Raw genomic sequence first — 56444 nt, forward strand, 5'->3', positions numbered from 1 at the left:
CACCAGTTCCTCGAGGGTTCCCGGCACGACTCCGTCGAACCCGTCGACCAGTGCTCGTCCGATGCCGATCAGGGCCTGGGATTTGGCCCGGAAGAAACCCGTCGGGCGAATGATCCGCTCCAGCTCGTCGGGATCGGCCTCCGCGTAGGCGCGGGCGTCGGGGTGGCGGGCGAACAGCACGGGCGTGATCGAGGGGACCCGCCGATCGGTCGACTGGGCCGACAGCACGGTGGCCACCAGCAGTTCCAGGGGGGTGGCGAAGTCGAGTTCACAGCGAGCCTGCGGGTAGCACTCGGCGAGCAGTCGGTGCATGTGGTGGGCCCGCTCGACGAGCTCGGGAGCGGGGGCTTCGGCCGGGGTTCTGGTCACCACGCGCCCAGCGTAGTCGGCCCCGACGGGGGCCATGGTCGGAGTTGGCACCCCCCCGATTGCGGCGAAATGGCCGTCGATAGACTGATTTCTCACAGTTCAGCCCCAGGAGCATCCCTTGAACATTGACGTGACATCGGTCCCCTTTCTGGCCGAATTGCCGCCGGAGGGACGTCAGGCCGTGCTCGCGCACGCCACCGTGATCGAGCTGGCCAAGGGAATGACATTGTTCGTCGCCGGTGACCCCGCCGACGAGGTCTACATCATGCTCGAGGGCAAGGTGAAGCTCACTCGCGCTGCCCGCCACCAGCCCACCCCGCTGCCCCCGCTGCGCGGCAAGGTCACGGTCAAGGAACTGCGTCGGCGTGCCCAGGCGGTGCAGGTGCGGGAGTCATTGCTGTGGCTGATGGGCCCCGGCGAGATGTTCGGGGAACTGTCGGTCTTCGACGCGGGGCAACGCTCCACCACCGCGACCGCGCAGACCGCGTGCCGGGTGCTGCGCATCTCGGGGCACGCCATGCGAGACCTGGTCGACGAACGCCACGACGTTGCCCGGGCGCTGTTGCGGCAGATGGCCACGCGGCTGCGACGCAGCGACAACCAGAGCTCCCGGTTCATCCTTTCCGATGTGCCCGGACGACTGGCCTCGCTGCTGGTCTCGTTGTGCGATCGGTTCGGCACGCAGACCCCGATGGGCTGGGACGTCGCCCATGACCTCACCCAGGCCGAACTCGCCCAGGTGGTCGGCGCCAGCCGCGAGAGCGTCAACAAGGCCCTCACCGACTTCGAGCAGCGCGGCATCCTGACCGTCAACAGCCGCTCGGTCGTGATCCACGACCGCGCCCGTCTGGTGGCTCGCTCGAACTGACCGGTCGTCGGCTGCGCCGGACCGATTCAGCTGGTCTCGACGACCAGCTCGAGTTCGACCGCAGCGTCAAGGGGCAGCACCGACACCCCGACGGCGCTGCGCACGTGCACCCCGGCCTCACCGAAGATCTCTCCCATCAGCTGGGAGGCGCCATTGGCGACGGCGGGTTGGCCGGTGAACCCGGGATCGGAGGCGACGAGGACCACCAGCTTGACGATGCGGGTGATGGCGTCGACGCCGCCCGCCACCTCGGCTGCGGCGGCAAGGGCGTTCAGGGCGCAGATCCGGGCTGCGCGAGTGGCCTCGTCCGCGGAGACCTCGGCACCCACCTTCCCGACGGCGACCAGCTCACCGTTGACCGAACACAGCTGGCCCGAGGTCCACACCTGGGAGCCGACCCGGGTGGCCGGGGTGTAGGCGGCCAACGGCTTCGCGACCGGCGGCAGCGTGATGCCCAGTTCGTCGAGCCGTGCACTGACCGACGCCGCACCCGTCGAACGGGTGGGCATCGTGCCAGCGGAAGCCCCCTCGTCCGGGCTCACTTCTTCTCCGGCACCGGACGCTTGAAGTAGCCGACCAGGCTCTCGGGGTTCGGGCCCGGCACGATCTGCACGAGTTCCCAGCCGTCGGCGCCGAAGTTGTTGAGGATCTGCGTCGACACGTGGGTCAGGATCGGGGCGGTGAAGTACTCCCATTTCGTCATGGGCCCAGACTAGTGGTCCAGAATTGGTCGCGGATGGCCGTCCGGTCCCGCTTCGAGGGGTCCTCACGCCGATTGGGCCATTTCTGGACCGCCGCTGCCCGGCCCAGCGGTTCCGGGATTGCCAGAACGGTCACGTACTCTGGGGCCATGAGTGCAACCAAGGCGAGCAAGGCATATGCCCTGGCGATGTTCGCGGCCGTCAGCGTGCTGTGTGGTCTGCTGACCGCCGGGCTGGCCGTGCCGTACGTCGCGATGGCCGGAGGGGTGGCCAAGGCCGGGGCGAACAGCCTCGAAGACCTGCCCGCCGCACTCGACATCCCGCCGCAGTCCGAGGTCTCGCGGGTGCTGATGGCCAATGGTGAGGTGCTCGCCACCTTCTACGACCAGAACCGCGAGTACGTCGCGATGTCGAAGATCCACCCCTACATGCAGGAGGCGCAGGTCGCCATCGAGGACCACCGGTTCTTCGAGCACGGCGCCATCGACCTGCAGGGGACGCTGCGCGCGTTCGTCCGCAACTCCACCGGCGGGGCGACTCAGGGCGGTTCAACCCTGACCCAGCAATACGTCAAGCAGGTGCTGGTGCAGGACGCTCAGAACAACAACGACGAGGAGGCCATGCGCGAGGCGCAGGCCCAGACCGTCAGCCGCAAGGTGCGAGAGCTGCGTTACGCCATCGCCCTCGAGAAGAGCCTCGGCCCGAACGCGAAGAAGATCATCCTCGAGCGGTACCTCAACATCGCCTACTACGGCGACGGCGCCTACGGCGTCCAGGCCGCCTCGAAAAGGTTCTTCAACACCACCGCCGACAAGCTGACGTTGGCCCAGGCCGCCATGCTGGCCGGGCTCGTCCAGAACCCCAACGCCACCAACCCCCGTCTCTACCCGCAGGCGGCGATGAACCGCCGCAACGTCGTGCTGCAGCGCATGGCCGACCTCGGAGTGGTCACCCAGGCGGAGGCAGATGCCGCGAAGAAGTCCGTCTTCGAGCCCGCCAAGGTGCAGCCGGCACCCAACGGCTGCATCAGCTCACCCTTCCCGCACGTCTGTGACTACGTGCGTCGCGTGCTGCTGTCGGACGCGATGCCCTCCTTGGGCAAGACCGCCGACGAGCGCGACCGCAACCTCAAGCGCGGCGGGCTCACCATCCAGACCCTGATCGACCCGAAGACCCAACGCGCCGCCCAGAGCGCCATCAGCGACCTCGTCTCCCCCACCGATCCGGTCATCTCCACCTCGGTGCTCGTGCAGCCCCGCTCCGGCCTGATCGTGGCCATGGCGCAGTCGCGGCCCAAGATGGGAACCGGACGAGGGGAGACCTTCCTCAACTACAACGTCGAGAAGTCGATGGGCGACGCCTCCGGCTTCCAGGGCGGATCGACGTTCAAGGCCTTCGGCATCGCGGCTGCGCTCGAGAAGGGCATGACCCCGAACACCAAGATGCTCGCCAAGAGCACCGTCGACATGACGGGCGTCTCCTTCATGAGCTGCCAGGGCATGATCCGCCAGATCCAGCCCTACAAAGTGAGCAACTCGGTCTCCGGCTACGGAAACCGCCAGCTCACACTCGTCCAGGCGGCGCAGGGCTCGGTCAACACCTTCTTCGTTCCGCTGGCCGCCCAGGTCGGCAACTGTGCCGTCACCCAGATGGCCGATCGGGCCGGCGCCAAACTGGCCAATGGTGAGCCCATGACCACCCAGTCGGCGAACCTGTCGTTCATCCTCGGTTCGGCCGAGGTCACTCCGATGTCGATGGCCCAAGCGTATGCCACCTTCGCCAACCGCGGGGTGCGATGCAACCCCCTCATCCTGAAGTCCGTCACCACCAAGGCGGGCAAGTCGTTGGGCGTTCCCGCTGCGAAGTGCCAGAAGGTGATGGAGGCCTCGATCGCCGACGGCACCAACTACGTGCTCTCGAAGGTGATGGAGTACCCGGGGACCGGCTACCGGGCGCGGATCCCTGGCGATTACCCCCAGGCGGGCAAGACGGGTACGACCGAGTCGAACGAGGCGGTGTGGTTCGCCGGCTACACCCCTGAGATGGCTGGTATCGCCATGATCTCGGTCGACAAGGGGACGAGTTACTGGGCCAACCGGAAACGCTCGTTGAAGGGCATCCGACTGCCGAGCGGTACCTACCTCGAGGGGTCCGGTTCGGGCGACGCAGGCCGCATCTACAAGGTGGCCATGGCCGAGGCGCTGAAGGGCAAACCCAAGACGAAGTTCGTGGCACCCACCGACGAGGTGCTCAACGGCAAGGAGGTGCAGATCCCCGACCTGACCGGTCTCACCCTGCAGGAGGCCGAGGACGCCGTCCGCAAGGTGGGCCTGAACCCGGTCGAGCGCTACCAGTACGACTACCGCTCGGTGGGCACGTGGATCGACACCTACCCGACCGGCAAGACTCGGGTGGGCCAGCCGGTCTACTTCGTGCTCTCGAGTGGCCCCCGGCCCCAGCCGAAACCCCAGCCCAAGCCGACTGCCACGGCCACGTCGTCCAGTAGCGCGTCGAAGCCTCCGTCGAGCAGCAAGCCGACTGCCACGGCCACGGCGACGGCCAGCAAGCCGGGCAAGAAGAAGCCCTGATGCGGTTGGCGACGACCGCTGCCGTGGCGGCGGCGTCCGGGTTGGCGACCGGGGCCGGAGTGCTCGCCTGGGCCAACGCCGAGACCCGGCGCTTCACCCTGCGTGAGTTCAGCGCACCGGTGCTGCCCCCCGGCGCGGCCTCCGTACGGGTGCTTCATCTGTCCGACATCCACCTGGTGCCGAGCCAACGGGCGAAGCTGGACTGGCTGTCGGGCCTGGCCTCGTTGGAGCCCGACCTGGTCGTCAACACCGGCGACAACATCGCGTCGCCGTCCGCGATCGCGCCGCTGCTGCGCGCTTGGGGTGGCCTGCTCGACGTGCCGGGCGTGTTCGTCTTCGGCTCCAACGACTACCAGGCTCCGAGTTTCAAGAACCCGCTGCGCTACCTCGGGCTGCCAGCGCTGCGCCCCGCCCCGGATCCGGTCGAACTTCCGTGGCGTGACCTGCGCGCCGCGATGACCGAACGAGGGTGGGTCGACCTCAGCAACCGGGCGGCCACCCTCGAGGTGGCCGGACGCCCCATCAGGTTCCGCGGCACCGACGACGCCCACCTCGAACGCGACAAGTACGCAGAGGTGGCTGGAGCGGTGTCGGACGGGACCCTCACGATGGGCGTGACCCACGCCCCGTACCGGAGGGTGCTCGACGCCATGGTGGCCGACGGTGTGCAACTGGTTCTGGCCGGGCACACCCACGGGGGCCAGGTCTGCCTGCCGACTGGTGCGCTGGTCACCAACTGCGATCTCGACACCGACCGGGTCAAGGGCCTCAGCCGGTACAGCGCGGGGCGCCACAGCGCCTGGTTGCACGTCTCGGCCGGGCTGGGAACCTCGCCGTTCGCGCCCTACCGCACCTTCTGCCGACCCGAGGCGACGCTGCTGACCCTGACCGCGCGCCAGCCCGCCTGAGACCGGGCGTTCAGGACGACGATCCAGTTGGTGCCACGGGCACCGGGTGGGCTACAGTGGCGGACGGTCCTCGTCCGCGAGGTCCAGTCGGGGTGTGGCGCAGCTTGGTAGCGCGCGTCGTTCGGGACGACGAGGTCGCAGGTTCAAATCCTGTCACCCCGACCATCCAGTGGTACCCGTGCAGAGCCGTTCCGGTGGGGCATCGTCCTCCCGGGGCGGCTCTCGCCATTCCCGGTTCGAGGGGGTCCGGGCAGTGCCTGTTTCCGCAGGATCTGCGGTGCTGTGATGGTGCCATGGACGCCGCCCCACGCCACGCTGACCGAGCCATACACGAAGAGGACTTCCTGGAGACCGATCCCGAGTTCGCCGAATACTCCACCAGGTTCGCCTTCGACGAGGTGCCGGCCCATGGGAGCCTCGACCCGCACCTGACCTGGCTCGTCAGACTTGCGGCGCTGGTCGCCTGCCAAACCCACCGGCAGTACTCCCTCACCCTGACCGCAGCCCTCGACGACGGGGTGAGCCCGGTCGAGGCCAAGGAACTGCTCTATCAGGCGGTTGCCTACCTGGGCATGGCCAAGGTGGTCGAGTTCCTGCAACTCACCAACGCCGAACTGCTCCGACGGGGCGTCCAGCTGCCGCTGCCACCCCAGTCGACGACCACCCTCCAAACCCGGTTCGAGAAGGGCTGGGACGCGCAGTTCGCGATCATCGGGGAGCGCCTTCGCTCGCTGCATGACGACGCCCCAGCAGACGAGGTCCACCTGCAGCGGTGGCTGACCGAGAACTGCTTCGGCGACCACTACACCCGCGGCGGCATCGACCTGCAGACCCGGGAATTGCTCACCTTCGTGTTGTTGGTCGCCCAGGGCGGGTGTGACCCGCAGGTGGCCAGTCATGTGGCCGGCAACGTGAGGCTGGGCAACGGGCGCGCGGTGTTGATCGACACCCTGAGCCAGTTGGTCCCGTGGATCGGCTATCCCCGCATGCTGAACGGCCTGCGCGCCGTCGACGAGATCGCACCGGCCCAGGCCCCCTGACCGGCCCCACGGATCAGTCGGGCTCTCGTCCGCCTCGCCACCTGCGAACGGCCGGCAGCCCACTCATCCGCAGCTCGGTCGGGAGCTTCCACCCGAACCGGCGGGCCAGCAACGAGACGCCGGCACCGACCCCCAACGAGCCGGCCACCCCCCATTGTGGCTCACCCAGCTTGGCCCCGATCACGGTGACCAGCGCCGCGAAGAAGGCGCTGGTCGCGTAGAGGGTGTTGCCCCCCAGCACCACGGGCCGTTTCACCAGCAGCAGGTCGCGGACGATGCCGCCACCGATCACGGTGACCACACCCAACATCACCGCGGCCAGCCAGGACAGTCCCGTGGCCAGACCCTTGGTCGCGCCGACGGCTGCCCAACAGCCCACCGCCAAGGCGTCGAGCAGCACCAGCGTGCGGCGGGGCAGCTTCGCCTGGAAGTTCACCAGGAAGGCGAGCGCCGAACCCACCAGGGCCATGCCCAGATAGGCGGGATTGGTGAGCGCGACCACGGTTCCCTGGCCGAGCAACACGTCGCGGATCATGCCCCCGCCCAGACCAGACATGACCGCCACGATGGCGAACCCGACCGGGTCGAGGCGAGCAGCACGGGCGGCCATGCCGCCGAGGATGGCGTTGGCCAGCACTCCCAACAGGTCGATCACCTGCATCGACACGTCGAACCAGTGCACGCCGCCCCCTCTCGCCTCGTCCCTGGGAGGTCGCCCGGGTGGGACGACGCCTCTGGGCTGTGAGCGTACTCGTCCAGAATTGACACCAGCCTCGGGCCGGGCAGCCGATTCGGCGCCGAACGCCGTTCCGGGGCCAATTCTGGACATCGGCCCGGGGTGAACGGGTTTGGCCGTGCGCGGGTCGGCCGCGACAATCGAGGCATGACGGCTGCACAGAACGAGACTTCCGGCGGCGCCCCCACCCCCTACGAGGCGATGGGTGGACGTGAGACCTTCCAGCGGCTGGTGCACCTCTTCTACCAGGGCGTTGCCGGCGACGAGTTGCTCCGGCCGATGTACCCCGAGGAGGACCTCGGACCCGCCGAGGACAGGCTGCGGATGTTCCTGGAGCAGTACTGGGGTGGCCCGTCCGACTACCACGAGCAGCGCGGCCATCCCCGGTTGCGCATCCGGCACGCCCAGTTCCGGGTGACCCAGGCTGCCGCCGAGCGATGGTTGGTGCACATGCTGGGCGCTGTCGACCAGCTCGACCTCGCACCGGAGTACGACGCGGCGATGCGCGAGTACCTGACCCGGGCCGCACAATTCCTGGTCAACACCACCGACGACCAGCCAATTCGGCGCGAACTGCCTCTGGCCTGAGTCGGGTTCCGGGCCACCGCAGGGCCGGGGTCAGGGCCCGGACAGCCGAGTCGCAACCCCACCGTGGCGCCGGTGCTGCGTAAGATCGAGGAGTTGGGCCACACTGGGACCTCACTGAAGGGAGCACGCATGGGTCTGCTGGACAAGATCGAACAGAAGATCGAAGGCGCCGTGAACGGCGTCTTTGCGCGTGCCTTCAAGGGTGACGTCGAACCCGTCGAGATCGCCGCTCGTCTGCAGCGGGAGTTGGATGCCCGCGCCACGGTGCTCAGTCGGGAGAAGCGGCTGGTGCCCAACCACTTCGTGGTCGGCCTCTCGTCGCGGGACCACGACCGGCTCGCCCCCTACTCCAAGACGCTGAACGCCGAGATCATCCCCGAACTGCGCGAGCACGCGGGTGAGCGTCGTTATGTCTTCAACGGGCCCATCGTGATCGAGTACGAACTCGACGAGACCCTTCCGACGGGGCGGTTCACCGTCGAGAGCCAGGCCTCGGCCGGCGTGGAACGCGGCCAGGCTGCCCTTGATGCCGACGACGACCACACCCATGTCTTCGGGGCCACCCCCAGATTGGTGCTCGAGGTGAACGGGGTGCGCCACCCCCTGATGGCCCCGGGTCTGCTGATCGGGAGAGGGTCGGAGGCCGACCTGCGGATCAACGACCCCGGCATCAGCCGCAAGCACGCCATGATCCACGTCTCGGGCCCCGACATCTCGATCGAGGACCTCGGCTCCACCAACGGCATCACGGTCAACGGCCAGAAGTGCCGACAGGCACAGATCACCGACGGCACCCGCCTCGAGATCGGCACCACTCGCATGCTGGTGCACGCGCCCGTCGGGTCCTGACCGGGGAGCGTCCTTGAGCGAACTCGCCGTCGCCGCCCTCAAGGTGGCCTTCCTGGTGGTCATGTGGGGCTTCATCGTGTTCGCCGCGCACGTGATCAGGGCCGACATGTTCGGACGCAGGGTGGTGACGTCGACCTCGTCCGACATCATGGTGGCCCCCGCCGCCGGCCGCCGCAAGCGCCGCCGCGGGGCCAAAGTGCCGTCGCGATTGACCGTGATCGAGGGGCGCCAGGAAGGGCTCAGCATCCCCCTGTTCGGTGTGGTCGGGCTCGGACGAGCCGCCGACTCCGCCCTGAACCTCGATGACGACTACGCCTCGACCCGGCACGCCCAGTTGCTGCAGGACGACCACGGCACCTGGTGGCTCGAGGACCTGTCCTCGACCAACGGCACAGCCCTCAACACCCAGCTCATCACCCAACCCCGCGCCGTCGCCATCGGTGACATCATCCGCATCGGCCGCACCCAGATGAGGGTGGAGGGCTGATGTACTCCCTCGACTTCCGCGCCCACTCCGAGGTGGGACTGGTGCGCAAGAACAACCAGGACTCGGGCTACGCCTCCCCCACCGCGCTCGTGATCGCCGACGGCATGGGAGGTGCCGCGGCCGGTGACCTGGCCTCGGCGGTCGCCATCCACCAGGTCGTGCTGGCCGACGGAGCGCACACCGATGACGAACTGGTGCCCCGCCTGCGCGGTGCGATGCGCCGGGCCAACGAGCTGATCACCGAACTGGTGGCCTCCGACCACACCCTCGACGGCATGGGGACCACCTTCTGCGGCGCCTTCTTCTCCGGCACCCAGCTCGGCGTGGTGCACATCGGGGACTCCCGCGGCTACCTCTTCCGCGACGGCACCCTGAGCCGCCTCACCCATGACCACTCGTGGGTGCAGTCGCTGGTCGACGAGGGCAAGATCACCGAGGACGAGGCCCTCGTGCACCCCCACCGCTCGCTGGTGCTGAAGGTGCTCAACGGCCACCCCAACCACGAACCCGACACCTTCACCTTCGAGGTGCACGAGGGCGACGTGGTGCTGTTCTGCTCCGACGGCCTGTGTGGGTTCACCACCGACGCCGTGATCGCGCACGCGTTGGCCATGGACGACCTCGACGCCGCCATGGAGGTGCTGGTCAGGGCCGCCCATGACGGCGGTGGGGCGGACAACATCACCATCTCGATGGCCCGAGTCGTGCCCCAGGACGACCTCATCGACGTCCGGCCGCCCCTGGTGCTGGGGGCCGCGGACGAACTGGGGGCGTCCCTCGTCCCCGGTGCGGCGACGGGGTCGCCGGTGGCAGCGCCCGCGGACGGCGCAGGGGCGGAAGCCTCCCCTGACGACGGCTCGTCCCTCACCCCACTCGCACCGTCCCCGCCCTCGTCGTCGGGGGGTGCCTCGGCCGCCGGTGTTGTACTGGACGAGACCGAGGTCGCGCGTTACTCACCCACCCTCGACCGGCCACGGCCGTGGCGGGGCATCGCGATCACGCTGCTGGGCCTGGTCGTGCTGGCGGGGCTCGGATTCGGCGGTTACCGCTGGAGCCAGGCCCAGTACTACATCGCCGACAACTCCGGAACCGTCGCGGTCTACCAAGGGGTGCGGGTTCCGGTGCTGACGCTCAGCCACCTCAGCGAGTCAACCGACATCGTCACCGCCGAGCTGCCCCGCTACCACCGGGAGCGCGTGCGGGCCAGCTTCAGCCTGCACAGTGCGGCCGAGGCCGAGAACGCCCTCGCCGAACTGCGTCGGGTGGCGGGCACATGTGCCCCCGCAGACCCCTCGGCCAGCGCGACACCCAGTTCCACACCGACCGCGACACCCAGTTCCACGCCGACCGCGACACCCAGCTCCACCGCCAGCGCGACCACGTCGTCCGACCCCTCCCCCTCGGCGACCCCGTCAGGGTCGCCCTCAGCGTCGGCCCCCGGCCCGGTTCCGGGCTCGTCCACCCCCGCGGCAACGGCCGCTTCGTCGGGGAGCATCACGAACGGGGAGTGCTGATGAGCGCGGCCTCCCTCCCAGCCGTCGGGCAGACGGTCGTCTACCGCAAGCGCCGCAACGTCGAACTGGCGATGGTGCTGCTCGCCTGCACCCTCGGTCTCGGCGGCTGGCTGCTGACCGAGATCAACCTGCACGGTCACGCCCCCACGAGCTGGATGCGGGTGAGCGCCCTGTGGATCGGCATGGCGGTGGCCTGCCACCTGGTCGTCCGCTGGCGCCTGCCGTACGCCGACCCCCTGATCCTGCCGTGCGTCATCGCCCTCAACGGTCTGGGACTGGCGATGATCCACCGGATCGACCTGATCCCCTCGCCACCCCGCGACGACGCCGTCATGCAATTCGTGTGGACGGGGCTCGGCATGCTGCTGTTCGCGGCGGTGGCGCTCTTCGTGCGCGACCCACGCCGGTTGCAGCGCTTCCCCTACCTGCTCTTCATCGCCGGAGTCGGCCTGCTGTTGCTGCCGTTGGTGCCCGGGCTGGGGGTCAGCACACTGGGGGCGAACATCTGGATCCGGATCGGCCCGATGAGTTTCCAGCCCTCCGAGGTCGCGAAGATCCTGCTCGCCTTCGCCTTCGCCGCCTACCTGGTCGACAAGCGCGAAGTGCTCGCGCTCAGCGGCTTCCGGCTCGGACCGATCCAGTTCCCACGCCTGCGTGACCTGGGGCCGATCGCCCTGATGTGGGTCGCCTGCATGCTGGTGCTGGTCTTCCAGAACGACCTGGGCACGGCGCTGCTGTTCTTCGGGCTGTTCGTGATCATGCTCTACGTGGCCACGGAGCGCCCGGGCTGGCCCATCGTCGGCGCAGCGTTGATGGCGGTCGGCGGCTGGGGTGCCTACCTGTTCACCCGCCACGTACGGGTGCGGGTCAGTTCCTGGTTGCACCCCTTCGAGAACTACGACCAGAACCTGCAGGTCATCTCCGGACAGTTCGGCATGGCCTGGGGAGGTCTGACCGGACGAGGCTGGGGTCTGGGTCGACCCGGGCTCACCCCGCTCGCCAAGTCCGATTTCATCTCCGCGGCGATCGGCGAGGAGGTGGGGCTGTTCGGTCTGGTTGCCGTCGTGATGCTGTACGCCTACATCGTCGCCCGCGGTTTGCGGATGGCGCTGGCCAGCCACGACCCGTACCTGAAGCTGCTCGCCTGCGGACTGTCGTTCACGTTTGCCCTGCAGGTCTTCGCCATCATCGGTGGGGTGACCCGGCTGCTGCCGCTCACCGGTCTCACCACACCCTTCATGAGCCAGGGCGGCTCGTCCATGATCGCCAACTGGACGATCATCGGGGTGATGCTGGTGATCAGCCATCACGCGCGCAGGCCCATGGTCGCCACGGCCAGGCTGGACGAACCCACCGCGACCGATCTCAGGCTGGACGAGACCCACGTCATCACCGCCAAGCCCGTGCCCGCCGGTGGGGTGACGGCATGAACGGTCCCATCCGCAAGGTGGCGGTGCTCGCCGCCGTGATGATCTTCGCCCTGCTGGCCAATCTGACCTATGCGGCCGTGGTGCGCTACCCCGACCTCAACGGTGACGTGCGCAACCGTCGCGTCCGCGATGCCGAGTTCGCCCGTGACCGTGGCGCCATCCTGATCGGCAACACTCCCCTGGCGCAGTCGAAGGCCACCAACGGTCGATTCAGGTACCAGCGCAGCTACACGCAGCCGGAGCTCTACGCCTCGGTGACGGGCTGGTACTCCTACGACTTCGGTTCCTCGGGGCTGGAGCTGAACTACACCAGGCAACTCGCCGGAACGGACGACTCCCAGGCCATCGACCGGTTGATCGCAACCCTGTCTGGTCGCCAGCCCAAGGGTGCTTCGATCACCAGCACGATCGACCCCAGGGCCCAGCAGGCCGCGTTCGACGGGCTGGCCGGGCGCAAGGGGGCAGTGGTCGCCCTCGACTACGAGACCGGGGCCGTGCTGGCCAACGTGTCGCTGCCCAGCTACGACCCGAACCTGTTGGCCACCAACGACCTGAGCCGCGCCAAGACGAGCTGGGACTCCCTGGTGAAGGATCCCGACGGGCCCCTCAAGAACCGCGCCAGCAAGGAGATCTACCCGCCCGGGTCGGTCTTCAAGCTGGTCACGGCCAGCGCCGCGATCGAACGGCTCAACCTCACCCCGAGCTCGAAGATCGCGTCCAGGCGGGCCCTCGCGCTGCCGCAGTCGTCGACGGTGCTGACCAATGAGATCGACTGCGGCAACGCGACCGTCTCGCTCGAGCAGGCCTTGATGAACTCGTGCAACACCGCCTTCGCCCAGCTGGGGCTCGACACCGGCGACCAGGCGCTGCGCGACCAAGCCGAGAAGTTCGGCTTCAACACCGAGGTCACCACCGACGTGCCGTGGGCCACCTCGCGGTTCCCCGACAAGACCGACCGGGCGCAACTGGCGTTGTCGGCCATCGGGCAGTACGACGTCGCGGCCAGCCCGCTGCAGATGGCGATGGTCGCCTCGGCCATCGCCAACGACGGCAAGCTGATGGAGCCCTACCTCGTCTCGGACGTGCGCGCACCCAACCTGCAACTGGTCAGCTCCCACCATCCCACCGCCATCGGACAGGTGATGAAGCCCGAGACCGCCCAGATGATGCAGCAGATGATGGTGCGCGTCGTCGAGGGCGGCACGGGTACCCGGGCCCAGGTCTCCGGTCTGGTGATCGGGGGCAAGACCGGCACTGCCCAGTCCGATCCCGCTCGGCCCCCCTACGCCTGGTTCGTGGCATTCTCCGAAGACCCGAAGGTGGCCGTCGCCGTCTTCATCGAGGAGGCTGGTATCGAACGCTCCGACATCGCCGGTGGACGACTCGCCGGCCCGATCGCCGCCCAGGTCATCCAGGCGCTCAGATGAGGAACCACATCGTGCCCACCCGAAACCCCCCCACCCCCCGGACCCATGAGGCGATGTCGACCCGATCGGCGCCCTCGGAAGGAGGACACCGATGACCGATTCTGGAATCCTGCTCGGTGGCCGCTACCAACTCGAATCAGTCATCGGCCGCGGCGGCATGGCCGAGGTCTGGCGGGCCCACGACTCCCGGCTCGGACGAGAGGTGGCGGTCAAGCGGCTGAGGGCAGACCTGTCGTCCGACCCCACCTTCCAGGCGCGGTTCCGGCGCGAGGCCCAGGCCGCAGCCGGACTCAACCACCACAACATCGTCGCCGTCTACGACACGGGCGAGGAGAACGACGCAGCCACCGGGGTGCACGTGCCCTACATCGTGATGGAGCTCGTCCAGGGGCACACCCTCCGCGACGTGTTGCGCGACGGACGAAAGATCCTGCCGGAGCGGGCCCTGGAGTTCGTCCAAGGAGTGCTCGACGCACTCGCGTACTCGCACCGTTCGGGCATCGTGCACCGAGACATCAAGCCGGCCAACGTCATGCTGACCCCACAAGGTCAGGTCAAGGTGATGGACTTCGGCATCGCTCGCGCCGTCGCGGACACCTCGGCGACGATGACCCAGACAGCGGCCGTCATCGGCACCGCGCAGTACCTCTCGCCCGAACAGGCCCGGGGCGAGACGGTCGACCAACGCTCCGACATCTACTCCGCCGGTTGCCTGTTGTACGAGTTGTTGGTCGGACGCCCCCCCTTCACGGGTGACTCGCCGGTCTCGGTGGCCTACCAGCACGTGCGCGAGCAGCCCGTCCCCCCCAGTCACGTCGACCATGAGATCACCCCCGCCATGGACGCGATCACCTTGAAGGCGCTCGCCAAGGATCCTGCCGACCGCTACCAGGACGCGCGCGAGATGCGCGACGACATCACTCGTCTGCTGGCCGGCGAGCCGGTGTTGGCGGCATCGTCGGCCTCGATGGCGCCGACGCAGGTGCTGGGTGCCGCCGGAGTGGGCGCCCCCGGGATGGGCGCCGCCGGTGCAGGTGCTGCCGGTGCGGCCGTGGGACTCGGAGCCGCTGCCATGGCGGCCCAGGCGGCGGCCGCCAATGCCGGCGGTGCCGTCGGCATGAGTGGCCTCGCCGCAGCCGGGGGTACACCGACCGGCACCCACCAGGCGGTGAGCGACACCGGCTCATTCCTGCCCGCGCACGCAGACACGGGTCCGATGACCGCGGTGCAGGATCGTCCAGCCCGCCGACGCACCGTGACCATCGTCGTCGCCCTGCTGCTGGCCCTGGCCGCCGTGGTCGGCTACGGGTTGTGGCAGGTGCTGAAGGACAGCGGACCGCAGGCACCGGCTCAGTCGAGGGTGCCCTCGGTGATCGGGGCCAACCGCGCCAGCGCCGAGTCGCAGATCATCAACGCCGGTCTCAAGGTCGGCAAGGTGACGGAGGTCAACGGCCCCGATGAGACCAAGAACACGGTCATCGACCAGAACCCGAAGCCGCTGCAGATGGTGGACGAGGGGACGTCGGTCGACATCACCCTCAACCTGGGGGTGAAGACGGGGACGATCCCCGACGGTCTGGTCGGCAAGACCCTGAAGGAGGCCCAGGACGCCCTGAAGGCGGCCGGGTTCACGAGCAAGTCCCAGGACGCGCCCGAGAACGCCGAGTCGTTGGCGCAGGCACCCGGCACGGTGGTGAGCACCGATCCCGCCGCCGGTGCGACCGTCGCCGAGGGCTACGAGGTGATGATCAACCTCTCGCCGAAGCAGGCCACCGTGCCGAACCTGACCGGGAAGAGCCAGGACGACGCCAACACGGAGGCCCTCGCCGCCGGGTTCGCCGGGACGACCCCGCGCAACCAGGTCACCACCGACGAGACCCAGGTCGGCAAGGTGATCAAGCAGGACCAACAGGACGGCACGAAGCTGGACCGCACCCAGAAGATCACCGTCTACATCGGGGTGAAGAAGGACACCGTCGCGGTTCCACAGGTGGTCGGGCTGCCGTTGGCGGGGGCCCAGGTGCGACTCAACGACAACGGCTTCACCGACATCAAGGTGAAGGAGGTCGAGACCACCGATGCCGCCCCCGGAACCGTGCTGACGGTGACCCCCAAGGAGGGCACGGAGGTCAAGCCCGGGGCAAAGATCACCTTGGAGGTGGCCAAGGCGCCGGCCTCCCAGCCGCCCTCGTCCCCGGATCCCAGCAGTTCGCCGAGCCCGTCGCAATCGAGCGGCGGCTGACCTGCGGTCGTCGCCTCGGGTCGGCTGAGGGGTTGGGGCCCAGCTCGTCAGCCGGCCCAGCTCGTCCGCCGGCCCCAGCTCCTCAGCCGGCCCCAGCTCCTCAGCCGGCCGAGGTCATGAGGGGGCGCAGCTTCGCCCCTCGGGCCGGCGCCTCGGCGTCCCCGCAGTCGGCGAGCCAGTTGGCCAGCAATTGGTGCCCGTGTTCGGTGAGCACGCTCTCGGGGTGGAACTGCACCGACTCCACCAGGGCGGTGCGGTGCCTCACGCCCATGATGACCCCCGAGTCGGTACGGGCGGTCACCTCGAGGCAGTCGGGAAGGCTCTCGGGCACGATTGCCAAGGAGTGGTACCGCGTCGCGGTGAACGGGCTCGGCAGTCCACGGAAGCAACCCTTGCCGTCGTGGTGCACCAGCGAGGTCTTGCCGTGCAGCAGTTCAGGTGCTCGTCCGACCGTGCCGCCGTAGGCCACCGCCATCGACTGCAGCCCCAGGCACACCCCGAAGATGGGCACCACACCTGTGTGGCTGCGCACGATGTCGATGCAGGCACCGGCCTCCTCGGGGGTACCGGGGCCGGGTGAGAGCAGGATGCCGTCGAACCCCTCGTGGAACGTGGGGGATGTCAGCCGGGTGTCGTCATTGCGCCAGACCTCGACCTCGGCGCCCAACTGGTAGAGGTACTGCACCAGGTTGTAGACGAACGAGTCGTAGTTGTCGATGACGAGGATCCGCATGCTGCTCATTGTGGCGCATGTCCAGAAATGGCCACCAGATCGACCAGGGCGGCTGTTTCGGGGCACTTGGGTGATCCTGGGTCCAATTCTGGACATGCGGGACGGGTGCCTCGAGTCAGGGGTGGAGCCCCCGCATGCCGCTGACACGCCTGGTCAGGGGATGGGTTTCGCGTGGCTGAGGGTCGTGGAGCCGGTGTAGGCGGGCATGGTCACCCGGCCGACGTCCGCCTGCTTCCATCCCAACTGGTAGCGATCGGCGTACTGCTTGTAGATGCGCACCCCGTCGGAGGTGTCGAGCGCGGTGATCAACTGCCCCGGGTCGCCGATGGCGACGATCTCGTAGGGCGGCGCGTAGGGGATGCCGTGCAGCACCACCGAGTTGCCCACGCACTTCACCCCGGTGGTCGAGATGACTCGTTGTCCTTGGATCGTCATCGCCTCGGCACCGGCCGCCCAGAACAGGTTCACCACCAGCTGGATGTCCTGCTGGTGCACCACCAGCAGGTCCTCGTCCACCCCGACCGGCTGCACCGACAGTGGTGCATCCGTGAGGGTGACCTTCACGGCCGGGCCGCTGACCGCCGTGGCCCCGGCGTCGAGTGAGGCCTGCTCCACCTGGGCCGCCAGTTGGGGATTGCCGGCGTCGGCCCTCGACAGTGCGTCCACGTCCTTGCGCAGGGCCCCGAGTTGGGTCTGGAGGTTCTTGTTGGTGTCGGCCTGCGCCCTCACCAGGTCGACCAGATCGGTGTTGCGTCCCGCCCTCAGGTCGCTGCCGTGGGAGGTGATGGCGCCGATGGTGGCCATCAGCGTCGCGATGGCGATCACCCCGACGGTCGCCACTCGACCCAGGCGTGTGCTGCGTCGTCGTCGTTCCCGTACCCGCGCCCACCGGACCGCGCGGACGATCCGTCGACCGACCGAGCGGGCTGCCGGACGCACCACGGAGTGGTGGTGCCCGGTGACCAGTTCGTCCGGCTCGCTCATCAAGCTCCCTCGGCGGTGGCGGGTGGCGCGAATGGGCGCCGCGCGTTGTCTCGACTAGGCTACCTGCAGCGTTGGCGCGGTCACCGGGAGTGGTGGTGCCGGCCGCGACACCAGACCAGGGAGGGACCCGGTGCCAGAGTCCAAGAGCCGAACGGCGGCCGACAAGAAGCGCAAGGCCAGCGACCAGGCCAAGCTCGCCGAGAAGAAGGCCACCCGCAGGAGTGGTCCCAGCGATCGCTCGTGGGTGCCGTGGGCCTTCATCCCCACCGGACTGCTGGGGGTGCTCTGGCTGGTGGTCTACTACATCACCGGTTACCGGATCCCCGTCATGCGTGACCTGGGCGACTGGAACATCGTGATCGGCATCGGGCTGATGGCGATCGCGTTCTCCCTCACGACCCTGTGGAAGTAGGCCCCGGCCTCCCCGGCGCCTGATCGGCGAGCCGCTCGAGCTTCGTCCGATAGGCCTGCCAGTCGATCTCCGGCATGTTGTCGCCCTCCTTGCGGAGCCCGACCCGTCCGTCGATCAATTCGCGGACGATGTCCATGTGCCCGGCGTGGCGCGCCAGATCGGTGAGTGTGTGCACGGCGACCTGGTGCAGCGTCACCCGCTCCCGTCCCGTCCACCACGGCACCCGGCCGACGGCGTCAAGGGGCAGCGCCTCGAGGGTGGCGCGGGTGGTCTGCTGGGCGGCCCGCGCCAGCGCCCGGATGTCGTCGACCGTCTCGTCCGGCGTGCACCAGAAGTCGGCATTCAGCTCGGCACCCTCGTCGAACCAGGGCAGCGGCACCCCGCTGGGACGGTCGAAACAGTCGCCCAGGTAGCCGAGCTCGATCGAGGCCGCGTGCTTGAGGATCCCGAGCAGGTTGGCACCGGTCGCGGTGTGCGGCCAGCGCAGCGCGTGCTCGTCCAGCCCGTCGAGCTTCGACAGCATGCCGTCGCGCGCCTCGTCCAGGTACTTGCGCAGGGTTTCAGCCGGGGTGGGGATCAGGTTCATCCCACCAGCCTGCCAGTCAGCGGGGCTTGAGCAGCGGGAACAGGATCGTCTCGCGGATGCCGGCCCCCGACAACAGCATCATCAGCCGGTCGAGGCCCATGCCCAGACCGCCCATGGGTGGGGCGCCGAGTTCGAGGGCGGTCAGGAAGTCCTCGTCCAGTTGCATCGCCTCGACGTCACCGGCGGCCGCGGCAACCGACTGTGCGGTCAGCACGTCGCGTTGGATGACGGGGTCGATCAGTTCCGAGAAGCCGGTGCCGCACTCGAACCCACCGATGATCAGGTCCCAGGCCTCGACCAGCCGGGGATCGTCCCGGTGGGGTCGAGCCAGGGGCTGGGCGATGGCCGGGAAGTCGCAGACGAAGGTGGGCTGCACCAGGGTCGGCTCGACGAGGTCGCCGAACAACTCGAGCACGATCTTGCCCTCGGACAGGCCCGGCTTGAGCTCGACACCATGCTCGGCGGCGATGGCCTCGAGCTCCTCCCGGGGGGTGTCGAGGGTGACCTCGCGCCCGAGCCGCTCCGAGAGCCCGGGGTAGACGCCCACCCAACGCCACTCGGCACCCAGGTCGATCACCTCCCCCTCGGGAGTGGTCACCTCCAGGCTGCCCACCGCCTCCGCCGCGCGCCGGATCACGGTCTGCAGCACCTCGGCGATGGTGAACTGGTTGCCCCACGACTGGTAGGCCTCCAGCATCGTGAACTCGGGGCTGTGGCTGGAGTCGATGCCCTCGTTGCGGAAGATTCGTCCCAGTTCGAAGACCCGGTCTGCACCGCCCACCATGGCCCGCTTGAGGTACAACTCGAGCGCGATCCGCAGGGTCATCGGCAGGTCGAAGGCATTGAGGTGGGTGCGGAAGGGACGCGCCGTCGCGCCTCCGTGGATGAGCTGCAGGGTGGGGGTCTCGACCTCCATGAATCCCAGCTCCTCCAAGGTGGAGCGGATGGATCGGGTGACCGCGGCGCGGCGGCGCACCATCTCGCGGGCCTCAGGGCGCACCACCAGGTCGGCATGGCGCTGGCGCACCCGCGACTCCTCGCTCAGTTCCTTGTGCAGCGTGGGCAGCGGACGAAGGGCCTTCGACGCCATCCGCCACTCGGCTGCCATCACCGACAGTTCACCCCGCTTGGACGAGATCACCCGCCCCCGCACCCAGACGTGGTCGCCGAGGTCGACATCGGCCTTCCAGTCGGCCAGGGCCTGCTCACCCACCTCGGCCAACGAGAGCATCACCTGCAGACGTTCACCGTTGTCGGTCGGGGTGAAGCCGTCCTGCAGGGTGGCGAAGGCAAGCTTGCCGGTGTTGCGGATGAACACCACCCGTCCGCCGACGGAGACCTCGTCGTCGGTCTCCTCACCGGCCTGCAGGTGGCCCCACGTCTCGCGGACCTGGGACAGCGTGTGGCTGCGCACCAGGTCGACCGGGTAGGCCTGACCACCGGCGGCGAGGATGCGATCGCGCTTGTCGCGTCGCACCTGCATCTGCTCGTTGACCTCGGCAGCGGTGGGCTCCGGGGCGTCGGTGTGGGCCGTGGTCTGATCAGTCACGGAGGTCAGCCTACCGAGGGGCAGGCTGGACCCTGTACGGCCTCGACACGGGGGCGGTGGTTGGCTCGTGGTCGCCCTATCGTGGGGCCATGTCATACGGACACAGCTCCTCGGGTCAGCATCCCCACGCCCAGCAGCCGGGTGGCCAGAATCCCTACGGCCAGCAGCCGGGTGGCCAGAATCCCTACGGCCAGCAGCCGGGTGGCCAGAATCCCTACGGCCAGCAGCCGTGGGGACCGCCCGGTCAGCCATGGAACCAGCCCCCGCAGGGGCAACCGCAGCCGGGACATCAGGTGCCGCCTCAACCGGGCGCCCAGGGGCAGCCCCACCCCGCACCGGGGCAGCCGTGGCAGCAGCCCGGCCCGCACTGGGGCGCCCCCGGGCAAGGGCCAGGACCCCAAGGCCCGGGACCCCAAGCGGCGGGTCAGTGGGGCGCCGCGCCCGACCAACCGGTCCCCGCCACCCCGGTGCCCGAACCCGAACCTCGTCGGGCTGTCTTCCGGCACCGCGACCTCCCCGTCACCACGACGGACACGCTGCCCGGCCGCACCATCGACGAGGTGGTGGGCGAGGTGATCGGGGTGGTCACCCGCGCCCGCGACATGAGGGCCTCCGCCGATCTCTCGGCCGTGTTGACCACGACCCGCCAGGAAGCTGTCGACGCGTTGGTGGCGATGGCGATCGAGGCCCGCGCGGACGCCGTGGTGGGCCTGCGCTTCGACGGCGGCAAGGTCAACGACGGCACCTCCGAGGTGGCGGCCTACGGGACGGCGGTGCGATTGCAGCCGCTGCCCGACGAGCCGAACCCGTTCACCACGGCGGCGAACCCTCTTGAGGGGTCCGACCCGCTGCCCTCCGACGGCGTCGACCTCTAGTGCACCGGTCCAGACCCTGCAGTCGCCGCTCGGTCCAGAAATGGACCCAACCCGAGGCGCCGACGCCGATCTTGGTCGATCCGGCGATCGTGTGACCATTTCTGGACAGCCGGGCTCCTCGCCCGGCCGCACCCAGCAGTTGAACCCGAAATCCGCAGTTGACCCCGAACTCCTCACTGCCCGACCCGATCCGAAAGACTGGACCGGTCGGCCGACTGAAAGGACCCGCATGTCACAGACCGTCAAGGGCGTGATCGCCCGATCCAAGGGAGCACCCGTCGAACTGGTCGACATCGTCGTGCCCGACCCCGGGCCCGGTGAGGTGGTCGTGGCCATCAAGGCGTGCGGCGTCTGCCACACCGACCTGCACTACCGCGACGGCGGGATCAATGACGAGTTCCCCTTCCTGCTCGGCCATGAGGCCTCGGGCGTCGTCGAGTCGGTCGGCGACGGGGTGACCAGGGTGGCACCCGGTGACACCGTCGTGCTGAACTGGCGGGCCGTCTGCGGCCAGTGCCGCGCCTGTCGCCGCGGCAAGCCCTGGTACTGCTTCGCCACCCACAACGCCAGCCAGCGGATGACGCTGACCGATGGCAGCGAACTCACCCCAGCCCTGGGCATCGGAGCCTTCATCGAGAAGACGCTGGTCGCCGCCGGCCAGTGCACCAAGGTCGATCCCGAGGCCGACCCGGCCGCCGTCGGACTGCTCGGCTGCGGGGTGATGGCGGGCTTCGGCGCCGCGGTCAACACCGGTGGGGTGTCCCGCGGCGACTCGGTGGCCGTGATCGGCTGCGGCGGTGTCGGCAATGCCGCCATCCAGGGCTCCCGGATCGCCGGAGCGACCATGATCATCGCCATCGACGTGGACGACCGCAAGCTCGAAGGGGCCCGACGGTTCGGTGCCACCCACACCGTCAACAGCCGTGACCACGACCCGGTCGAGGCTGTCCGTGCCCTGACCGAGGGCAACGGCGTCGACGTGGTGGTCGAGGCGGTCGGTCGTCCGGAGACGTATCGACAGGCCTTCTACCTGCGCGACCTCGCCGGCACGGTCGTGCTGGTGGGTGTGCCCACCCCCGAGCAGATGGTGGAACTGCCCATGATCGACATCTTCGGACGAGGGGGTGCGCTCAAGTCGTCCTGGTACGGCGACTGCCTGCCCGAGCGCGACTTCCCCATGCTGGTCGACCTGTACCGGCAGGGACGCTTCGACCTGGACGGTTTCGTCTCGGAACGGATCCAGATCACCGAGATCGACGAGGCGTTCGAGAAGATGCACCGCGGCGAGGTCCTGCGATCGGTGGTGGAACTGTGAGCGCGCGCATCGACCACACCGTCACCTCCGGAACGTTCTCCCTCGACGGTGAGACCTTCGACGTCGACAACAACGTCTGGGTGCTCGGCGACGACCACGAGTGCGTCGTGATCGACGCCCCCCATGACGACGCGGCGATCGCCGAACTCGTCGCCGGACGCAAGGTGCTCGCCGTGCTGCTCACCCACGGTCACGACGACCACATCAGGGCCACCCGCGAACTCACCGAACGGGTGGGTGCCCCCGCGTGGCTGCACCCGGACGACAGGATGCTGTGGGACCTGGTCTTCCCCGACCTCGGCCCCGACGCCGAACTCGCCGACGGGCAGGTGATCCCGGTGGCCGGGGTGGAGGTGCAGGTGCTGCACACACCTGGCCACTCACCGGGGGCCTGCTGCTTCCACGTCCCGGCCCTCGGCGTCGTGTTCAGCGGTGACACCCTGTTCAGGGGTGGCCCGGGAGCGACCGGACGAAGCTGGTCGTCCTTCGAGACCATCGTCGGCTCGATCCAGCGTCGGTTGCTGGGCCTGCCGGCGTCCACGGTCGTCCACACGGGTCACGGCGAGTCGACCACCATCGCGGACGAGGCACCCCACGTGCAGGAGTGGATCGCCCGCGGGCACTGATCGGTTCGTCCTCCTCTGACCGGTTCGTCGGCCTTCTGGGCGGCCGGCCGCGTCAGGCCGGCTGCAGCCGGATGCCCTCCTGAGTCTGCACCAGACGGATGTCGGCAAGGCTGCCGATGATCGCGTCGGCCTCCGCCAGGCCTTCCGGGCCGGAGGTGGTCGTCAACCCGATCACGGGGCAACCGGCGGCTCGGGCCGCGGCCACCCCGCCCGGCGCGTCCTCGAAGACGAGGCACTCACGAGGGTCGAAGCCGAGGAGTTCGGCCCCACGCAGGAACGGGTCGGGGTGTGGCTTGCCGTGCTCGATGTCGTCCGCGGTGACGATGATGCCCGGACGGGGGAAGCCCGCCGCCGCGATCCGTGCCTCGAACAGGGGACGGGTGCACGAGGTCGCAATCGCTCGCCGGTCATCGGTGAGCGCGTCCAGCGCCTCCTGGGCACCGGGCAGGAGGGTGACTCCGTCCAGGTCGTCCAGCTCGATCTCGTTGATCCGCGCCACCGCCTCGTCGACGCGGTCGGCCCGTACCAGTCGCCGAGCGGTGGTCTCGGCGGGGATCCCGTGGGCGGAGGCGAGGTCATCGACGTCGAGGCCGAACTCAGCGGCCCAGATCCGCCACGACCGTTCCACCGCGGGGGTGGAGTCGATCAGGGTTCCGTCCATGTCGAAGATGACGGCCGAGAAGGTGCGGTCGGCGAGGGCGCCCAGTTCAGTCACCGTCCCAGCCTAGGGGCGCGGGTCACTCGACGCTCGAGCGTCGTCCGCGGCGAACGGTCGGCAGCAGTCGTCCCGGTGGCATGGCCGGCGCGGGGATCCGTGCGGTGCCGCCGGGATGGGGTCGGTACCCCTCCACGGCGCCGAACCGCTCGGACCCCTCGTTCCACTCGCGCGCGAACTGCTCGATCTCGTCGTGACTACGACCGAGGAAGTTCCACCACATGATCACCTCTTCCTCGAACGGCACGCCACCGAGCAGCATCACCCGCGCCGGCTGATCGCCGGTGCGGAGCGAGACGGTGGACGGGCCCGCGTCGCGGTGCAGCAGTTGGCCGTGGCCGACCGGTTCATGGTCGACCTCGACGGTGCCGCCGTCGACCAGGAACCCGTGCTCGAACTCGGGTTCGAGGTCCAGTCGGATGGCACAGTGCGAGGGCAGGTCGAGTTCGGCTCCCAGCAAGGGGGACCAGGTCGTGACCGGCGACGAGCCCACCCCGGGCAACGTGCCCGTCAGCACCCGCGCCGCAGCTCCGGAGTCGAGGTCGACCCGCTCGCAGGCGTGGTTCTGGAAGGCGCGGGGGCGGTGCCTCGCCGACTCGGGCAGGGCCACCCACAGTTGCACCCCGTGCAGCAGGGCGTCCGGGTCGGTGCTCACCTCGGAATGACAGATGCCCGAGCCCGCCGTCATCAGGTTCACCTCGCCCGGGCGTACCTTGGCCACCGTTCCGAGGGCGTCGCGGTGCTCGATCTCACCCGAGAACAGCCAGCTCACCGTCTGCAGGCCGGTGTGTGGGTGGGGAGCCACGTCCATGGCGGTCCGCTCGGGCCCGTAGTGGTCAGCGAAACACCAGGCGCCGATGAAGGCGCGGCCCTTCGAGGGGAGGGTCCGACGCACGGTCATGGACCGGTAGCCGCCCAGCGGCACCGAACGGGGGGCGATCAGCTGGCTCATGCCTCGATTGTGCCGGAGTGCGGTGACCCCGGGGCCGACGCGTCGCTGTCCAGAATTGGCCCCGGGATGCGCCCAGGGCGCGTGGGTGGCGCTCCGGCGGGACCTTGGGTCCATTTCTGGACCGCGCGTCCTCGGCACCCTCGGCTGGCCGCCCGTCGGGTTCGTCCGCCGACAAGGTCCAGACCAAAGTAGGGGTTTCCACCCTTGAATGAGTGAGCACTCACTCACTAATGTTCTGCGGGTGACACCGCGCGCCAAGCCCCTTCCCGCCGAGGAACGTCGGACAGCCATCGTCGAGGTGGCCCGTCCCCTGTTCATGGAGCAGGGGGCACAACTCACCACGAGGCAGGTCGCCGAGGCTGCGGGCATCGCCGAGGGCACGCTGTTCCGGGTCTTCCCGACCAAGCATGAGTTGATGTGCGCGGTCATCGACGACGTCGTCGATCCCACGCGGGTGATCAGCGCCATCGGTGCCCTCCACCCCTCGAGCCTGGCCGAGGCCGTGCACGACGTCCTGGGGGTGCTGAACGAGAACGTCCGCACCACCAGCGCCTTCTTCGCGGCCCTCCACTCCAGCGCCGGTGAGACGCCTGCCCCGCCCCGACACCTCCCTCCCCCGCAGAACGCCCACTGGGCGCGCATCAGCCGGGTCACGGGGGCCATCGCCTCCCTGCTCAGCCCCTTCGCGGACGACCTGACGGTCTCCACCTCGAAGGCAGCAGGTCTCGTCCACACCATGGCCCTCGCGACCATGCATCCCTTCCTCTCGGTCTCACGCTTCGAAGACATCGACGAGGTCACCGAACTGATGCTGCACGGGTTCGCCCGACCCGACACAGGCCGACCCGAGGCAGCCCGGCCCGATCGACAGGAGATCTGATGTTGGTCCATCTCGTGAACCGCTACGTCAAGCCCTACTGGGGCTTGATCGGGGCGGTTGCCGTGCTGCAACTGGTGGCGGTCGCCGCCTCGCTGTGGCTGCCCACCCTGAACGCCGAGATCATCGACGTCGGGGTGCTCAAGCAGGACATTCCCTACATCTGGCGCCACGGAGGCTTCATGCTCGGCGTCAGCGCGCTGCAGGTGCTCGCCCAGGTGGCGGCGGTCTACCTGGGCGCGACCGTCGCCATGAACGTGGGACGAGACCTGCGCGACGACATCTTCCACCAGGTGGTCGGCTACAGCGCACGCGAGGTGAACCACTTCGGGGCGGCCTCGCTGATCACCCGCAACACCAACGACGTGCAGCAGGTGCAGCAACTGGTGCTGATGACCCTGATCATGATGATCGGCGCCCCCTTCACGATGGTCTTCGGAGTGTTCATGGCCCTGCGCGAGGACACCCAGCTCAGCTGGGTGATCCTGGGCGCGGTCCTGGTGCTCGGCATCGGTCTCGGGGTGCTGCTGTGGCGGGCCTTCCCCCTGTTCGGCAAAGTCCAGACCCGGATCGACACCATGAACCGGGTGCTGCGTGAGCAGATCACCGGCATCCGGGTGGTGCGGGCCTTCGTCCGCGAACCCCACGAGGCCAAGCGGTTCGACGACGCCAACGAGAGCCTGGTCGACGTGCAGATGAAGGTCGGCCAGTTGATGGTCGCGTTGTTCCCGCTGGTGATGTTCGTGATGAACGCCAGCAACATCGCGGTGATGTGGTTCGGGGCCCAGCGCATCGACTCCGGTGACCATCAGGTCGGCCAGCTCACCGCCTTCATCACCTACCTGATGCAGATCCTGATGAGCGTGATGATGGCGACGATGATGATCTTCATGGCCCCCCGCGCAGCGGTCTCGGCCACCCGCATCACCGAGGTGCTCGACACGGAATCGTCCGTCGTTCCCCCGACCAACGGCGTCCACGTACCCGCGGGCCCGGTCACCATCGACTTCGACCATGTGGAGTTCACCTACCCGGGTGCCGAGGCGCCCGTGCTTCGCGACCTCACCTTCCAGATCCGCCCTCGCGAGACGACTGCGGTGATCGGCTCGACGGGTTCGGGCAAGACGACGCTGACCAACCTGATCCCGCGGCTGTTCGACGCCACGGGCGGGGCGGTGCGCGTCAACGGGGTCGACGTGCGCGAGCTCGAGCCGGACGCCCTGTGGGCCGAGCTGGGCCTGGTGCCCCAGCGTCCCTACCTGTTCTCCGGGACAGTGCGCACGAACCTGCAGCACGGCTCACCCGACGCCACAGAGGACCAGATGTGGGCAGCCCTCGAGACGGCGCAGGCAGCCGACTTCGTCCGCGCCATGGACGGTGGCCTGGACGCGCACATCTCCCAGGGAGGCACCAACGTCTCCGGCGGTCAGCGGCAGCGCCTCTCGATCGCCCGCGCCCTGGTGAAACGTCCGGCGATCTACATCTTCGACGACTCGTTCTCGGCGCTCGACGTGGCCACCGACTCCCGGCTGCGGGCGGCGTTGGCGCGGGAGGTCACGGATGCGGGCCTGCTGATCGTGGCCCAGCGGGTCTCCACGATCCGGCACGCCGACCAGATCGTCGTGCTGGACGAGGGTCGCATCGTCGGCATCGGCCGCCACGACGACCTCGTCCAGACCTGTGGGACCTATGCAGAGATCGTCGATTCGCAGCTGAGCGCCGAGGAGGCCGCCGCATGAGCGATTCCCAGAAGACACCCGCCGCCAACCAGCGCTCGGAGATCGCCGAGACCGCCCGCAAGGCCGGCGCCCAGGGCCACGGCCCCGGCATCGGACGGGTCAACGAGAAGGCGGTGGCCTTCGGGCCGTCGCTGAAGCGCCTGCTGGGGCGCTTCGGTGAGCACAAGCCGGCCGCCGCACTGGTGGTGGTGATGGCCATGCTCGGCGTGGCGTTCAACGTCGTCGGACCGAAGATCCTCGGACGCGCCACCGACTACATCGTCGCTGGTGTGGTGGGCAAGCAGTTCCCGGCCGGCATCTCCAAGGAGGCCCTGCTCGAGCAGTTGCGGGTCGCCGGGCAGGCAGATCTCGCCGACCTGATCAGCAAGCTGCCGTTGGTTCCCGGGCTCGGCATCAACACCGACAAGCTGTTGCAGATCCTGGGCATCGCGCTCGGGCTGTACGTGGTCTCGGCGCTGCTGATGGTCGGCCAAGGATGGATCCTCAACCACATCGTGAACCGGGGCATCTACCAGCTGCGTCGCGACGTCTCGGAGAAGCTCGACAGCCTGCCACTGTCGTACTTCGACTCGCAGCCGCGCGGCGAGCTGCTGAGCCGGGTCACCAATGACATCGACAACGTGGCCACCACCCTGCAACAGACCGTCCAGCAGCTGCTCAACTCCGTGTTGATGGTGATCGGCGTGCTGGTGATGATGCTGTGGGTCGACCCGTGGCTGACCCTGATCACGGTGCTGATCATCCCGGTGTCCGGCGTGATCGCCGGTGTGATCGGCAAGCGCTCGCAGGTGCAGTTCGCCGGCATGTGGAAGGCGACCGGTGAACTGAACCAGCACATCGAGGAGTCGTTCTCGGGGCACTCGCTGGTGAAGGTCTTCGGACGCCAGCGTGAGATCGAGCAGGAGTTCTCCCGGCGCAACACCGAACTGCGCCGGGCCTCATTCGGTGGTCAGTTCCTGAGCGGGATCATGATGCCCGTCATGTTCTTCGTGGGGAACCTCAACTACGTGGCGATCGCTGTCGTCGGGGGTCTGATGGTGGCCTCAGGACGACTGCCCCTGGGCGACGTGCAGGCCTTCATCCAGTACTCGCGGATGTTCACCCAGCCGATCACCCAGTTGGCCTCGATGGCCAACCTGCTGCAGTCGGGGGTCGCCTCGGCCGAGCGCGTCTTCGAGGTGCTGGACGCCGACGAGATCACCCCGGAGTCGCATGGGACGTTGCCGGTCACCCAGGGTGAGGTGGAGTTCGAGCACGTGCGCTTCTCGTACACCCCCGATCGTCCGCTGATCAGCGACCTGACCCTCTCGGTCGAGCCGGGGCAGACGGTCGCGATCGTCGGGCCCACCGGCGCGGGCAAGACCACGCTGGTCAACCTGCTGATGCGGTTCTACGAACTCGACGGCGGTCGGATCCTGCTCGACGGGGTCGACGTCGCCTCGGTGCCACGGTCGGCGCTGCGCTCGAAGCTGGGCATGGTGTTGCAGGACACGTGGCTGTTCGGCGGCACGATTCGCGAGAACATCCGCTACGGACGACCCGATGCCACCGATGCCGAGGTCGAGGCCGCGGCGCGCGCGACCTATGTCGAGCGGTTCGTCCACTCGCTGCCCGATGGCTACGAGACGGTCATCGACGACGAGGGGTCCAACATCTCGGCCGGTGAGAAGCAGTTGATCACCATCGCCCGCGCCTTCCTGGCCGACCCGGCGCTGTTGATCCTCGACGAGGCCACCTCGTCGGTCGACACCCGCACCGAGGTGCTGGTGCAGCAGGCGATGAATGCCCTGCGCACCGGTCGCACCTCGTTCGTGATCGCTCACCGCCTGTCGACCATTCGCGATGCCGACCTGATCCTGGTGATGGAGCACGGAGCCATCGTCGAGCAGGGATCGCACGAGGAACTGCTGACCTCGCGGGGTCACTACTACGAGCTCTACCAGAGCCAGTTCGCGGCGGCCGGTGTGGTCGAGGGCGAGGAGGTCGGTTCCTCCCCCGCTGTGGGACGCAGCTGATCGGCTGTGGCCGCCGAGGGGAACTTGACCGGCCCCTGGTCCAGAAATGGCCCCGATTCGCGCTCGTGTCCCCGAATCCGGGGATGCGGCGCGAGTCGGGGCCATTTCTGGACCGCAGGGGTCAGGAGTCGAACGGCATCGATCCGAGCGGGACCGCGGCCGGGCGCTCACAGCTGCTCTGGATGGTGACCACCCGGTCGGCATGGGCGCTCGCGAGGATGGAGTCCATCACCTCGAAGACATGTCGCCCCAGATCCGCACCCTGCCGCGGCTCACGGCCGTGCTCGATGGCGCTGACCAGGTCGGACGCCCCGTAGCCCCGGCCGGCGTCGACGAATCCGGCCCGGTCGGCCACCTCGACCCATCCCGTTGAGGGGTGCGTGAACAGCCGGGGCGATCCTCCGAACCCATTGGGATCGGGCACCTGCAAGGAACCCTCCTCACCGTGCACCTCCAGATGCGGAAGGGTGCTGGCTGTCATGTCGAAGCTGGTGATCACCGTGGTCAGGGCCCCGTTCGCGTGCCTCAGCAGCGCCTGCACGTGAGTGTCGACCTCGACCTGGATCGTCTCGCCCTCACGGGGGGCGTTGTCGGGGACCAAGCGCTCTCCCCTCGTCCGCGAGGCCATGCCGACCACCGCCTCGACAGGGCCGAGCATGGTGACCAGGGCGGTCAGGTAGTAGACGCCCATGTCGAGCATCGGACCACCACCCGCCGCATAGTAGAAGGCCGGGTTGGGATGCCAGGCCTCGTGACCGGGGCATCCGAAGGCGGCGATGGCGCTGACGGGGCGTCCGATCTCACCGGCGTCGATGATGGCTCGCGCCGTCTGCACCCCGGTACCCAGCACGGTGTCGGGGGCGACCCCCAGCCGGGTTCCGGCCTCCCGAGCAGCGCTCAGCATGGCCGTGGCCTCGTCCGGGGTGAGGGCGAACGGCTTCTCCTGGTAGACGTGCTTGCCAGCCCGCAGCAGTTCGATGGTGGTCGGCGCGTGAGCGGCGGGGGTGGTCAGGTTGAGCACGACCTCCACCTGGGGATCGGCCACCAGTTGCTCGGGGGTGAGCGCCCGCACGCCCTGTCGGTCGGCGACGGCCTGGGCCACGTCGGGCCGCAGATCGGCCACGGCGACCAGTTCGAGGTTGCGCAGCGCGGGCAGTTGGGCGAGGTACTGACCCGAGATGTTCCCGAGGCCGAGGATCGCGAGCCTCATCGGGCAGCCCACAGCATTCCGCGCCTGACCAGCAGGTTCACGTGCTCGTTGGCCAATACCTCCGGGTCATGACCTGGAGTCGCCACGAAGATGCGGCCCTGGCCCCACTGGCGCGTCCACACCGCCGGCGAGGTGACCGGACGATGCCAGGGGTCGTCGTCCGTCGACGCCTGGGTCGTGGTGGCCAGCACGTCGAGGTAGGTGTCGGTGAGCATCCAGTACTGCTCGGTGTCGAGTTCGAAACTGGGCACGCCCCGGGTGATCGGGTGGTCGAGAGGCAGCACGTCGATGGTGTGGGGGTTGGACGAGGCCGGGTGACTCGCGAACTGGGCACCGATCAGGTGGAGGTACTCCGAGGCGTTGCGGAACGAGTCACAGATGCCGCCATGCCAGCCCGCCAGGCCTGTTCCGGCCTTTACCGCGCGCCGAAGTCCCATCACCTCGTCGTGCTCGATGGTGCCCATGGTGACGCACTGCACGACCAGGTCGACCGACGCCATCAGGTCGGCGTCGGCGTAGGCGGACGTGGAGTCGTGCACCAGCACCTCGAAGTTGTGCTGCTCGAGATGGGGAACGAACAGGTCGGTGGCGGCGACGGGATGGTGCCCGTCCCACCCTCCTCGCACGATGAGGGCGCGGCGTCTGGTGGTCGGGTCGAATTCGGGAAGGACGTCAGTGTTCACCCCTCGACCCCATCACGGACCGGGGGCACCCGAGGCCGAGTCCACGAATGGACTCAGGCGATCGCTCGCGAACTGGCGCCGACGACACGGCGGCGGGTGTGTCGGACGGCCACCAGCAGGATGACCAGGCCCAGCACCGCCAGCAGCCCGCAGCCCAGGAAGACCGTTCGGTAGCCCCTGAGCCCGCCGGCGGCGACGGCGATCAGGCCTCCACTGACGATGGTCCCGATCCTGCGGGTGTTGGTCATCAGGCCAGCGGCGAGGCCGGGCGAAGGGATCATCTGCTGGAACAAGGTGATGCCGACCCCACTCATGGTGGCGACTCCCCAGGCATTGAGCACCTGCGAGCCGAGCAGCACCACGGGACCTTGGGCGAGCGCCATCAGGGGGTAGTAGGCGATGCTGGCGATCGCTCCGCTGACCAGCAGGCCGAGGCTTGACCAGCGCGCGGTGAGTCGTCCGAGCCACAGCAGGGCGGGCACCTCGAGTGCCGCCGCCAGCCCCAGGGCAAGTCCGGCCCACCACAGGGACAGGCCGAGCGAGTCGACCACGTGCAGGTTCATCACCGAGATGCCCGCGGCGTTGGCCGCCTGCATCAGCACGAAGGCGACCATGATCAGCGCGACGATCAGGCGGGGCAGGTCGAGGTGGTCGTCGGGGGCCTTCGCGGGACTGGCCGACCGGGCGTGCTCGCGCATCAGCAGCACGGTGGTCGCGAGGTTGCCGACCGCGACCAGGGCAAGGGCCCACAGGATGGCGTCATTCCCGAATCCGCTGATCAGGAACGTGGCCACGGGAGGCCCGATGATCCAGGCCAACGACACCATCGTGCGGGTGTGGACGATGCTCCGCGCCGGTGTGCCGGCCGCCCGCAGGTGCCCGTAGAGCATCGACATCCCCGTGCCTGCCGGCCCTCCGAGCACCACCAGCGCTGCGACGACGACCGGCAGGCTGGTCGTCGAGGCCAGGACCGCCACCAGCGCCAGCGTGCACAGCACCGCAGCGATCAGGAACCGCGGGTACTGGCGCGTCCGATCGGCCCAGGCCGGCAGCACGATGGCAGCGACGAAGCCGCCCGCGTTGGAGATCGCCAGGACCGTCCCCATCTGGGTGGGGGTCATGTCGAGCAGCGCCACCAGGATGAAGGCCAGCGCGGGCGTCAGGAAGGCGAAGTGGAGCCCCCACAGTCCGGCAGCGGCGGAGGACAGGGCTCGACTGGGTTGGCTCACTGGGGCAACGCTAGGGGCAGCCGCACCGCTGGGGGAGGGCGCACCAGTACCCCCTTCGCCGTGACCGGGTTGGCTCGTCCAGAAATGGCCCCGAACGGGGCTTCGGCCGCAGTTGTGGCGGGGACGCTGCCGGTGGGGTCCACTTCTGGACCGTGGCCCCCAAGCATCGGAAGGGCATCGGGGTCCCACCAGTGCCTCCCTGCTCGAGGACGCCAGCCCTCACCATGGAAGAGACATCACAGGAAAGGTCACACCATGGATCAGGTCAGACTCGGCAACTCAGGCCTTCGCGTCTCGCGGATCGCGCTGGGCTGCATGAGCTTCGGTGAGAAGCGCGGGTTCAACGAGTGGTCGCTCGACGAGGACGAGGCTGCACCCTTCTTCAGGCAAGCCGTCGACCTCGGCATCACCTTCTGGGACACGGCCAACGTGTACCAGTTGGGCAGTTCGGAGGAATTGGTCGGTCGGGCCATCAAGAAGTACACCCGCCGCGAGGACGTGGTGCTGGCCACCAAGGTCTTCTTCCCCATGCACGAGGGGCCGGGGGGCCGTGGGTTGAGCCGTCGGGCCATCATGGAGCAGATCGACGCCTCGCTGACAAGGCTGGGGACCGACTACGTCGACCTCTACCAGATCCACCGCTTCGACCCGGAGACGCCGGTCGAGGAGACCATGGAGGCGCTGCACGACCTCGTCCGCATGGGCAAGGTCCGCTACCTCGGCGCCTCCTCGATGTGGGCCTGGCAGTTCGCGACGATGCAGCACGCCGCCGACCTCAACGGCTGGACCAGGTTCATCTCGATGCAGAACCTGTACAACCTGATCCAGCGCGAGGAGGAGCGGGAGATGTTCGGACTGCTCGCCCACCAAGGAGTGGGTTCGATCCCTTGGAGCCCGCTGGCCAAGGGCCGGTTGGCTCGTCCGTATGGGGAACACGGGACGACCCGCGGTGAGGTCGACCCGGTGGCCAAGCGGTTCTTCGGCGACGGCAACGAGGCGATCATCCACGAGGTCGAGCGGATCGCTGCCGACCGTGGCGTGCCGATGGCGCAGGTGGCACTGGCGTGGGTGCTGAGGAACCCCGTCGTCACGGCGCCGATCGTGGGGGCCACCAAGCTGCACCACCTGGCGGACGCCGTCGCCGCCCTCGACCTGCAGCTCAGTGACGAGGAGGTGGCCGCCCTCGAGCAGCCCTACATCCCGCAACTGCCCCAAGGATTCTGATCGGGCCGGCGGACGCTGGTCGAGGGGCCGAGCGTCACCGGTAGCCTGAAGGAGCCATGACGATCCACAGCTCCCATCCCTTCCTCGGCCAGCAACGCGACGCGGGCCGCCAGTTGCGGGGACGACTGGGCGCACGGGTGTCCATCTGGACCGCCGGGCTGCTGCCGGGCACCAGTCATTCCCTGTCCGAGCAGGTTTCGGCCCCTGCCGACCAGTCCCTCGGTGTTCCCATGGACCAACGTGCTGCGGGGCTGACCGTCAGTTCCATGATGGTCGCGGCTGGGGACCCCTGGCGGGTCGTGGCGCTGCTCGACCCCGACGCCGCCTTCACCGACCGTCTGCAGAGCACCGGCAGCGCCGTGGTGAACCTGGTCGACTGGCCCGACCGTCACCTCGCCGACATCTTCGCGGGCCTCGCCCCCGCGCCCGGCGGCCCCTTCGCTGCGGCGGAGTTCGAGTCGACGCCCTGGGGGCCACACCTGCAGAGCTCGGCGACGTGGGCCGGACTGGAGCTCGAGTCGTCCGTCGAGGTGGGCTGGTCGCTGCAGGTGACCTGCATCGCCGCCCAGATCTCGCTGGGGGACGACGCCGAGCCCCTCCATCACGTGCGCGGCCACTACGTCAACGGGTTCGGACGCGGCGCCTCGCACTGACCTTTGCCCGGCTGATGGCCCGACGGACCATGCGGATCATGGCCGCAGGATCGGCCAGCATCGCCCAGGTGATGTTGAGGACCGTCCACCCGGCCTCGACATAGAGGGCGTTCCGGCGCTCCCGGTCGCGCTCGAACGCCTCACGATTGCCATGCACCGCGTAGCCGTCGAACTCGAAGCCGAGACGCAGCCCGGGGAAGGCGACATCCAGGGCGACCCGGCCTGCGGAGAGGGCAACCCAGTGGTTCGCCACCCACCCCTTCACACCGCCCACCCTCAATTCGCGGTGAAGTCCCCGCTCACCCTGCGACCACGGGTTCGTCCTCGACGCCAGAACGACCGGACGACGGGCCGCATTGGCGTGTCGTCCGCAGTGGGCCCGCCATGCGTCGAAGAGGTCATCCAACTTGATGGCCCGTTCCCTCAGTGCCGTGTCGATGGCCTCACCGGAGTCATGAGCAGCGCGTTGGACGGCCGTCCACGCCGAGCGCGTGACCCGCAGGCCCTCACGAGTCACCACCTGCTCGTCCGGCACCACACTCCGCGAGAGCCGGAGCCACGCTGGACCATGGCGCTTGCGGCGGCTGTGCACCTGCACCCGGCCGACCTTCGCCATGGGCCAGAACGTCAACTGCGCTGCGGCCAGACCCGAGACGACCGCATCCGGGTCCCAGAGCCGGATGGCGGCGCACCTGACGCGCAGGTCGCAGGCCACCGCAGCAGGGGCGTAGATCCCCGGCAGCACTCTGGCGATGGCCCCTTCCTCCAGCAGCCGAGACAGCATCCGCCGTTGCCGCGGCAGACAGTCTCGCGAGGCGACGACGCCTTCGGTGGCGAACAGATGGTCGAGTTCGGTGCGGGAGTTCACCTGAGGGTTGTGCTCGAAAGCTGCCGCTCAGTCCCAGCGGCTGGGCGAGCTTGTGGACAACTGTCCAGAAGTGGTCCCGGCTGTGGACAGTTCGCCTGCTCCACGGCCCAGCGGGGCATTCGGGGCCACTTCTGGACAGGCCGAGTGCCTGAGGGGCGAAGCCGGACGAGCGCGCTCACTCCTCCCTGTCACCCAGAGAGCGGCGAGGAGACCGCGAGCCCTCACCGACCGCGGAGCACCTCCGCCTGAAGCGCGGGCCGACCCATGTCGGGGTCGAACGGGAACATCGGACGCTCGATGCGGTGGTGACCCAGCCGGATGAGGTCCTGGTCGACCCCCCCGGGGGTGAGCGCCATCATCCAGTCGGCCGCCATCGTGTACAACTCCGGCTCGAGATAGCCGATCTTGACCAGCACGATGTCCGCGTGGCGCGGGTCGAGCCCCAGCTCGGTGAAGTCACTCTCGTGGTGGTAGGGCTTGCGTCGTTCGGTGACGACGAAGTGCAGGGAGTCGACCTTGATCACCGCGATGGTGCCCGCCACCGGGTCTCCCTCGGTGATCGAGAACACCTCACCCGCCAGCGGGACGGGACCAGCGGTGGTGTCGTCCACGCCGGCGCCCACGTCGAGCGACACGTGTCCGCCGACGCCGGCCGCGACACAGGCTGCCACCGCGGCGGGGTCGAACATGGAGGCGTGGATCACCGTCAGCCCGGAGGTCCGCACGGGGTGGGCCAGCAACTGATGGGCCGTCCAGGTGACGTCACCCGAGCCGCCGGCGGTGGGGTTGTCGCCGGAGTCGGAGATGAAGTACGGACGAGCCGCACCCTCCGCCAACGCATGCTGAAGGCACATCTCGAGCGAGTCAGCGGGTGCGACGAACTGGAACTCCTCGTGCCGGTCCCAGATCATGGCGGCCACACGCTCTGCCTCGCGACGACACAGCTCAGCGTCGTCCCCATAGACCACGACAGCGGCCTGACAACGGGGTTCGTCAGCCCAGGCGTACCCGATCCAGTAGGACGCGTCGATCACCGCGTCCATCGCCTCGATCTTGGGCACTTCGTTGTAGATACTCGTGGCCGGCTCGAGCCGGGTCGAGGTCTTCTCGCCGGGCAGCAACACCGGGATCTGGACCCAGGCCTTGTAGGGGCGGCGGGCCTCGACATCCGACCCGAAGCGACCGTGGAGGCGATTGAGGAGCGACCGGACGAGGCGCTTGCGGGTGTTGGGTGCGTCCTCGTGGGGAGCCATCCGGTAGCAGGTGAGCATGTCGACCTGGGTGGCCAGCTGGCGCGAGACGTTCCCGTGCAGGTCCATGGAGGCGGCGATCAGGACCTCGTCGCCGACCACCTCGCGGATGCGGCCGATCAGGTCACCTTCGGCGTCCTCGAGACCCTCGACACTCATGGCCCCGTGGATGTCGTACCAGAGGGCATCGAGCTGCCCGGCGGCGCGAAGTCCCTCCACGATCTCGTCCGCCATGCGCTCGTAGGTCGCACGCACCACCGTTCCGCCCGGCAGTGACCGGCCACGCGCCACCGGGATCCACTCCGCCGCATCGCGGTAGGGGTGGCCAGGGGCCAGGAACGGATTGAGCCCGCTGAGCAGGTCCTCTCCGCGCCACATGGTGAACGCCTCATCACCCGAGCGATGGGCCGAGAAGGTGGAGGACTCGATGGAAATGCCTGCGATGGCGATGCGGGGCCTCTCGATCCCGCCCTGCTCACGCTCGATGGTGTCGGGAACCCAGATCTCACTCGCCAGTGCCATGCAGCGACTCTGTCAGTCGGCCATTCCAGGTGTCCAGAAATGGACCCGATCGCGCTCAGGGCCGACGATCAGTCGACCTCGCGGCCGTTGGGGGCCAATTCTGGACCGCCGGGCGACCACACCCTCACTGAACCAAGGTTCGCCGGAGGCGGCAATGCGCAGGATCACGGAAGGCGGCAATACGCAGGTTCGCCGAAGGCGGTGGTATGCAGGGTCACAGAAGCGGCAATCACACTTTCAGGCACGAGCGCCGAGGACGTCGGCTCACCTCAGCGGACGCGAGCGCACCCCGGCCGCACTCCCACCCGGGCTTCGCCGCACGGGAGCCACCTCCGCCGGACGCACCCCGAGACACAAACGGGCATGCTCCACCAGCTCGGGTGGCAGCCGGGCCACGAACTCCCCGATCACACGCATGCCCTGGTCGCCCGACTCCTCCAGCAACGAGACGATCTCGTCGGCAACCATGGCCGCCTGGGTCTGCGCGGGAACGTACAGCCACGCGCGACCCTGTTGCTCGCGCGTCAGCACTCCCTTCTTGGCCAGCCGGTCCATCACGGTCATGACCGTGGTGTAGGCGAGCTCACGGTGCGTCACCAGGGCTTCGTACACGGTGCGCACGCTGACCGGCTCATGGGCGTCCCACACGACCCGCATCACCTGGTGCTCAAGCTCTCCCAGCACAGCCACGCGACACCCTCCCTTCACCGATTCTCAAGTTACGACGCCTCGTAGTAGATTCGCGCCCATGGACGCACAGGTGCTTGCCCGCTGGCAGTTCGGGATCACAACGGTCTACCACTTCCTCTTCGTGCCGATCACGATCGCGCTGTCGATGCTGGTCGCCGTCCTGCAGACGATCTGGTACCGGACAGGGAACGAACGCTACCTGCGACTGACCAAGTTCTACGGCAAGTTGTTCCTGATCAATTTCGCGATCGGCGTGGTCACGGGCATCGTGCAGGAGTTCCAGTTCGGCATGAACTGGTCGGAGTACTCCCGTTTCGTGGGTGACGTCTTCGGCGCTCCGCTGGCGCTCGAGGCCTTGCTCGCCTTCTTCCTCGAGTCGACCTTCCTCGGGCTGTGGATCTTCGGCTGGGACCGCCTCCCCAAGAAGTTGCACCTCATGTCGATCTACGCGGCCGCCTTCGGCACCATGCTGTCGGCCGTGTTCATCCTTGCCGCCAACTCCTGGATGCAGAACCCCGTCGGCGCGACCTTCCGCAACGGGCGCGCCGAACTCACCGATTTCGGCGCCGTTCTGACCAACCCCGTCTTCCTGGCGACCTTCCCGCACCAGATCGCGGCCTCCTACATGGTGGCCGGGGCCCTCGTGGCCGGCATCGCCGGCTGGCACCTCGCCCGCCTGCACGGTGCCGCGGACGACCAGACCTCGGCCCACGGCGACGCCGCCACCTGGCGCTGGGCCGCGCGGTTCGGGGCCGTCGTCCTGCTCGCCGCCTCGATCGCCGTGATGGCCTCCGGGGACTTCCAGGGCAAGGTGATGACCCGGGTCCAGCCCATGAAGATGGCCGCGGCCGAGGCGCACTACAACACCGCCGACGGCTCCAACTTCTCGATCCTGAGCATCGGCAACCTCGAGGGCACCGAGGCCAGACACCTCATCCAGGTGCCCGGCCTGCTCGGCTACCTGGCCAACGGAACCTGGGCTTCCCAGGTCAGAGGCATCAACGACATCAATGCCGAATTCGCACAGTCGGGCTACCTGCAGGACGACGGCACCCAGACCGCGCTGCAGAAGGCCTACTCGGCCGAGTTGGCCAAGCAGGCCATCACCGACATCGGCCCCAACGTGCCCGTCGCCTACTGGACCTTCCGCATCATGATGGGCCTGGGCTTCGCCGGCATCGCCCTCGGCCTGTGGATCCTGTGGGCCACCCGCCGCGGGCGAACCCCTCGTCCGTCGAAACCGTGGATGCTGGCGATGGCCGTGCTGCCGTTCCTGCCGCTGTTCGCGAACTCGTTCGGCTGGATCTTCACCGAGATGGGACGCCAGCCCTGGCTCGTGGCCGGCGTCATGCCGACCGTGACCGGGGTCTCGCCCGGCGTGAGCGCCGGTGAGGTGCTGTTCTCGATGATCACCTACACGGTCGTCTACGGTGCCCTGGCCGTGCTCGAGGTGGGCCTGTTCATGAAGTACCTGAAGCTGGGCCTGCCGGACGTGGCCCCCGTCGAGGTCATCGAGGACGAGGACGCGCCCTTGTCCTTCGCCTACTGATCGGCCAGGAGAACTGATGTTCACTCTGCTTGAAACCGCCACCCATTCCGCGCTCACACCGGTCTGGTTCGTGCTCGTTGCCGTGTTGTGGGTCGGCTTCTTCTTCCTCGAGGGGTTCGACTTCGGTGTTGCCATGCTGCTGCCGATCCTGGGACGCACCGACAAGCGCAAGCGCGTCATGGTCAACACCATCGGCCCCACCTGGGACGGCAACGAGGTCTGGTTGCTGACCGCCGGCGGCGCGACCTTCGCCGCCTTCCCGGGCTGGTACGCCACCTTGTTCTCGGGCATCTACCTACCGCTGCTGCTGGTCCTGGTGGGACTGATCCTGCGCGGTGTCGCGTTCGAGTACCGCTCGAAGCGTCCCGAGATGAGCCACCGCAACCTGATGGACTGGATGGCCACCATCGGATCGTTCCTGCCCTCACTGGTGCTCGGGGTCGGCTTCGCGAACTTCGTCAAGGGCCTCGAGGTCGGTGGGAACCCGCCGCTGGTGACGACCGGCTTCTGGCAACTCTTCACCCCGTTCTCGTTGCTCGGCGGGGTGCTGTTCGTGGTGCTCTTCTGTGCCCACGGCGCCGTGTTCGTGGCCCTCAAGACCAAGGGTGAGGTGCACGACGACGCCCGCAAGCTCGCCATCGGACTCGCCTTCGCCGCCGCGGGGCTGTCGATGGTCTGGGCCGTCTGGATGAACGTCGTCCACGCGCCCACCCATCCTGCCGCCCACGCGATCACCTGGGTCCTCGGCCTGGTGGCGGCCCTCGCGGTTGCGGGGGCAGCGCTGCTGACCGCCCGTGGACGCGACGGATCGGCGTTCATCGCCACCTCGATCGGGGTCGTCGGCCTGATCGCCCCGATGTTCCTCAAGATGTACGGCAACCTCGGCTTCATCAGCAGCGGCGACCCGGGGCTCGACATGTGGTCGGCCTCGTCCTCTCCCTACACGCTGAAGATCATGACCATCGCGGCCGCGATCTTCGTGCCGATCGTGCTCGCCTACCAGGCCTGGTCGTACTGGGTCTTCCGCAAGCGGATCAGCGTGCAGAACCTGCCGGTGGAGGCTGCCGAGCCGGTCCCGGCAGCGACCGGGGCCTAGTCTGAGGCCGTGCCCGGACCCATCCACCCACGCCTGCTGCGACACGCCCGTGCGACCAGGAACTACCTGATCGCCGGCGTCGCGGTGGGCGTGGTCACGTCGGGGCTGATGATCGCCCAGGCCTGGTTGCTCGCCCACGCGGTGGTCGGCATCTTCACCACCCGTCAGGTGGCCCCCTACCTGGCCACGTTCGGAATGCTCGCGGGTGTCTTCCTCGGGCGAGCCCTGCTCGCCTGGCTCAACCAGGTGCTGGCGCATCGGGCGGCGGCCGAGGTGAAGTCGACGTTGCGCCGCGAGGTGCTGCGCGCACGACTGGCCAGACCCACGGCGGACCAGGCCTCGTCCGCCACCTTGGTGCACGTCGTCACCGACGGTCTCGATGCCCTCGACGGGTACTTCTCGAAGTACCTGCCGCAGCTGGCGCTGGCGGCGGTCGTCCCTGCCGTGGTCGGAGCCGCCATCCTGTGGGCCGACTGGGAGTCGGCCCTGATCATCGCGGTGACGCTCCCGCTGATTCCGGTGTTCATGTCGCTGATCGGCTGGACGACCCAGCAGGCGGTGGCGCGCAGGTTCCGGGTGGCCGACCGGCTCGCCAACCACTTCGCCGATCTGATCGAGGGGCTGCCGACTCTGCAGGCGTTCGGGCGTGCCCGCGCCCAGGCCAGGGGTGTCGAGCTCGGCGAGGAGGCGAATCGGCGCGAGACGATGCGCACCCTGTCGGTGTCGTTCCTGTCGGCCTTCGCGCTGGAATTGCTGGCGAACCTGTCGGTGGCCGTCGTGGCCGTGACCGTGGGGTTCCGGCTGGTCGGAGGGCATGTCGGTTTCGAGACAGCCCTGTTCGTGCTGGTGCTGGCCCCGGAGGCCTTCCTGCCCGTCCGACAGGTGGGGGTGCACTTCCACGACTCCGCTGATGGGGTTGCCGCAGCGGACGAAGCCTTCGCCATCATCGATGCAGGAGCGGTGGCGCCCACCCGGCCCCGCTTGCCTGCCCCCGATCTCGCCTCGTCGACTCTTCGGGTGCGCGAGGCCGGATACACCTACCCCGGGAGCGCCGAGCCGGCGTTGGACCCGGTCTCGTTCGAGGTCACGCCGGGATCGATCATCGCGTTGCGGGCCCGATCGGGTGGCGGCAAGACCACGCTGCTGCGACTGCTGCTGGGATTCGAGGCGCCCACCACCGGTGAGGTCTCGGTTGACGGGGTGGCGGTCACCGACCTGGACCGCGGCGACTGGTTGAGGCAGATCGCCTTCGTACCCCAGAACCCCGGGATGGTGGTCGGCAGCATTGCCGACAACGTGCGCCTGGGAGCGCCCGATGCCTCCGGCGACCAGGTCGTCGAGGCGCTGACCGCCGTGGCCGCTGACTTCGACCCCTACAGGTCCGTGGGTGACGACGGCGAGGGTCTCTCCGCCGGCGAGCGGCGCCGGGTGGCCCTGGCCAGGGCGCTGGTGCGGGTGCGGCACGGGCATGCCCGCCTGCTCGTGCTGGACGAGCCCACGGCCGGTCTCGACGCCGACACCGAGGCCACCGTCATCTCCGCGGTCGCGGCCTCGGGTGCCGCCGTCGTGCTGGTGTCGCACCGCGAGGCCGTGATCGCGCTCGCCGACCGGGTGGTCGAACTGGCTCCCGCTGTGGTCCCCGGGCTGGCGGCAACGGAGGGGGTCCGATGACCCGGCGGTCCAGAATTGACCCCCAGCGCTCGCCGGGCACCCGGTTGGCGCACCAGTTCGCCAGTCGCGTCCACTTCTGGACACACCCCAGCGTTGAGGGGCGCCGATGACCCTGCAGACCCGCACCGGTGAGGCCGTCACCGCCCCGACGCGGACCACCTCAGGGGGCATGGCTCGCGCCCGGTCGACCCGTGGGACCAGCACGGTGGCCCTCTGGCGAGAGGTGATGGCCGCGGTCCGACACGGACACTGGCGGCTGCTGGCAGCCATCCTGTTGGCCGGAGCGGCATCCGGGGCGTCGGTGTCGCTGATGGGGGTCAGCGGTTGGCTGATCTCGCGAGCCGCCGAGGCACCACCCGTGCTCTACCTGCAGGCGGCAGCGGTCGGGGTGCGCTTCTTCGGCATCAGCCGGGGCTTCTTCCGCTACCTCGAACGGTTGGTCGGCCACGACCTGGCGTTGCGCATGCAGGCCGCCCTCAGGCTCGATGCCTACAACCATCTGGCCCGCACCACCCTGATCGGACGCCGCCGGGGCGACCTGCTCAGTCGCGTCATCTCCGACGTGTCGGCCATCCAGGACCTCGTGGTGCGTGTCGTCGTCCCCTTCTGCTCCGCCTCCCTGGTCGTCGTGGGCACGACCGTGATGCTGGCCCGGTTCTCCCTCGGCTCCGCCCTGGTGCTGTTGGCCAGCTGTCTGGTCGCCGGGGTGCTGCTGCCCTGGCTGACCCAGCGTGCCGGGCTGCGCCATGACAGCGCAGCGGTGCCCACCCGCGGGGCCCTGGCATCCGAGGTGCACGAACTCGCCCGGGCCGGGCAGGACCTGGTCGCGAACGGGGCGGCGGACGACCGGATCTCCCGGGCCCTCGCCCTCGACTCCGAACTGCGACGGATCGAGTCGCGGGCTGCTTGGCTGCGGGGGATCGCCACCGGCGGCCAGATCATCGCCTCAGGGATCGCAGTCGTCGCCGCCCTGTGGATCGGCGGTACCGCAGTCGCTGAGGGCACCATGGGCCCGCGACTGCTCGCGGTGGTGGCGCTCACCCCGCTGGCCATGCACGAGGTGCTCGCCACCTTCACCCAGGCGGCCCAGACCTTCACCCGCAGCCAGACGGCGCTCAGCCGCCTGTCGCAGACCTTGGACGAACCCCCGGTGGGCTCCGGCGACGCCAGCCAGCAGGCGTCCGGCAGCCCCGGCCTGCGCGTGGTCGGACTCGACGCCGGCTGGCCCGGTCACCGTCCGGTCGTCCGCGGGCTCGACCTCACGGTGGGCGCCGGCGAGAGGGTGGCGCTGGTGGGCCGGTCCGGCATCGGCAAGACCACCGTCGCCGCCACGGTGATGGGCATGATCCCCGCGCAGGCGGGCCGGATCGAGACCGCCGGTCGCGTCGGCTACCTGGCACAGAACGCGCACATCTTCCGCACCAGCGTCGCCGAGAATGTGCGCATCGGCAGGCGGGACGCGACCGATGCCGAGATCATCGAAGCCCTCTCCCAGGCCGGTCTCGACCTGCCACCCGACCGGCTGATCGGCGAGGCAGGCACGACCCTGTCGGGCGGGGAGGCCAGACGGCTCGCCCTGGCCAGGGTGTTGGTCGGGGAGCGCGACCTGTGGATCCTCGACGAGCCGACCGAGCACCTCGACCACGAGACTGCACAAGCCCTGATGGACGACTTGTGGGCCGCAGCGGACGACAGCCCTGTGCTCGTGATCACCCACGACGCGGACGTGGTGGCCCGGTGCAGTCGGGTCGTCCGATTGGGGTGAGCAGCTCAGGCCTGACGCTCGTACCCCTCGGCATCGACGGCGTGGAGGAGGGGTTGACCCGTGACGGCGCGCACCGCCTCGTCGATGGCTCCGCGCCCCAGCAGTCCGAACTCCGTCCCCTGGGAACCGGCGATGTGGGGGGTCATGAACACGTTCGGGAGCTCCCACAGGGCTGAGTCAGCTGCCGGGGGTTCGGGCCACGTGACGTCGAGCACCGCGTCCAGGCGGCCGGTGCGCAATTCGGCCACCAACGCCTCTTCGTCGACCAGGGCACCGCGGGCGGTGTTGATGAAGTGGCTGCCGTCGGGCAGGGCGGCGAGCACCTCCGCCGAGATCATGCCCTCGGTCTGCGGCAGCCATGGCGCGTGCACGCTGAACACCTCGCTCCATTCCGCCAGTTCGACCAGGCTGTCGAACAGCCGCACCCCCAACCCGGCCGCCTCGTCGGCGCGCAAATAGGGATCGAAGAGCCCGATCTCGACCTCCAGGGGGCGCAGCTTATCGATCACCCCTCGTCCGATCCTGGAGGCGCCCACCAGACCCACGCGGCGGAACGGGACGCCGTCGGCTCCCCAGCTGCGGGCGTCGCCCGTGGACGAGCGCTCCTGCCGGAACCGCTCCCGCAGTTGGAAGGCGTTCTTCAGGCTGAGCACGACCATCGCTGCGGTGAAGTCGACGACGGGCAGGGCGTTGGTGTCCGACTGGCAGGAGGCGATGAAGCCCTCCCGCCGGTAGCACTCGGGGTCGAGGACCGCCCGAAGGCTGCCGGCCGAGTGCACCAGGGTGGTCAGCCCCGGCGCGGCCGAGGCCAGTTCTGGGGTGAGCCGGGCCGTGCCCCAGCCGGTGACCAGCACGCTGGCACCGGTCAGGTCGTCCGCGGTGAGCTCGCCCGCGTCGACCACCCGACGTACGTGGGCGACGGCCTCGAGTCGCTGCAGTTCACCTCGTCCGAAGAAGGGCTCGACGAGGGAGTCCTGGACGGCCAACACGACGACGGGTGCACTCATGGGTACCATTCTGGCCCATCGATCTACGTTGTGAAAGCGCTTTCCGCGAGCTGGCTCCCCTTCGCCACCACTGCCCCCATGCTCAGACGACGAGTGCTCAGACGACGAGCACCACGTGCAACTGTCGGGGACCGTGCACTCCCTCGACCCGGCTGAGTTCGATGTCACTGGTCGCCGAACCACCAGAGATCCAGGTGACCGGCCTCCCCTGCCTCACGGAGGCTTCGAGCACCGCCACCGCCTCCGGGATGTCGGAGACCACCGACCGCGCCGTCACCACGCAGACGTGACGGTCGGGAACCAGCGAGATGGCGCGGCGCCCCTGACCGGCCCCGTGGTCGAGGCAGATCGTCCCGGTCTCGGCGCCCGAGACCAGTGACCCGGTGACGACGGCGTCGATGGCATCAAGGTCGCGGGCCGACAGGTCTCCCGAGTCGACGACCACAGGCAGGTCGTCCCAGCCCTGCAACCAGCCGGCTGGCAGGTCGGCGGGGATGACCACCGACCCGGCGCCCATGCCGCGCAGTGCCGCCGCCACCGCGCGACCCACGTCGTCGGGCGACACCCGGGACAGGCTCGCGCCGTAGTCGAGGATGTTCTCCTCGAAGGTGTCCAGCACAGAATGCAGTGGCGTCGGCTGGGCGTAGGTCCAGTCGACCACGACCTCGTCACCGGCGGGAACGTCGCCCAGTGACCGCCGGACCCGGGCCAGGATCTCGTCGCGAGCACGTGACCCACTCATGGCCGCTCCCCCCGTTCGCGTTGCCGCCACCAGTCGCGGAAGGTCTGCTTCGCCGGTGCCGCCAGATCGCGGTCGCGCAGCCACAGCGAGGCAGGCCAGGGCAGCCTCGGGAGCCGACGGCGGCCCACCAGGCCCAGAGCTCGTCCGACGAGTTCGGACCCCCGTTGCACCAGACCCAACCGCCGGGACGAGGCCATCGTCGATGCCACCGCGGCGAAGGCGATCGACTCCGGGGTGGGGTGAGTGGCGGTCTTGTGCTCGACCACCTTGCCGCGCAGGTGGACGAGGATGTCAGAGATCGGGATGCGGACGGGGCAGACGTCGTTGCAGGCCCCGCACAGGGACGAGGCGAACGGCAGCGCGCGGTCGACCGGGGAGTCGAGACCACGCAGCTGGGGGGTCAGGATCGCCCCGATCGGCCCCGGATAGACAGAGCCGTAGGCGTGGCCCCCCACCCGCTCGTAGACCGGGCAGACGTTGAGGCAGGCAGAACACCGGATGCAGCGCAGGGCGGCCCGTCCGACCTCGTCGGCGAGCACGTTGGTGCGGCCGTTGTCGAGCAGCACCACATGTCTCTCCTGGGGCCCGTCCCCGCTGGTCACCCCCGTGATGAAAGAGGTGTAGGGGTTCATCCGCTCCCCGGTCGACGACCTCGGCAGCAGCCTCAGCATCACCTCGAGGTCGGCGAAGGTCGGCACGATCTTCTCAATGCCGACCACGGAGATGAGGGTCTCGGGCAGGGTCAGGCACATGCGTCCGTTGCCCTCGGACTCCACGATCACCAGCGTGCCGGTCTCGGCGACGATGAAGTTGCCGCCCGAGATGGCCACCTTCGCGCGCAGGAACTTCTCGCGCAGGTGCAGCCGGGCGGCTTCGGCGAGCACCGCCGGGTCGTCGGTGAGGTCGTCGGGTGCGGGACGGCCCCACTGCCCCATCTCGGCGCGGAAGATGTCACGGACCTCGGTGCGGTTGCGGTGGATGGCCGGCACCAGGATGTGGCTGGGCCGGTCATGACCCAACTGCACGATGAGCTCGGCCAGGTCGGTCTCCCAGGCTGCGACACCGGCGGCCTCGAGGGCCTCGTTGAGGTCGATCTCCTGGGTCACCATCGACTTGATCTTGATCACCTCGTCGGCCTGCTTGGCGCGCACCAGGTCGACCACGATCCGGTTGGCCTCGTCGGCATCGCGCGCCCAGTGAACCGTCACCCCGGCCTCGGTCATGGCCTGTTCGGCCTGCACCAGGTACTGGTCGAGGTTGCGCAGGGCCCGGTTCCTGATCTGCATGCCGGCGGTCCGCAGGTCGTCCCAGTTCGACACCTCGGACGCCCGGACCGCCCGCTTGGTTCGGATCGTTCGGGTGGCGTGGGTGAGGTTGGCGCGTTGGGTGGCGTTGGCGAGCCCGGCCGGGGCGGCCTCGGGGAAGGGCGGCATCCCCAGGAAGGCGGGCAGGTCGGGAGCGGGCGTGAGCCGGGTCATCGGGGGTCCTCGCGGGTCGAGGCGAGGATCTCGGCCAGATGGATGGGGGTGACCGGCGACTTCGACCGCGACAGAAGGCCTCCGATGTGCATCAGGCAGGAGTTGTCACCCGCCACCAGGTACTCCGCACCGGTCGAGACGGCGGAGCGGGCCTTGTCGGAGCCCATCGACACGGAGACGTCGGGGTTCTTCACCGAGAAGGTGCCCCCGAATCCACAGCACTGGTCGGCGTCGGGCAGGTCGACGAGGTCGATGCCGCCGACCTCCCTGAGCAGACGCTGGGGTCGGTCACCGACGCCGGCGACGCGGATCGAGTGGCAGGTGGGGTGGAAGGTGACCCGGTGCGGGAACCAGGCGCCGACGTCGGTGACCCCCAGCACGTCGACCAGGAACTCCGACAGCTCGAACACCCGCTGGTTGAGGGTTTCGGAGGCCCGCCGCAGACCCTCGTCCCCCACCTTCGAGGCGATCATCGGGTGCTGGTGGCGGGCGGACCCGACGCACGATCCCGACGGCCCGACCACGTAGTCGGCGCCCTCGAAGGCGCGGACGAAGGTGCGCACCACAGGTTCCGCCTGGGCGATGTAACCGGTGTTGGTGAGCATCTGCCCGCAGCAGGTCTGCGCCTCGGGAAAGGTGACGGTGCAGCCCAGTCGCTCGAGCAGGCGGACGGTCGCGATGGCCGTTCCCGGGAACATCGTGTCGTTGATGCAGGTCGCGAAGAGCGCCACCGACGGTCGACTCGTCATGGGAACCTCCTGTGGCCACCCTGCCAGATGTGCCCGGTTTGCTCCCAATGGAGGAAGGGCAGACCCCGGAGGGGGTTCACACTGCGCGTGGGACGACACCGCACCGGCGCCTCACCCTACGCACGCGGGCGTCGAGGACGCCACATGCGAAACATGCGTTGGTCGAACCACGTCGGCCCACAACTGACCTCGACACCGTCGTGGACGAACCCCTGCCGCAGGTAGAAGGCCTCCGCCCGTGGGTTCTTCCACATGCACCACAGGTAGGCCTCCTGCTCGGGAGGCAGGGCGGTCCGCAGCAGGTCCTGGGCCAGACCCGAGCCCTGTGCGTCGGGCGTCAGGTAGAGCTGGGCCAGCTCACGCTGGACGGGAGGTTCGGGCAGTCCGAGATCACGCTCCCACTGCGCCGGAGCGGCCGCGATCGTGCAGATCCCCAGTACGCGGCCGGCCTCGTCGGTCGCCATCCAATGGGCGTGGGAGTCGACGTCGGCGATGTCGCGGGCGTAGTCAGCGACCAGCTCGTCGAACCTCTCCAGCCGGCGGTCGAAGAACTCCTGTGGCATGAAGTGGGCGTAGGCCGCCGCCATCGACTGTTCACGACAGCGCGCATACGATTCGGCGTCGCCGGGGGTGGCCCGGCGGATGCGGACCGTCCTGTCGGGGGGCACTGGCTCAGACCTGCAACCGCGGGTCGGCCGCCTCGAGCCGCTCGCCGGTCTCGAACCAGCCCGCCGGCCGGCGATTCACGACCGGTGCCTGCCGACCGTTGGCGGGGGCCACCCACTGCACGGCATTGGCGATCACCCGCCGCACGTCGGGATGGAAATAGGTGGGGTACTCCTGGTCACCGGGACGGAAGTAGAACACGCGGCCGCGGCCTCGGGTCCACGTGGCGCCCGAGCGAATCACCTCACCGCCACTGAAGGACGACACGAAGATCAGCTGGTCGGGGGCGGGAATGTCGAAGGGTTCCCCGTACATCTCCTCGGAGTCGATCACGATCGGGTGCGGGACGCCCTGGGCGATGGGGTGGGAGGGGTCGACGGTCCAGACCAGCTCACGGTCGTCCGACCCGCGCCAGTCGAGGTTGCACGAGGTTCCCATCAGCTGGATGAACGGCTTGGAGTGGTGGCCCGAGTGCAGCACGATCAGGCCGAGGCCCGACTGGACGGCCCGCTGGACGCGGGTGGCGGTCTCGTCCGAGACCTCGTCGTGGCGGGCGTGACCCCACCACAGCAGCACGTCGGCGCTCGCCAGCAATTCATCGGTGATGCCCTGGGAGTCGTCCTGGAGCACCCGGGTCTCGACCTCCGCGCCCTCGCCGAGGTGGGTGCGGATGCCTTCGGCGATGGCGGTGTGCATGCCGTCGGGGTAGATCTCGCGGACTGGCTCGTCGTGGTTCTCGTGGAAGTTCTCTCCCCACACGACGACGCGGATCGGCTGGCTCATGTGACTCCTGCTCGGGTGATGCTCGGTCTGGTCTGCGTCGCAAGCCTAGGGGTGCTGGCGGTGGCGACGACCCGGGGTTGCCCGGTGGACGCCTGACTGGGTCGATGGCCCGCACCGCGCGATCGGGGAAGAGGTCCAGAAATGGCCGCCAGTGGTGGAGCCGGCCCGATTCGCGTGGCCATGGCCGCAGCCCAGGCCATTTCTGGACCACCGGGGCCTGCACGAACCAACCCCTGACGGTTCGGCCCGGGCCTGATTGACTGGAAGCATGCTTGTCGCCTTCTCCGTCGCCCCCTCGGGCCGCCCCTCAGACGCCACCCTTCGCGAAGGCCAGCCCCGCGACGACCAGACCCGCGACGATGCCTCCGTCCATGACGCCGTGGCGGCGGCGGTCAGCGTCGTGCGCGCCTCGGGACTGCCTCACCGCACCGACTCGATGTTCACCACGATCGAGGGCGAGTGGGACGAGTGCATGGCCGTGGTGAAGCAGTGCGTCGACGCCGTACAGCCCTTCGGGTCACGGGTGGCCCTGGTGCTCAAGGCCGACATCCGCCCCGGCTACACCGGCGAGCTGACGGGCAAGCTCGAGCGTCTGGAGCAGGCCATCGCCGATCGGGGATGACGGCCACCACCCCAGCGGACGACGAACGGGGCGCCCACCTGCTGGTGGGCGCCCCGTTACTGTCGACGGGTCGGTCGGCTCAGCCGATGCCGAGCTTGGCGGTGCAGGCGGGCCATGCACCCCAGCCCTGGCTGGCCTGGACCTTGGTGGCCACGGCGATCTGGGCCTCACGGCTGGCCAGGTCAGCGCGGGAGGCGTAGGCGCCACCCCCGTAGGCGAGCCAGGTCGACGAGGTGAACTGCAGGCCACCGTAGAAGCCGTTGCCGGTGTTGATGTGCCAGTTGCCGCCGGCCTCGCACTGCGCCAGGCGGTCCCAGACGCTACCCGAGGGCACCGAGCTGGCGGCCTTCTTCGTCGTGGTCGCCGGTGAGCTGGTCGTCCGCGAGGTGGTGGATGCAGGGGCGGGGGCCGGGGCCTTGGTCCCGACCTTGACGATCTGGTTCAGGGGCTTGACGACCTTCTGGTCGTTCAGCTGGTCGGCGAACTGCTTGCCATCGCTGGTCCAGCGGGTGCGCCAGTTGGTGATCGATCCGTCCTTGCCCTGCTGCACGACCTTGGTCTTGCCCTGGGCGAGGGTGGGGTCGTTGACCTTGACGACGCTGAAGGGAACCTTGGCGCTCTTGGTGTAGGCGACCTTGGCCACGTCGGCGAAGGTGATCACCTGTCCCTCGGTGAGCTCACTCGAGGTGTCGGCCGAGACCTTGTCGTAGGAGTCCACGGAGATGTTGGCGGCCTTGAGAGCGTCAGCGACGGTTCCCACGACCTCGACCTTGACGTCACCCTTCGCGGTGGAGATCGTGACCGACTTGGCGGTGTCCACCGACACGGTCAGACCCTGGCGACCCAGCGGGGTCGAACGGTTGACCGAGACCTGGTCCTTGGGGTCGAGCAGGGCGAACTGGGCCAGCGCCTGGTCGAGGGAGGTGGCGGTCGTCCACCTGGTGGTGGTCTTGCCGTCGATGGTGAGGGTCACGGGACGTCCGTACTTCACGGAGATCTCCAGGCCGTCCGAGACCTTGGTGTCGAGGGAGGGCTGCACCACGTCGTGCTGGGACAGGGTGATTCCCTGAGCGGCGAGGGCGTCACGCACATCCTTGGCCCGGACGTCGGCGGTGCTGGTCGCACCCTCGATGTCGAAGGTGACCGAGTCAGTGGCGTAGGCCCTGGAGATGCCGACACCGCCGAGGGCAGTACCGGCTGCGAGCACGGTGGCGAGCGCAACCTTGGCGCCAATGGGGAACTTCACGCGGGACCTCTTCTTGGAAAGATTCGGGGACGGCTCGGTCACCCGAGCAGGTCCTACCCTAACCTCTTGTTGAGAGAATCCCAAAGAAATCCTGAGAGTAACCCCCGAATGGGTGAGCCGATTGGACGCCACGCCGAGGTCGGGGAACGTTCCGTGACTTCTCTCCACGCCCCACTGCTCGCCGCTCTCCAGCCATCGCGACACCCGGCTGACCGGGCCGCCGGGCCGCGGTCCAGAAACGGACCCAAACCGCTCGGAACCAGACGAGACAGGGCCCCAGGGCGAGATCGGGTCCGTTTCTGGACCGACCCCGCCCGGCGCCCTGGTCTGCCTGGTCAGGCGCGGGGCGTGAACCTGCGCAGGAGGAGCGAGTTGAGCACGACGAAGACCGAACTGAAGGCCATGGCGGCGCTCGCGATCATCGGGTTCAGGAACCCCAGCGCGGCCACCGGCAGAGCGACCACGTTGTAGAAGAAGGCCCAGAACAGGTTGATCTTGATGGTCCGCAGGGTGGCCCGGCTCAGGCGCACCGCGTCGGCCGCCAGGACCATGTCGGGCCGCATCAGGGTGATGTCGCTCGCAGCGATCGCCGCGTCGGTTCCCGACCCCATCGCCATGCCGAGGTCGGCCTGGGTGAGAGCGGCCGCATCGTTGACCCCGTCACCGACCATGGCGACCCTTCGTCCCTGGGCCTGGAACTCGCGGACGATGTCGACCTTGTTGGCCGGCAGCACGGAGGCCCGCACCTCGTCGATGCCGAGGCTGTCGGCCACCACCCGGGCGGCCGCCTCGTGGTCGCCGGTCACCATGACCGGCGTCAGGCCGAGCGCCTTCAGTTGGCGGATGCCCTCGGCAGACGTGGCCTTGATGGTGTCGGCCACCCCGATCACGCCGAGCACCTCGTGCTCGGTGGCGACGAAGACCAAGGTCTCACCGCGACCGGACGCCGCCTGGGCCGCGTCCTCGACCTCGGCGCCGAGTGCGAGGCCGTTGTCCTCCAGCAGGCGCTGGTTGCCGACCAAGTGGACGACACCGTCGATCGTGGCCACCACGCCTCGTCCCGGGTGGTTCGAGAAGTTGGACACCTCGGGCAGCCCACGGGTGCCGGCGGCCGCGACCACGGCCCTGGCGATCGGGTGTTCGGAGTGGTTCTCGAGAGCGGCGGCGACCAGGGTGAGCTGCGACTCGGTGGTGCCCGCAGCCGGGTGGGACGCCACGGACATCTGGCCCTCGGTCAGCGTTCCGGTCTTGTCGAGCACCACGGTGTCGATGGACCGCGCCTGCTCGAGCACCTCGGGTCCACGGATGACGATGCCGAGTTCGGATCCTCGTCCGGTCCCGGCCAACAGGGCGGTCGGCGTCGCGAGGCCCAGGGCGCAGGGACACGCGATGATCAGCACGGCGACAGCCGCGGTGAAGGCGAAACCAACCTCGGCGCCAGCCACGAGCCAGCCAATCAGGGTGACCAGGGCGAGCCCGATGACGATGGGCACGAAGATGCCCGAGATCCGGTCGGCCAGGCGCTGGACGGCAGCCTTGCCTGTCTGGGCCTGCTCCACGAGCCGGGCGATGTGGCTCAGTTGGGTGTCCGAACCGACGGCACTGGCGCGCACGAGCAGTCGACCGGAGGTGTTGATGGTGGCGCCCACCACCAACGACCCGGGGCCGACCTCGACCGGCACCGACTCGCCGGTGATCAGCGAGGCGTCGACGGCCGAGTTGCCCTCGACCACCTCACCATCGGTGGCGACCTTCTCGCCGGGGCGCACCACGAAGTGGTCGCCGACCACCAACTGGTCGATGGGCAACCGGGTCTCGACCCCGTCGCGAACGATCGAGGCCTCCTTGGCACCCATGGTGAGCAGGGCGCGCAGGGCCGCGCCCGCGTCGCGTCGTGAGCGGGCCTCGATCCAGCGGCCCAGCAACAGGAAGGTGATGATGCCGACGGCGGCTTCGAAGTAGGTGGCGGTGCCGGCGTGGTGACGGTCGAGGGTGAACCCGAAGTCGTGCCGGTAGGCCGGGTGGCCCGCCGAGGTGAACACCAGCGCGTAGAGGCTCCACAGGGTCGCGGCCGAGGTGCCCATCGAGATGAGCGTGTCCATGGTGGTCGCCGCGTGACGTGCGTTCACCCAGGCCGACTTGTGGAAGGGCCAGGCAGCCCACGTCACCACCGGCAGGGTCAGCACGAGTGAGACCCACTGCCAGAAGGGGAACTGCAGGCTGGGCACCATCGCCAGCAGGATCACGGGAACGGCGAACACCGCCGCCACGATGAGACGACGTCGGTAGGCACCCGCGCGATCGGGAGGAGTCGAGTCCGGTTCGGGAAGGTGCGCGCCGTAGCCAGCCTCCTCGACCACCTTGATCAGGTCGGCGGCGGTGAGGCCCGTGGGCGCGAGCACCAGGGCCTTGTCGGTGGCGTAGTTCACGGACGCGTCGACACCCTCGACCTTGCCGAGCTTCTTCTCGATGCGCGCCGCACACGAGGCGCAGGTCATGCCGTCGATGTCGAGTTCGATGGACTGTCGGGTGTCACGCACGGTGTCGGTGGTCATGGGTGTCCTTCATGGGTTTCTGGCCGGCCTGGGGCACGGCGGGGCCCACCCGTGCGACAGGAGGCCGCAGCGAACGGGAGGGGGAAGGGTGGGCCGCCGGGGGGACGGACGACCCACCCTGCAGGACGGCGAGGTCGAAGGGATCGACCAGCGGTCGGTCAGGCGGCCGAGACGGCGTAATTGCCGGCCTCGGAGACGGCCGCCTTGACGGCCTCGAAATCGAGGGGCTGGTCGGACTCGACGATCATCGATCCGCCGTCGAGCTCGACGTTGACCGAGGTGACTCCCTCGACCTCGGAGACCTCCTCGGTGACGTGCTTGACGCAGTTCCCGCAAGTCATGCCGGTGACGGTGTAGGTGGTGATCATGTGAACTCCTGGTGGTGGACGGTCAGCTCTTGACGAGCCTGGTGATGGCATTCATGGCCTCGGCGATCTTGGCGTCGGCCTCCCCGCCTCCGTGGCGTACCGCCTCGGAGACGCAGTGGCTGATGTGCTCGTCAAGCAACGCGAGGGCAAGTGACTCCAGGGCGCTGGTCATCGCCGACACCTGGGTGAGGATGTCGATGCAGTACTTGTCGTCCTCGACCATCCGCTGAAGACCGCGGGCCTGACCCTCGATCCGCTTGAGACGGCGCAGGTGCGCGTCCTTGTTGTCGTGGTAGCCGTGGTGATGGGTGACTACGTCTTCGCTCATGGCTCCTCCTTGCTCACCCCACCATACCCCTCTGGGGTATCGCAGCAAATAGGGGGGCGGGGTATTCCTGGTCCATGTGCCCGCGCCAGCGCGGGGCGGGACCTGCGAGGCCCGAAGCAACCCGGTTCACCGACCCTGGACCATGATCGACATTCCAACGCGCCAAGGGCGTCTCGCCTAGACCGCCCGTGACCAACCATGATCATCTTCCGGTGGATGGAGCTGTGGACAACCACAGGCCCCCGCGCCCCGGAATGGAGGGCCGTCCCATCCCTGCCGCCACTTCGGGTGACCGGCCCGACCCTCGAAACGCGTAGAACTGCGACGGGAGAGTTTTCTCACGATTCCGAAGAAATGTTGATCGTGCCTTGTCAGCCCGCTGTTGGCCGACCAAGGTGAACGGGTTGTCAACAGCCGGGGCCTCGACACGCCGGGCTTGTGCACAGTTGTCCACACGCTGCCCACAGGGTGCACGGATTGTCCACATCCCCCTGTGGACAACTTCTCCCCCGACCGGTTGCGCTCTCACCCCCCCGTGCGTAGCGTGTGCGCAGTCCGTACGCGGGCCGCCCATGGCCTGTGAGCCAGAAGTGTCAGACCCCAGTTGGACCATGGGGCCATCCGATCCGCAGGAGTGCGGCGGCAGAGCAGGAGGTGCCCCGTGAGCCAGGACGATTTCGGTGAGGGTGGCATCGACCGCACACCACCCCAGGACCTGGCGGCCGAGCAGAGCGTGCTCGGGGCCATGCTGATGAGCAAGGACGCCATCGCCGAGGTCACCGAGATCCTGCAACCACGTGACTTCTACCGTCCGAACCATGAGGCGATCTTCGACGCGATCGTCGAGCTCTTCGCCCGCGGTGAGCCCGCCGACCCCATCACCGTCGCCGATCTGATGAACAAGAAGGGCACTCTGGGCCGAGCCGGCGGACACGTCTACCTCGTCGACCTGCTGCAGAGCGTGTCGGTCGCCGCCAACGCGGTCTACTACGCCGAGATCGTGCGGGACAAGGCAACCCTGCGGCGTCTGGTCGAGGCGTCGATCAAGATCGCCCAGATGAGTTACGCCGGTCAGGGCGACGTGAACGACATCGTGGACTCCGCCCAGCAGGAGGTCTACAACGTCTCGACGGGCAAGGTCGCCGACGACTACCAACCGTTGTCGATGTTGATCGAGCCGACCATCGACGAGATGGAGGCCATCGAGTCCCGCGATGGCGTGATGAGCGGGGTGCCCACCGGGTTCCAGGAGATGGACGAGTTGACCAACGGCCTCCACCCCGGGCAGATGATCATCGTCGCGGCACGTCCGGCGGTGGGGAAGTCGACGTTCGCCCTCGACCTCGCCCGTGCCTGCTCGATCAAACATCGTCTGACCAGCGTCTTCTTCTCCTTGGAGATGGGACGCACCGAGATCGTGATGCGGCTGCTCTCCGCCGAGGCGCAGGTGGCCCTGCACGCCATCCGTTCGGGCAAGCTGAACGACCAGGACTGGGACCGGGTGGTCGCCAAGACCCAGCAGATCTCGGAGGCGCCGCTGTTCATCGACGACTCCCCCAACCTGACGATGATGGAGATCCGCGCCAAGGCGCGCCGCCTCAAGCAGCGCCACGACCTCAAGCTGGTGATCATCGACTACATGCAGTTGATGAGCTCGGGCAAGAAGGTCGAGAGCCGCCAACTCGAGGTCTCGGAGTTCTCCCGCCAGATCAAGCTGTTGGCCAAGGAACTCGAGATCCCCGTGATCGCGCTCTCCCAGCTCAACCGAGGTCCCGAGCAGCGCACCGACAAGCGTCCACAGATGAGCGACCTGCGTGAATCGGGCTCCTTGGAGCAGGACGCCGACATGGTCATCCTGCTGCACCGCGAAGACATCTACGACAAGGAGTCACGCGTCGGTGAGGCCGACCTGATCGTGGCCAAGCACCGCAACGGGCCCACCGCAACGGTGCCGGTCGCCTTCCAGGGCCACTACTCACGCTTCGTCGACATGCAGCGCTGACCGGCGTCGTAATGTGTGGATCGTCGCCACCCCGAGGGTGGCGAGACCGCAGGAGGAAGACATGGGTTACGCACTCAGCACCACCGTCAACAAGCCGTTCGACCAGACCCTGGCCGCGACACGCGAGGCCCTGGCCGCCCAAGGGTTCGGCGTCTTGACCGAGATCGACCTGGCGGCCACGCTGCGCAAGAAGCTCGAGGTGGAGATTCCTCCTCAGGTCATCCTGGGCGCCTGCAATCCCCCCAGCGCCTACGCCGCGCTGCAGGCCGAGGAGTCCATCGGGGTGCTGCTGCCGTGCAACGTGGTCGTCCGTTCGGTGGACGAGGCCTCCACCGTGGTGGAGGCGATCGATCCGCAGACCAT

Annotated in this window: 53 protein-coding genes and 1 tRNA gene (1 of these 54 running past the window's edge); 28 read left to right on the top strand and 26 right to left on the bottom strand. The window is 68.7% G+C overall.

What is annotated here, in order from left to right:
- A partial coding sequence (locus H507_RS13575) for an endonuclease III domain-containing protein (RefSeq protein WP_425393298.1) occupies positions 1-372 on the bottom strand: 372 nt, incomplete at its 3' end.
- Positions 373-487: 115 nt separating this feature from the next.
- Here H507_RS13575 and H507_RS0100010 point away from each other — a divergent pair.
- Entirely contained in the window at positions 488-1237 is a 750-nt protein-coding gene (locus H507_RS0100010) for a Crp/Fnr family transcriptional regulator (RefSeq protein ID WP_026377536.1), read from the top strand.
- Positions 1238-1263: 26 nt separating this feature from the next.
- Here H507_RS0100010 and H507_RS0100015 read toward each other — a convergent pair whose 3' ends face one another.
- Complete coding sequence (locus H507_RS0100015; RefSeq protein ID WP_022908668.1) at positions 1264-1746, bottom strand: RidA family protein; 483 nt, start codon at positions 1744-1746, stop codon at positions 1264-1266.
- A 29-nt stretch (positions 1747-1775) separates the two neighbouring features.
- Entirely contained in the window at positions 1776-1940 is a 165-nt protein-coding gene (gene sp36 / locus H507_RS17750) for a Sp36 family protein (protein WP_022908669.1), read from the bottom strand.
- 147 nt (positions 1941-2087) lie between these two features.
- Here sp36 and H507_RS13580 point away from each other — a divergent pair, with 147 nt between their 5' ends.
- From H507_RS13580 to H507_RS0100040, 4 genes are all read left to right on the top strand, one after another.
- Positions 2088-4526 (top strand): transglycosylase domain-containing protein, encoded by a 2439-nt coding sequence (locus tag H507_RS13580; protein WP_022908670.1) that lies wholly within the window; start codon positions 2088-2090, stop codon positions 4524-4526.
- Entirely contained in the window at positions 4526-5434 is a 909-nt protein-coding gene (locus H507_RS0100030; RefSeq protein WP_022908671.1) for a metallophosphoesterase, read from the top strand. Before H507_RS13580 ends, H507_RS0100030 begins: the two co-directional genes overlap by 1 nt.
- An 88-nt stretch (positions 5435-5522) precedes the next feature.
- A tRNA-Pro gene (locus tag H507_RS0100035) sits at positions 5523-5599 on the top strand.
- Between the two features lie 128 nt (positions 5600-5727).
- Positions 5728-6474 (top strand): carboxymuconolactone decarboxylase family protein, encoded by a 747-nt coding sequence (locus H507_RS0100040; protein WP_022908672.1) that lies wholly within the window; start codon positions 5728-5730, stop codon positions 6472-6474.
- A 13-nt stretch (positions 6475-6487) separates the two neighbouring features.
- Here H507_RS0100040 and H507_RS0100045 read toward each other — a convergent pair whose 3' ends face one another.
- A complete protein-coding gene (locus H507_RS0100045) occupies positions 6488-7156 on the bottom strand; it encodes a trimeric intracellular cation channel family protein (protein ID WP_022908673.1) in 669 nt (222 codons plus the stop codon).
- 201 nt (positions 7157-7357) lie between these two features.
- Here H507_RS0100045 and H507_RS13585 point away from each other — a divergent pair, with 201 nt between their 5' ends.
- The 7 genes from H507_RS13585 to pknB all read left to right on the top strand — a co-directional run bounded on the left by H507_RS13585 (position 7358) and on the right by pknB (position 15747).
- Complete coding sequence (locus tag H507_RS13585) at positions 7358-7798, top strand: globin (RefSeq protein WP_022908674.1); 441 nt, start codon at positions 7358-7360, stop codon at positions 7796-7798.
- Positions 7799-7927: 129 nt separating this feature from the next.
- Complete coding sequence (locus H507_RS0100055) at positions 7928-8647, top strand: FHA domain-containing protein (protein ID WP_022908675.1); 720 nt, start codon at positions 7928-7930, stop codon at positions 8645-8647.
- Between the two features lie 13 nt (positions 8648-8660).
- Positions 8661-9134: an FHA domain-containing protein FhaB/FipA gene (locus H507_RS0100060; protein ID WP_022908676.1), complete on the top strand. Its 474-nt coding sequence runs from the start codon at positions 8661-8663 to the stop codon at positions 9132-9134.
- On the top strand, positions 9134-10648 hold the full coding sequence (locus tag H507_RS0100065; RefSeq protein ID WP_022908677.1) for a PP2C family protein-serine/threonine phosphatase: 1515 nt from the start codon (positions 9134-9136) through the stop codon (positions 10646-10648). Before H507_RS0100060 ends, H507_RS0100065 begins: the two co-directional genes overlap by 1 nt.
- Positions 10648-12078, top strand: a complete 1431-nt coding sequence (locus H507_RS13590; RefSeq protein ID WP_051139654.1) for an FtsW/RodA/SpoVE family cell cycle protein — start codon at positions 10648-10650, stop codon at positions 12076-12078. Before H507_RS0100065 ends, H507_RS13590 begins: the two co-directional genes overlap by 1 nt.
- Positions 12075-13505: a peptidoglycan D,D-transpeptidase FtsI family protein gene (locus tag H507_RS0100075; protein WP_022908679.1), complete on the top strand. Its 1431-nt coding sequence runs from the start codon at positions 12075-12077 to the stop codon at positions 13503-13505. The genes H507_RS13590 and H507_RS0100075 overlap by 4 nt, the downstream gene beginning before the upstream one ends.
- 157 nt (positions 13506-13662) lie before the next feature.
- A complete protein-coding gene (gene pknB, locus H507_RS0100080; RefSeq protein ID WP_425393303.1) occupies positions 13663-15747 on the top strand; it encodes a Stk1 family PASTA domain-containing Ser/Thr kinase in 2085 nt (694 codons plus the stop codon).
- A 100-nt stretch (positions 15748-15847) separates the two neighbouring features.
- Here the strand turns inward: pknB and H507_RS0100085 are convergent, their stop codons facing one another.
- Positions 15848-16489, bottom strand: a complete 642-nt coding sequence (locus H507_RS0100085; RefSeq protein ID WP_022908681.1) for an aminodeoxychorismate/anthranilate synthase component II — start codon at positions 16487-16489, stop codon at positions 15848-15850.
- 144 nt (positions 16490-16633) lie between these two features.
- Positions 16634-17464, bottom strand: a complete 831-nt coding sequence (locus H507_RS13595; protein ID WP_022908682.1) for a DUF881 domain-containing protein — start codon at positions 17462-17464, stop codon at positions 16634-16636.
- 130 nt (positions 17465-17594) lie between these two features.
- Between H507_RS13595 and H507_RS0100095 the strand changes: the two genes are divergently transcribed.
- Positions 17595-17876, top strand: a complete 282-nt coding sequence (locus H507_RS0100095) for a cell division protein CrgA (RefSeq protein WP_022908683.1) — start codon at positions 17595-17597, stop codon at positions 17874-17876.
- Here the strand turns inward: H507_RS0100095 and H507_RS0100100 are convergent.
- A complete protein-coding gene (locus tag H507_RS0100100; protein ID WP_022908684.1) occupies positions 17857-18462 on the bottom strand; it encodes a DinB family protein in 606 nt (201 codons plus the stop codon). The two genes, H507_RS0100095 and H507_RS0100100, sit on opposite strands and share 20 nt — an antisense overlap.
- A 16-nt stretch (positions 18463-18478) precedes the next feature.
- Positions 18479-19945 carry a lysine--tRNA ligase gene (locus tag H507_RS0100105; protein WP_026377540.1) on the bottom strand — a complete coding sequence of 489 codons (1467 nt, stop codon included), beginning with the start codon at positions 19943-19945 and terminating at the stop codon, positions 18479-18481.
- A 155-nt stretch (positions 19946-20100) separates the two neighbouring features.
- Here H507_RS0100105 and H507_RS17530 point away from each other — a divergent pair, with 155 nt between their 5' ends.
- The 3 genes from H507_RS17530 (at position 20101) to H507_RS0100125 (ending at position 22827) form a co-directional block, all read left to right on the top strand.
- On the top strand, positions 20101-20886 hold the full coding sequence (locus tag H507_RS17530; protein WP_084707559.1) for a heavy metal-binding domain-containing protein: 786 nt from the start codon (positions 20101-20103) through the stop codon (positions 20884-20886).
- Positions 20887-21115: 229 nt separating this feature from the next.
- On the top strand, positions 21116-22201 hold the full coding sequence (locus H507_RS0100120; RefSeq protein ID WP_022908688.1) for an S-(hydroxymethyl)mycothiol dehydrogenase: 1086 nt from the start codon (positions 21116-21118) through the stop codon (positions 22199-22201).
- Entirely contained in the window at positions 22198-22827 is a 630-nt protein-coding gene (locus H507_RS0100125; RefSeq protein ID WP_022908689.1) for an MBL fold metallo-hydrolase, read from the top strand. Before H507_RS0100120 ends, H507_RS0100125 begins: the two co-directional genes overlap by 4 nt.
- Positions 22828-22879: 52 nt before the next feature.
- Here the strand turns inward: H507_RS0100125 and H507_RS0100130 are convergent, their stop codons facing one another.
- Complete coding sequence (locus tag H507_RS0100130; protein WP_022908690.1) at positions 22880-23542, bottom strand: HAD-IA family hydrolase; 663 nt, start codon at positions 23540-23542, stop codon at positions 22880-22882.
- 22 nt (positions 23543-23564) lie between these two features.
- Positions 23565-24494 (bottom strand): pirin family protein, encoded by a 930-nt coding sequence (locus H507_RS13605; RefSeq protein WP_022908691.1) that lies wholly within the window; start codon positions 24492-24494, stop codon positions 23565-23567.
- A 208-nt stretch (positions 24495-24702) separates the two neighbouring features.
- Between H507_RS13605 and H507_RS17035 the strand changes: the two genes are divergently transcribed.
- Genes H507_RS17035 through H507_RS13615 form a run of 3 tightly spaced genes read left to right on the top strand, consistent with a single transcriptional unit; the run spans position 24703 to position 29125 of the window.
- Positions 24703-25374 carry a TetR/AcrR family transcriptional regulator gene (locus tag H507_RS17035; protein ID WP_084707560.1) on the top strand — a complete coding sequence of 224 codons (672 nt, stop codon included), beginning with the start codon at positions 24703-24705 and terminating at the stop codon, positions 25372-25374.
- Entirely contained in the window at positions 25374-27110 is a 1737-nt protein-coding gene (locus H507_RS0100145; protein WP_022908693.1) for an ABC transporter ATP-binding protein, read from the top strand. Before H507_RS17035 ends, H507_RS0100145 begins: the two co-directional genes overlap by 1 nt.
- A complete protein-coding gene (locus H507_RS13615) occupies positions 27107-29125 on the top strand; it encodes an ABC transporter ATP-binding protein (RefSeq protein WP_040437327.1) in 2019 nt (672 codons plus the stop codon). The genes H507_RS0100145 and H507_RS13615 overlap by 4 nt, the downstream gene beginning before the upstream one ends.
- A gap of 121 nt (positions 29126-29246) precedes the next feature.
- Here the strand turns inward: H507_RS13615 and H507_RS0100155 are convergent, their stop codons facing one another.
- Genes H507_RS0100155 through H507_RS0100165 form a run of 3 tightly spaced genes read right to left on the bottom strand, consistent with a single transcriptional unit; the run spans position 29247 to position 32247 of the window.
- Complete coding sequence (locus H507_RS0100155) at positions 29247-30335, bottom strand: Gfo/Idh/MocA family protein (protein WP_211217276.1); 1089 nt, start codon at positions 30333-30335, stop codon at positions 29247-29249.
- Positions 30332-31018 (bottom strand): ThuA domain-containing protein, encoded by a 687-nt coding sequence (locus H507_RS0100160; RefSeq protein ID WP_022908695.1) that lies wholly within the window; start codon positions 31016-31018, stop codon positions 30332-30334. Before H507_RS0100160 ends, H507_RS0100155 begins: the two co-directional genes overlap by 4 nt.
- Positions 31019-31071: 53 nt before the next feature.
- Positions 31072-32247 carry an MFS transporter gene (locus H507_RS0100165; RefSeq protein ID WP_022908696.1) on the bottom strand — a complete coding sequence of 392 codons (1176 nt, stop codon included), beginning with the start codon at positions 32245-32247 and terminating at the stop codon, positions 31072-31074.
- 255 nt (positions 32248-32502) lie between these two features.
- Here H507_RS0100165 and H507_RS0100170 point away from each other — a divergent pair, with 255 nt between their 5' ends.
- Positions 32503-33471, top strand: a complete 969-nt coding sequence (locus tag H507_RS0100170) for an aldo/keto reductase (protein ID WP_022908697.1) — start codon at positions 32503-32505, stop codon at positions 33469-33471.
- A gap of 56 nt (positions 33472-33527) precedes the next feature.
- On the top strand, positions 33528-34124 hold the full coding sequence (locus H507_RS0100175; protein ID WP_022908698.1) for a flavin reductase family protein: 597 nt from the start codon (positions 33528-33530) through the stop codon (positions 34122-34124).
- Here the strand turns inward: H507_RS0100175 and H507_RS0100180 are convergent.
- The 3 genes from H507_RS0100180 to H507_RS13620 form a co-directional block, all read right to left on the bottom strand.
- Positions 34093-34992, bottom strand: a complete 900-nt coding sequence (locus H507_RS0100180; protein WP_022908699.1) for a hypothetical protein — start codon at positions 34990-34992, stop codon at positions 34093-34095. The two genes, H507_RS0100175 and H507_RS0100180, sit on opposite strands and share 32 nt — an antisense overlap.
- A gap of 221 nt (positions 34993-35213) precedes the next feature.
- Positions 35214-36764 (bottom strand): M81 family metallopeptidase, encoded by a 1551-nt coding sequence (locus H507_RS0100185; protein WP_022908700.1) that lies wholly within the window; start codon positions 36762-36764, stop codon positions 35214-35216.
- Between the two features lie 264 nt (positions 36765-37028).
- Entirely contained in the window at positions 37029-37454 is a 426-nt protein-coding gene (locus H507_RS13620; RefSeq protein ID WP_022908701.1) for a BlaI/MecI/CopY family transcriptional regulator, read from the bottom strand.
- A gap of 58 nt (positions 37455-37512) precedes the next feature.
- Between H507_RS13620 and H507_RS0100195 the strand changes: the two genes are divergently transcribed.
- The 4 genes from H507_RS0100195 (at position 37513) to cydC (ending at position 43535) form a co-directional block, all read left to right on the top strand.
- Positions 37513-39003 (top strand): cytochrome ubiquinol oxidase subunit I, encoded by a 1491-nt coding sequence (locus H507_RS0100195; protein ID WP_022908702.1) that lies wholly within the window; start codon positions 37513-37515, stop codon positions 39001-39003.
- Positions 39004-39019: 16 nt separating this feature from the next.
- On the top strand, positions 39020-40099 hold the full coding sequence (cydB, locus tag H507_RS0100200; RefSeq protein ID WP_022908703.1) for a cytochrome d ubiquinol oxidase subunit II: 1080 nt from the start codon (positions 39020-39022) through the stop codon (positions 40097-40099).
- Positions 40100-40168: 69 nt separating this feature from the next.
- Positions 40169-41770, top strand: coding sequence for a thiol reductant ABC exporter subunit CydD (cydD, locus tag H507_RS13625; RefSeq protein WP_281166924.1), 1602 nt, complete (start codon positions 40169-40171; stop codon positions 41768-41770).
- A 169-nt stretch (positions 41771-41939) separates the two neighbouring features.
- Positions 41940-43535, top strand: coding sequence for a thiol reductant ABC exporter subunit CydC (cydC, locus tag H507_RS0100210; RefSeq protein ID WP_051139658.1), 1596 nt, complete (start codon positions 41940-41942; stop codon positions 43533-43535).
- Positions 43536-43540: 5 nt separating this feature from the next.
- Here the strand turns inward: cydC and H507_RS13630 are convergent, their stop codons facing one another.
- The 6 genes from H507_RS13630 to H507_RS0100240 all read right to left on the bottom strand — a co-directional run bounded on the left by H507_RS13630 (position 43541) and on the right by H507_RS0100240 (position 48960).
- Positions 43541-44542, bottom strand: a complete 1002-nt coding sequence (locus tag H507_RS13630) for a hydroxyacid dehydrogenase (RefSeq protein WP_022908704.1) — start codon at positions 44540-44542, stop codon at positions 43541-43543.
- 97 nt (positions 44543-44639) lie between these two features.
- A complete protein-coding gene (locus tag H507_RS0100220; protein ID WP_022908705.1) occupies positions 44640-45284 on the bottom strand; it encodes a LutC/YkgG family protein in 645 nt (214 codons plus the stop codon).
- Positions 45281-46762, bottom strand: a complete 1482-nt coding sequence (locus H507_RS13635) for a LutB/LldF family L-lactate oxidation iron-sulfur protein (protein WP_022908706.1) — start codon at positions 46760-46762, stop codon at positions 45281-45283. Before H507_RS13635 ends, H507_RS0100220 begins: the two co-directional genes overlap by 4 nt.
- Positions 46759-47511 carry a (Fe-S)-binding protein gene (locus tag H507_RS0100230; RefSeq protein ID WP_026377544.1) on the bottom strand — a complete coding sequence of 251 codons (753 nt, stop codon included), beginning with the start codon at positions 47509-47511 and terminating at the stop codon, positions 46759-46761. Before H507_RS0100230 ends, H507_RS13635 begins: the two co-directional genes overlap by 4 nt.
- A 116-nt stretch (positions 47512-47627) precedes the next feature.
- Positions 47628-48179 (bottom strand): GNAT family N-acetyltransferase, encoded by a 552-nt coding sequence (locus H507_RS17040; RefSeq protein ID WP_022908708.1) that lies wholly within the window; start codon positions 48177-48179, stop codon positions 47628-47630.
- A gap of 4 nt (positions 48180-48183) precedes the next feature.
- Positions 48184-48960 (bottom strand): ThuA domain-containing protein, encoded by a 777-nt coding sequence (locus tag H507_RS0100240; protein ID WP_022908709.1) that lies wholly within the window; start codon positions 48958-48960, stop codon positions 48184-48186.
- A gap of 268 nt (positions 48961-49228) precedes the next feature.
- On the opposite strand from H507_RS0100240, the gene H507_RS0100245 reads away from it, so the two are divergent.
- Complete coding sequence (locus tag H507_RS0100245) at positions 49229-49582, top strand: thiamine-binding protein (protein WP_022908710.1); 354 nt, start codon at positions 49229-49231, stop codon at positions 49580-49582.
- A gap of 79 nt (positions 49583-49661) precedes the next feature.
- On the opposite strand, the gene H507_RS18335 is transcribed toward H507_RS0100245, so the two are convergent.
- From H507_RS18335 to H507_RS0100265, 4 genes are all read right to left on the bottom strand, one after another.
- Positions 49662-50828, bottom strand: coding sequence for a resuscitation-promoting factor (locus H507_RS18335; protein ID WP_022908711.1), 1167 nt, complete (start codon positions 50826-50828; stop codon positions 49662-49664).
- 335 nt (positions 50829-51163) lie between these two features.
- The gene (locus H507_RS0100255; RefSeq protein ID WP_022908712.1) at positions 51164-53383 is read right to left on the bottom strand and encodes a heavy metal translocating P-type ATPase; all 2220 of its coding nucleotides are present in this window, start codon (positions 53381-53383) and stop codon (positions 51164-51166) included.
- Between the two features lie 158 nt (positions 53384-53541).
- Positions 53542-53751, bottom strand: a complete 210-nt coding sequence (locus H507_RS0100260; protein ID WP_022908713.1) for a heavy-metal-associated domain-containing protein — start codon at positions 53749-53751, stop codon at positions 53542-53544.
- Positions 53752-53773: 22 nt separating this feature from the next.
- Positions 53774-54079 (bottom strand): metal-sensitive transcriptional regulator, encoded by a 306-nt coding sequence (locus H507_RS0100265; protein WP_022908714.1) that lies wholly within the window; start codon positions 54077-54079, stop codon positions 53774-53776.
- Between the two features lie 661 nt (positions 54080-54740).
- On the opposite strand from H507_RS0100265, the gene dnaB reads away from it, so the two are divergent.
- Both dnaB and H507_RS0100275 read left to right on the top strand, forming a co-directional pair.
- Positions 54741-56081 carry a replicative DNA helicase gene (dnaB, locus tag H507_RS0100270; RefSeq protein WP_022908715.1) on the top strand — a complete coding sequence of 447 codons (1341 nt, stop codon included), beginning with the start codon at positions 54741-54743 and terminating at the stop codon, positions 56079-56081.
- A gap of 61 nt (positions 56082-56142) precedes the next feature.
- Positions 56143-56444, top strand: partial view of a DUF302 domain-containing protein gene (locus tag H507_RS0100275; RefSeq protein ID WP_022908716.1) — the 5' portion only. It continues 91 nt past the right edge of the window; only the first 302 of its 393 coding nucleotides appear in the window; the start codon lies at positions 56143-56145; its stop codon lies off the right edge, out of view.

It is taken from the genome of Aestuariimicrobium kwangyangense DSM 21549 (assembly GCF_000421525.1).
Classification (GTDB): domain Bacteria; phylum Actinomycetota; class Actinomycetes; order Propionibacteriales; family Propionibacteriaceae; genus Aestuariimicrobium; species Aestuariimicrobium kwangyangense.

Bases quoted from the DNA above. Each gene is read 5' to 3' on its own strand.
- H507_RS0100015 (WP_022908668.1), bottom strand. From the start codon at position 1,746: ATGCCCACCCGTTCGACGGGTGCGGCGTCGGTCAGTGCACGGCTCGAC.
- sp36 (WP_022908669.1), bottom strand. From the start codon at position 1,940: ATGACGAAATGGGAGTACTTCACCGCCCCGATCCTGACCCACGTGTCG.
- H507_RS13580 (WP_022908670.1), top strand. From the start codon at position 2,088: ATGAGTGCAACCAAGGCGAGCAAGGCATATGCCCTGGCGATGTTCGCG.
- H507_RS0100030 (WP_022908671.1), top strand. From the start codon at position 4,526: ATGCGGTTGGCGACGACCGCTGCCGTGGCGGCGGCGTCCGGGTTGGCG.
- H507_RS0100040 (WP_022908672.1), top strand. From the start codon at position 5,728: ATGGACGCCGCCCCACGCCACGCTGACCGAGCCATACACGAAGAGGAC.
- H507_RS13585 (WP_022908674.1), top strand. From the start codon at position 7,358: ATGACGGCTGCACAGAACGAGACTTCCGGCGGCGCCCCCACCCCCTAC.
- H507_RS0100055 (WP_022908675.1), top strand. From the start codon at position 7,928: ATGGGTCTGCTGGACAAGATCGAACAGAAGATCGAAGGCGCCGTGAAC.
- H507_RS0100065 (WP_022908677.1), top strand. From the start codon at position 9,134: ATGTACTCCCTCGACTTCCGCGCCCACTCCGAGGTGGGACTGGTGCGC.
- H507_RS13590 (WP_051139654.1), top strand. From the start codon at position 10,648: ATGAGCGCGGCCTCCCTCCCAGCCGTCGGGCAGACGGTCGTCTACCGC.
- H507_RS0100075 (WP_022908679.1), top strand. From the start codon at position 12,075: ATGAACGGTCCCATCCGCAAGGTGGCGGTGCTCGCCGCCGTGATGATC.
- pknB (WP_425393303.1), top strand. From the start codon at position 13,663: ATGGCCGAGGTCTGGCGGGCCCACGACTCCCGGCTCGGACGAGAGGTG.
- H507_RS0100085 (WP_022908681.1), bottom strand. From the start codon at position 16,489: ATGAGCAGCATGCGGATCCTCGTCATCGACAACTACGACTCGTTCGTC.
- H507_RS13595 (WP_022908682.1), bottom strand. From the start codon at position 17,464: ATGAGCGAGCCGGACGAACTGGTCACCGGGCACCACCACTCCGTGGTG.
- H507_RS0100100 (WP_022908684.1), bottom strand. From the start codon at position 18,462: ATGAACCTGATCCCCACCCCGGCTGAAACCCTGCGCAAGTACCTGGAC.
- H507_RS0100105 (WP_026377540.1), bottom strand. From the start codon at position 19,945: ATGCAGGTGCGACGCGACAAGCGCGATCGCATCCTCGCCGCCGGTGGT.
- H507_RS17530 (WP_084707559.1), top strand. From the start codon at position 20,101: ATGTCATACGGACACAGCTCCTCGGGTCAGCATCCCCACGCCCAGCAG.
- H507_RS0100120 (WP_022908688.1), top strand. From the start codon at position 21,116: ATGTCACAGACCGTCAAGGGCGTGATCGCCCGATCCAAGGGAGCACCC.
- H507_RS13605 (WP_022908691.1), bottom strand. From the start codon at position 24,494: ATGAGCCAGCTGATCGCCCCCCGTTCGGTGCCGCTGGGCGGCTACCGG.
- H507_RS17035 (WP_084707560.1), top strand. From the start codon at position 24,703: ATGAGTGAGCACTCACTCACTAATGTTCTGCGGGTGACACCGCGCGCC.
- H507_RS0100145 (WP_022908693.1), top strand. From the start codon at position 25,374: ATGTTGGTCCATCTCGTGAACCGCTACGTCAAGCCCTACTGGGGCTTG.
- H507_RS13615 (WP_040437327.1), top strand. From the start codon at position 27,107: ATGAGCGATTCCCAGAAGACACCCGCCGCCAACCAGCGCTCGGAGATC.
- H507_RS0100155 (WP_211217276.1), bottom strand. From the start codon at position 30,335: ATGAGGCTCGCGATCCTCGGCCTCGGGAACATCTCGGGTCAGTACCTC.
- H507_RS0100170 (WP_022908697.1), top strand. From the start codon at position 32,503: ATGGATCAGGTCAGACTCGGCAACTCAGGCCTTCGCGTCTCGCGGATC.
- H507_RS0100175 (WP_022908698.1), top strand. From the start codon at position 33,528: ATGACGATCCACAGCTCCCATCCCTTCCTCGGCCAGCAACGCGACGCG.
- H507_RS0100185 (WP_022908700.1), bottom strand. From the start codon at position 36,764: ATGGCACTGGCGAGTGAGATCTGGGTTCCCGACACCATCGAGCGTGAG.
- H507_RS0100195 (WP_022908702.1), top strand. From the start codon at position 37,513: ATGGACGCACAGGTGCTTGCCCGCTGGCAGTTCGGGATCACAACGGTC.
- cydB (WP_022908703.1), top strand. From the start codon at position 39,020: ATGTTCACTCTGCTTGAAACCGCCACCCATTCCGCGCTCACACCGGTC.
- cydC (WP_051139658.1), top strand. From the start codon at position 41,940: ATGGCTCGCGCCCGGTCGACCCGTGGGACCAGCACGGTGGCCCTCTGG.
- H507_RS13630 (WP_022908704.1), bottom strand. From the start codon at position 44,542: ATGAGTGCACCCGTCGTCGTGTTGGCCGTCCAGGACTCCCTCGTCGAG.
- H507_RS0100220 (WP_022908705.1), bottom strand. From the start codon at position 45,284: ATGAGTGGGTCACGTGCTCGCGACGAGATCCTGGCCCGGGTCCGGCGG.
- H507_RS13635 (WP_022908706.1), bottom strand. From the start codon at position 46,762: ATGACCCGGCTCACGCCCGCTCCCGACCTGCCCGCCTTCCTGGGGATG.
- H507_RS0100230 (WP_026377544.1), bottom strand. From the start codon at position 47,511: ATGACGAGTCGACCGTCGGTGGCGCTCTTCGCGACCTGCATCAACGAC.
- H507_RS0100240 (WP_022908709.1), bottom strand. From the start codon at position 48,960: ATGAGCCAGCCGATCCGCGTCGTCGTGTGGGGAGAGAACTTCCACGAG.
- H507_RS0100245 (WP_022908710.1), top strand. From the start codon at position 49,229: ATGCTTGTCGCCTTCTCCGTCGCCCCCTCGGGCCGCCCCTCAGACGCC.
- H507_RS0100255 (WP_022908712.1), bottom strand. From the start codon at position 53,383: ATGACCACCGACACCGTGCGTGACACCCGACAGTCCATCGAACTCGAC.
- H507_RS0100260 (WP_022908713.1), bottom strand. From the start codon at position 53,751: ATGATCACCACCTACACCGTCACCGGCATGACTTGCGGGAACTGCGTC.
- H507_RS0100265 (WP_022908714.1), bottom strand. From the start codon at position 54,079: ATGAGCGAAGACGTAGTCACCCATCACCACGGCTACCACGACAACAAG.